This is a genomic window from Streptomyces sp. NPDC016845 (assembly GCF_044332585.1).
Classification (GTDB): Bacteria; Actinomycetota; Actinomycetes; order Streptomycetales; family Streptomycetaceae; genus Streptomyces.
The window spans coordinates 607,735-665,405 of sequence record NZ_JBIRPI010000001.1; the positions used below are offsets into that span (position 1 = coordinate 607,735).

The 57,671-nt window shown below is 71.8% G+C and carries 47 protein-coding genes (2 of these 47 only partly in view); 25 read left to right on the plus strand and 22 right to left on the minus strand.

The annotated features are described in order from the left end of the window. Positions 1–1,351 carry the 3' portion of a DUF5107 domain-containing protein gene (locus tag ACH4RC_RS02590; protein ID WP_398194144.1) on the plus strand. It extends 644 nt beyond the left edge of the window, so the window shows 1,351 of its 1,995 coding nt (coding positions 645–1,995); its start codon lies beyond the left edge, outside the window; it ends in the stop codon at positions 1,349–1,351. Here the strand turns inward: ACH4RC_RS02590 and ACH4RC_RS02595 are convergent. Beyond that, positions 1,348–1,707 (minus strand): VOC family protein, encoded by a 360-nt coding sequence (locus ACH4RC_RS02595; RefSeq protein ID WP_398194147.1) that lies wholly within the window; start codon positions 1,705–1,707, stop codon positions 1,348–1,350. The two genes, ACH4RC_RS02590 and ACH4RC_RS02595, sit on opposite strands and share 4 nt — an antisense overlap. Positions 1,708–1,793: 86 nt before the next feature. Between ACH4RC_RS02595 and ACH4RC_RS02600 the strand changes: the two genes are divergently transcribed. The 7 genes from ACH4RC_RS02600 (at position 1,794) to ACH4RC_RS02630 (ending at position 7,901) form a co-directional block, all read left to right on the plus strand. Further along, on the plus strand, positions 1,794–2,156 hold the full coding sequence (locus tag ACH4RC_RS02600; protein WP_398194150.1) for a phage holin family protein: 363 nt from the start codon (positions 1,794–1,796) through the stop codon (positions 2,154–2,156). A 181-nt stretch (positions 2,157–2,337) separates the two neighbouring features. Further along, a complete protein-coding gene (locus tag ACH4RC_RS02605; protein WP_398194153.1) occupies positions 2,338–2,781 on the plus strand; it encodes a hypothetical protein in 444 nt (147 codons plus the stop codon). Between the two features lie 23 nt (positions 2,782–2,804). Continuing rightward, a complete protein-coding gene (locus tag ACH4RC_RS02610; RefSeq protein ID WP_398194155.1) occupies positions 2,805–4,661 on the plus strand; it encodes a transketolase in 1,857 nt (618 codons plus the stop codon). Between the two features lie 253 nt (positions 4,662–4,914). Then, positions 4,915–5,319: a gas vesicle protein GvpJ gene (gvpJ, locus tag ACH4RC_RS02615; protein WP_398194157.1), complete on the plus strand. Its 405-nt coding sequence runs from the start codon at positions 4,915–4,917 to the stop codon at positions 5,317–5,319. Then, positions 5,316–6,065, plus strand: coding sequence for a GvpL/GvpF family gas vesicle protein (locus ACH4RC_RS02620; RefSeq protein ID WP_398194160.1), 750 nt, complete (start codon positions 5,316–5,318; stop codon positions 6,063–6,065). Before gvpJ ends, ACH4RC_RS02620 begins: the two co-directional genes overlap by 4 nt. 29 nt (positions 6,066–6,094) lie before the next feature. Continuing rightward, positions 6,095–6,760 (plus strand): DNA primase, encoded by a 666-nt coding sequence (locus ACH4RC_RS02625; RefSeq protein ID WP_398194162.1) that lies wholly within the window; start codon positions 6,095–6,097, stop codon positions 6,758–6,760. Beyond that, positions 6,753–7,901 (plus strand): SRPBCC family protein, encoded by a 1,149-nt coding sequence (locus tag ACH4RC_RS02630; RefSeq protein WP_398194163.1) that lies wholly within the window; start codon positions 6,753–6,755, stop codon positions 7,899–7,901. Before ACH4RC_RS02625 ends, ACH4RC_RS02630 begins: the two co-directional genes overlap by 8 nt. A gap of 57 nt (positions 7,902–7,958) precedes the next feature. On the opposite strand, the gene ACH4RC_RS02635 is transcribed toward ACH4RC_RS02630, so the two are convergent. Then, positions 7,959–8,795 (minus strand): class I SAM-dependent methyltransferase, encoded by an 837-nt coding sequence (locus ACH4RC_RS02635; RefSeq protein WP_398194165.1) that lies wholly within the window; start codon positions 8,793–8,795, stop codon positions 7,959–7,961. 121 nt (positions 8,796–8,916) lie between these two features. Continuing rightward, complete coding sequence (locus ACH4RC_RS02640) at positions 8,917–10,431, minus strand: bifunctional phosphatase PAP2/diacylglycerol kinase family protein (protein ID WP_398194167.1); 1,515 nt, start codon at positions 10,429–10,431, stop codon at positions 8,917–8,919. A 94-nt stretch (positions 10,432–10,525) separates the two neighbouring features. On the opposite strand from ACH4RC_RS02640, the gene ACH4RC_RS02645 reads away from it, so the two are divergent. Both ACH4RC_RS02645 and ACH4RC_RS02650 read left to right on the plus strand, forming a co-directional pair. Further along, positions 10,526–12,148 carry an ABC-F family ATP-binding cassette domain-containing protein gene (locus tag ACH4RC_RS02645; RefSeq protein WP_398194170.1) on the plus strand — a complete coding sequence of 541 codons (1,623 nt, stop codon included), beginning with the start codon at positions 10,526–10,528 and terminating at the stop codon, positions 12,146–12,148. A gap of 84 nt (positions 12,149–12,232) precedes the next feature. Further along, entirely contained in the window at positions 12,233–13,201 is a 969-nt protein-coding gene (locus ACH4RC_RS02650; protein ID WP_398194172.1) for an AraC family transcriptional regulator, read from the plus strand. Between the two features lie 302 nt (positions 13,202–13,503). On the opposite strand, the gene ACH4RC_RS02655 is transcribed toward ACH4RC_RS02650, so the two are convergent. Further along, positions 13,504–13,938: a CBS domain-containing protein gene (locus ACH4RC_RS02655; protein WP_398194174.1), complete on the minus strand. Its 435-nt coding sequence runs from the start codon at positions 13,936–13,938 to the stop codon at positions 13,504–13,506. Between the two features lie 267 nt (positions 13,939–14,205). Here ACH4RC_RS02655 and ACH4RC_RS02660 point away from each other — a divergent pair, with 267 nt between their 5' ends. Continuing rightward, on the plus strand, positions 14,206–15,024 hold the full coding sequence (locus ACH4RC_RS02660) for an RNA polymerase sigma factor SigF (RefSeq protein WP_398194177.1): 819 nt from the start codon (positions 14,206–14,208) through the stop codon (positions 15,022–15,024). A gap of 14 nt (positions 15,025–15,038) precedes the next feature. On the opposite strand, the gene ACH4RC_RS02665 is transcribed toward ACH4RC_RS02660, so the two are convergent. Continuing rightward, positions 15,039–16,178 (minus strand): PAS domain-containing protein, encoded by a 1,140-nt coding sequence (locus ACH4RC_RS02665; protein WP_398194178.1) that lies wholly within the window; start codon positions 16,176–16,178, stop codon positions 15,039–15,041. Between the two features lie 81 nt (positions 16,179–16,259). On the opposite strand from ACH4RC_RS02665, the gene ACH4RC_RS02670 reads away from it, so the two are divergent. The 3 genes from ACH4RC_RS02670 to ACH4RC_RS02680 all read left to right on the plus strand — a co-directional run bounded on the left by ACH4RC_RS02670 (position 16,260) and on the right by ACH4RC_RS02680 (position 19,506). Beyond that, on the plus strand, positions 16,260–16,982 hold the full coding sequence (locus tag ACH4RC_RS02670) for an ANTAR domain-containing response regulator (protein WP_398194181.1): 723 nt from the start codon (positions 16,260–16,262) through the stop codon (positions 16,980–16,982). Positions 16,983–17,164: 182 nt separating this feature from the next. Beyond that, entirely contained in the window at positions 17,165–18,460 is a 1,296-nt protein-coding gene (locus ACH4RC_RS02675) for an aminotransferase class I/II-fold pyridoxal phosphate-dependent enzyme (RefSeq protein ID WP_398194183.1), read from the plus strand. After that, positions 18,457–19,506 (plus strand): MBL fold metallo-hydrolase, encoded by a 1,050-nt coding sequence (locus ACH4RC_RS02680; RefSeq protein WP_398194186.1) that lies wholly within the window; start codon positions 18,457–18,459, stop codon positions 19,504–19,506. The genes ACH4RC_RS02675 and ACH4RC_RS02680 overlap by 4 nt, the downstream gene beginning before the upstream one ends. Before the next feature lie 79 nt (positions 19,507–19,585). On the opposite strand, the gene ACH4RC_RS02685 is transcribed toward ACH4RC_RS02680, so the two are convergent. Continuing rightward, complete coding sequence (locus ACH4RC_RS02685) at positions 19,586–20,218, minus strand: DedA family protein (protein WP_398194188.1); 633 nt, start codon at positions 20,216–20,218, stop codon at positions 19,586–19,588. Next, the gene (locus ACH4RC_RS02690) at positions 20,215–20,988 is read right to left on the minus strand and encodes an MBL fold metallo-hydrolase (protein WP_398194190.1); all 774 of its coding nucleotides are present in this window, start codon (positions 20,986–20,988) and stop codon (positions 20,215–20,217) included. Before ACH4RC_RS02690 ends, ACH4RC_RS02685 begins: the two co-directional genes overlap by 4 nt. 81 nt (positions 20,989–21,069) lie before the next feature. Here ACH4RC_RS02690 and ACH4RC_RS02695 point away from each other — a divergent pair, with 81 nt between their 5' ends. The 3 genes from ACH4RC_RS02695 (at position 21,070) to ACH4RC_RS02705 (ending at position 25,228) form a co-directional block, all read left to right on the plus strand. Then, a complete protein-coding gene (locus ACH4RC_RS02695; RefSeq protein ID WP_398194193.1) occupies positions 21,070–21,504 on the plus strand; it encodes a hypothetical protein in 435 nt (144 codons plus the stop codon). 127 nt (positions 21,505–21,631) lie between these two features. Next, positions 21,632–23,764 (plus strand): alkaline phosphatase family protein, encoded by a 2,133-nt coding sequence (locus ACH4RC_RS02700; RefSeq protein ID WP_398194195.1) that lies wholly within the window; start codon positions 21,632–21,634, stop codon positions 23,762–23,764. Positions 23,765–23,854: 90 nt separating this feature from the next. Next, a complete protein-coding gene (locus ACH4RC_RS02705) occupies positions 23,855–25,228 on the plus strand; it encodes an amino acid permease (protein ID WP_398194198.1) in 1,374 nt (457 codons plus the stop codon). A gap of 18 nt (positions 25,229–25,246) precedes the next feature. Here the strand turns inward: ACH4RC_RS02705 and ACH4RC_RS02710 are convergent, their stop codons facing one another. Further along, positions 25,247–26,884 carry a DUF6345 domain-containing protein gene (locus ACH4RC_RS02710; protein ID WP_398194201.1) on the minus strand — a complete coding sequence of 546 codons (1,638 nt, stop codon included), beginning with the start codon at positions 26,882–26,884 and terminating at the stop codon, positions 25,247–25,249. 204 nt (positions 26,885–27,088) lie between these two features. Here ACH4RC_RS02710 and ACH4RC_RS02715 point away from each other — a divergent pair, with 204 nt between their 5' ends. Then, positions 27,089–27,514: an OsmC family protein gene (locus tag ACH4RC_RS02715; protein WP_398194204.1), complete on the plus strand. Its 426-nt coding sequence runs from the start codon at positions 27,089–27,091 to the stop codon at positions 27,512–27,514. A 111-nt stretch (positions 27,515–27,625) separates the two neighbouring features. Beyond that, positions 27,626–29,530: a molecular chaperone DnaK gene (gene dnaK / locus ACH4RC_RS02720; RefSeq protein WP_398194207.1), complete on the plus strand. Its 1,905-nt coding sequence runs from the start codon at positions 27,626–27,628 to the stop codon at positions 29,528–29,530. Positions 29,531–29,537: 7 nt separating this feature from the next. Here dnaK and ACH4RC_RS02725 read toward each other — a convergent pair whose 3' ends face one another. The 6 genes from ACH4RC_RS02725 to ACH4RC_RS02750 form a co-directional block, all read right to left on the minus strand. Next, on the minus strand, positions 29,538–30,413 hold the full coding sequence (locus ACH4RC_RS02725; RefSeq protein ID WP_398194208.1) for a helix-turn-helix domain-containing protein: 876 nt from the start codon (positions 30,411–30,413) through the stop codon (positions 29,538–29,540). Between the two features lie 40 nt (positions 30,414–30,453). Continuing rightward, the gene (narI, locus tag ACH4RC_RS02730; protein WP_398194210.1) at positions 30,454–31,176 is read right to left on the minus strand and encodes a respiratory nitrate reductase subunit gamma; all 723 of its coding nucleotides are present in this window, start codon (positions 31,174–31,176) and stop codon (positions 30,454–30,456) included. Continuing rightward, on the minus strand, positions 31,173–31,781 hold the full coding sequence (gene narJ, locus ACH4RC_RS02735) for a nitrate reductase molybdenum cofactor assembly chaperone (RefSeq protein ID WP_398194213.1): 609 nt from the start codon (positions 31,779–31,781) through the stop codon (positions 31,173–31,175). Before narJ ends, narI begins: the two co-directional genes overlap by 4 nt. Next, the gene (narH, locus tag ACH4RC_RS02740; RefSeq protein WP_398194216.1) at positions 31,778–33,394 is read right to left on the minus strand and encodes a nitrate reductase subunit beta; all 1,617 of its coding nucleotides are present in this window, start codon (positions 33,392–33,394) and stop codon (positions 31,778–31,780) included. Before narH ends, narJ begins: the two co-directional genes overlap by 4 nt. 4 nt (positions 33,395–33,398) lie before the next feature. Beyond that, a complete protein-coding gene (locus tag ACH4RC_RS02745) occupies positions 33,399–37,085 on the minus strand; it encodes a nitrate reductase subunit alpha (RefSeq protein ID WP_398194218.1) in 3,687 nt (1,228 codons plus the stop codon). A 281-nt stretch (positions 37,086–37,366) separates the two neighbouring features. Then, complete coding sequence (locus tag ACH4RC_RS02750; protein WP_398194221.1) at positions 37,367–38,176, minus strand: helix-turn-helix domain-containing protein; 810 nt, start codon at positions 38,174–38,176, stop codon at positions 37,367–37,369. Positions 38,177–38,215: 39 nt separating this feature from the next. On the opposite strand from ACH4RC_RS02750, the gene ACH4RC_RS02755 reads away from it, so the two are divergent. Then, a complete protein-coding gene (locus ACH4RC_RS02755; protein ID WP_398194224.1) occupies positions 38,216–38,521 on the plus strand; it encodes a 4a-hydroxytetrahydrobiopterin dehydratase in 306 nt (101 codons plus the stop codon). A gap of 145 nt (positions 38,522–38,666) precedes the next feature. On the opposite strand, the gene ACH4RC_RS02760 is transcribed toward ACH4RC_RS02755, so the two are convergent. Next, positions 38,667–39,650: an aldo/keto reductase gene (locus ACH4RC_RS02760; RefSeq protein WP_398194227.1), complete on the minus strand. Its 984-nt coding sequence runs from the start codon at positions 39,648–39,650 to the stop codon at positions 38,667–38,669. Between the two features lie 216 nt (positions 39,651–39,866). Between ACH4RC_RS02760 and ACH4RC_RS02765 the strand changes: the two genes are divergently transcribed. Continuing rightward, positions 39,867–41,741, plus strand: a complete 1,875-nt coding sequence (locus ACH4RC_RS02765; protein ID WP_398194229.1) for a rhamnogalacturonan lyase — start codon at positions 39,867–39,869, stop codon at positions 41,739–41,741. A gap of 13 nt (positions 41,742–41,754) precedes the next feature. On the opposite strand, the gene ACH4RC_RS02770 is transcribed toward ACH4RC_RS02765, so the two are convergent. From ACH4RC_RS02770 to ACH4RC_RS02780, 3 genes are all read right to left on the minus strand, one after another. Continuing rightward, complete coding sequence (locus tag ACH4RC_RS02770) at positions 41,755–42,288, minus strand: hypothetical protein (protein ID WP_398194232.1); 534 nt, start codon at positions 42,286–42,288, stop codon at positions 41,755–41,757. Positions 42,289–42,425: 137 nt separating this feature from the next. Beyond that, positions 42,426–45,119 (minus strand): cellulose binding domain-containing protein, encoded by a 2,694-nt coding sequence (locus ACH4RC_RS02775; protein ID WP_398194235.1) that lies wholly within the window; start codon positions 45,117–45,119, stop codon positions 42,426–42,428. 120 nt (positions 45,120–45,239) lie between these two features. Further along, entirely contained in the window at positions 45,240–48,143 is a 2,904-nt protein-coding gene (locus tag ACH4RC_RS02780) for a glycoside hydrolase family 48 protein (RefSeq protein WP_398194237.1), read from the minus strand. 548 nt (positions 48,144–48,691) lie between these two features. Here ACH4RC_RS02780 and ACH4RC_RS02785 point away from each other — a divergent pair. Continuing rightward, positions 48,692–50,434 carry a glycoside hydrolase family 6 protein gene (locus ACH4RC_RS02785; RefSeq protein WP_398194240.1) on the plus strand — a complete coding sequence of 581 codons (1,743 nt, stop codon included), beginning with the start codon at positions 48,692–48,694 and terminating at the stop codon, positions 50,432–50,434. A 240-nt stretch (positions 50,435–50,674) separates the two neighbouring features. Beyond that, positions 50,675–51,568 carry a class I SAM-dependent methyltransferase gene (locus ACH4RC_RS02790; RefSeq protein WP_398194243.1) on the plus strand — a complete coding sequence of 298 codons (894 nt, stop codon included), beginning with the start codon at positions 50,675–50,677 and terminating at the stop codon, positions 51,566–51,568. A 55-nt stretch (positions 51,569–51,623) separates the two neighbouring features. On the opposite strand, the gene ACH4RC_RS02795 is transcribed toward ACH4RC_RS02790, so the two are convergent. Further along, positions 51,624–52,415, minus strand: coding sequence for an aldo/keto reductase (locus ACH4RC_RS02795; protein ID WP_398195667.1), 792 nt, complete (start codon positions 52,413–52,415; stop codon positions 51,624–51,626). Between the two features lie 149 nt (positions 52,416–52,564). Further along, positions 52,565–54,391 (minus strand): AMP-dependent synthetase/ligase, encoded by a 1,827-nt coding sequence (locus ACH4RC_RS02800; RefSeq protein ID WP_398194245.1) that lies wholly within the window; start codon positions 54,389–54,391, stop codon positions 52,565–52,567. A 404-nt stretch (positions 54,392–54,795) separates the two neighbouring features. Here ACH4RC_RS02800 and ACH4RC_RS02805 point away from each other — a divergent pair, with 404 nt between their 5' ends. Next, complete coding sequence (locus ACH4RC_RS02805) at positions 54,796–54,930, plus strand: hypothetical protein (protein WP_398194247.1); 135 nt, start codon at positions 54,796–54,798, stop codon at positions 54,928–54,930. 92 nt (positions 54,931–55,022) lie between these two features. Here ACH4RC_RS02805 and ACH4RC_RS02810 read toward each other — a convergent pair whose 3' ends face one another. Continuing rightward, positions 55,023–55,895 carry a LysR substrate-binding domain-containing protein gene (locus ACH4RC_RS02810; protein WP_398194249.1) on the minus strand — a complete coding sequence of 291 codons (873 nt, stop codon included), beginning with the start codon at positions 55,893–55,895 and terminating at the stop codon, positions 55,023–55,025. 124 nt (positions 55,896–56,019) lie between these two features. Here ACH4RC_RS02810 and ACH4RC_RS02815 point away from each other — a divergent pair, with 124 nt between their 5' ends. Continuing rightward, on the plus strand, positions 56,020–57,066 hold the full coding sequence (locus ACH4RC_RS02815; protein WP_398194250.1) for a bile acid:sodium symporter family protein: 1,047 nt from the start codon (positions 56,020–56,022) through the stop codon (positions 57,064–57,066). Here the strand turns inward: ACH4RC_RS02815 and ACH4RC_RS02820 are convergent. Next, positions 57,011–57,671: the 3' portion of a hypothetical protein gene (locus ACH4RC_RS02820; protein ID WP_398195670.1), read on the minus strand. It continues 515 nt past the right edge of the window; only the last 661 of its 1,176 coding nucleotides appear in the window; its start codon lies beyond the right edge, outside the window; its stop codon occupies positions 57,011–57,013. The two genes, ACH4RC_RS02815 and ACH4RC_RS02820, sit on opposite strands and share 56 nt — an antisense overlap.

Here is a 57,671-nt window from a genome sequence, read left to right on the forward strand (position 1 = left end):
CGCCGTGCCCGAGGAGCGCCGGGTGCTCGCGCCCGCGCGCGAGGCCTGGCACTTCGGCTACGAGCGGGAGCTGCGCCGCGTGCCCGTCCCCGAGTACGGCGGCACCGACCGCACGTACCCCCTGAACAGCGAGTTCGCCGCCGACTACTTCTACGAGATCGAGGACGGGCGGCGCCGCTGGATCACCGCCCTCGACGACGCCGGGCAGGGGCTCGTCCACACGTCGACCGATGTGCTGCGCGGCCGGAAACTGTTCCTGTGGGGCAGCGGGAGCAGCGGCCGCCGCTGGCAGGAGTGGCTGACCGAGCCCGGCACCGGCGGCTACGCGGAGATCCAGGCGGGCCTCGCACGCACGCAGCTGGAGCACGTACGCCTCGAGCCGGAGGGGGAGTTCAGCTGGCTGGAGGCGTACGGGCCGCTGGAGACCGACGCGGCGGCCGTGCACGCGGCGGACGACTGGGACGCGGCGGTCCACGAGGTCGAGAGGCGGCTCGAACAGGCGCTGCCGCGCGCCCGCGTCGAGGCCGCGTACGAGGAGTGGCGGCCGCACGCCGACACCGAGCCGGGGCAGCGGCTCGCCGTCGGGTCGGGGTGGGGCGCGCTCGAAGTCCTGCGTACGGGGTGGAAGCCGGCCGGAACGCCGTTCGACGAGTCGACGCTCGGCGAGGAACAGGCGCCCTGGCGGGAGCTGCTGGAGACGGGGGTGTTCCCCGAACCGCGGCGGGTCGGCGCGCCCGGACCCACGCTCACCGCCCGCGCCTGGCGGAACATGCTGGAGACGGCGCCGGCCCGGCCGCTGTCCGAGTACCACCTCGGCGTGGCGCAATGGCACGCGGGAGACCGGGCGCAGGCCGTGCGCAGCTGGGAGCGCGGGCTCGAACTCGCCGCGTCCGACTGGCCGTTCCTGCGCTGCCTCGCGGTGGCCGACGCGACCGACGACCACCTGGAGCGGGCCGCCGACCGGTACGCCGACGCCTTCGACGACCTGTGCGCGGAGCGCCGCGACACAGGGGAGGCGTGGGTGACGGTGACGGCCGCGCTCGGACGCGAGGCGATCGAGGCGCTGCTCGCGGTGGGGCGCCCCGCGCAGGCGCGGCAGGTCTGGGACGGGCTGCACGCGGCCACACGGGCGCGCGGCCGTTTCCGCCTCCTGGAGGCTCACCTTTTGCTGGCGGAGGGCGACGCGGCGGCGGCGCGCTCCGTCTTCGAGTCCGGCTTCGAAGTCGCCGACCTGAGAGAAGGAGCGGAAGTGCTCGGGGAGATGTGGGCGCGCGTCGCACCCGGCGAACCCGTACCCGCCCGCTACGACTTCCGCATGCGCCCCGGCCCCGCCGTCCGGGACGGGTCCTAGGACTCGGCGGGCACCTGCCGGTCCACGTACTCGAAGATCGCGCCGTCGGGGTGCAGGGCGATGAGGTTGCGCCCCGCCGGGGTGGGGACCGGGCCCGCGACGACCTTCGCGCCCGACACCGTGAGGACCGCGTGGGCCTCGTCCACGTCACGCACGGCGATCGTGGCCGACACCTTGCGCAGCACCTCAAGCTCCTGCTCGGGGCCGCTCATCAGAAGGAAGCAGCCGACGGCGGCGACCGCGACCCCGCCGCGCTCGAAACGCAGCGCCGTGCTGCCGGTGAGCTGTTCGTAGAACGTCACGGAGGACTCCAGGTCCTCGACGCAGATGCGCAGCGTAGTGCCCAGGATCTCCATGCGGACGAGCCTAGTTGACGTGGCGGCGAAGCGTGATCGCTTCCGGCCGCTCGTTATCCGTGACACGGTCCGGGTAACCGGAGGCCATGGAACGCATCGACCAGCGACTGAGCGAGGAACTGACCGGCCAGGTGACCCGGGCCGTCCGCGAGACGCTGCGGGCCGAGCTGAGCGAGGCCGTGCGGGAGAGCGCCCGCAAACGCAAGCGCACGGCGGCGCTGTACGCGGGTGCTGCCGCCGCCGCGCTGTACGCGGGCGCCGCGGTCGCGCTGGCGCTCGGCCTCGTCATCGCCCTCGGCCTCCCCGACTGGGCCGCCGCCCTGATCGTCGCGGCGGTCCTCGGCGCCGCCGCGTACGCCCTGCGGCGGGCCGCGCGCCCGAAGCGGCCCGCGGTGCCCGAGGCGGCGCCGCCGATGCCGTCGGAACCCCCGGCGACCGGCACCCCGTAGCCGCCGACGGCGCGGCGCACGTAGTCCGGCGAGCGTAGAACGCCCCCGTTTGGCTGTCGGTGAACCGGGGGACGCGGGAAGCTCCACCCACCATGTCCCCGGAAACCGGGACTCGGGCCTCGGGACTCGGGCCTCGGGACTCGGGCCTCGGTCCCGGGACTCGGGCCTTCGGGAGGAGACCGTGAGACGTTCGCGTGTTCTGATCGCCGGTACCGGGTTCGCCGGGTACCGGGCCGCTCGCACCCTGGCCCGGGCCGCGCGGAGCACCGGGCGTCCCTTCGACGTCACCGTGCTCGACCCCGCCGACCACTTCCCGCACCCGCCGCTGTTGCCGCAGGCCGCGGTGGACACCCTGGAGCCGCGTGGGGTCACCGTGTCGCCGGCCGCCGCCGCGTCCGACCGGGCCGAGGCGCGGGCCCGGACCCGTCGGCTGCTCGTCGACATCGCGCCGCGCGTCCTGCCGGAGCTCGACGCGCGGCTCTCCCGCACCTCGGGCAGGGTGGTGCGGGAGCGCGGTGCGGAGGTGCGCACCGGCACGTCCGTCCAGCCCGGCCTCGTCCGCTCCGGCTCCGTCCCCCTCGACACGGCCTCACCCGAGCCGGCCCGCACCCCGCGCACCCCGTAACCCTTCGAAGGAGGCACCACCCCATGACCGCGCTCAACGAGACCGAACTCCATGACCTCGCCCAGCAGCTGCGGGTCGACGCCGTGCGGGCGGCGGACGCCGCCCAGTCCGGGCACCCGACCTCGTCGATGTCGGCCGCCGATCTGGTGGCCGTGCTCTTCGCCCACCACTTCCGCTACGACTTCACGCGCCCCGCCCACCCCGGCAACGACCGCTTCATCCTCTCCAAGGGGCACGCCTCACCGCTGCTCTACGCCGCGTACAAGGCGGCCGGCGCCATCGACGACGCCGAACTGCTCACCTTCCGCACCCTCGGCAGCCGCCTCGAAGGACACCCGACGCCGCAGCGCCTGCCGTGGGTGGAGACGGCCACCGGATCGCTCGGCCAGGGCCTGCCCGTCGGCGTCGGCATCGCCCTCGCGGGCAAGCGGCTCGACCGGACCGACTACCGCGTCCACGTCCTGTGCGGCGACAGCGAACTCGCCGAGGGATCGATCTGGGAGGCGGCCGAGCACGCCGGGTTCGAGCACCTCGACAACCTGACCGTCACCGTCGACGTCAACCGGCTCGGCCAGCGCGGGCCCACCCGGCACGGCCACGACCTGGACGCGTACGCCCGCCGCTTCCAGGCGTTCGGCTGGCACACCATCGAGATCGACGGCCATGACGTCGCCGCCATCGACCGGGCCTACGCCGAGGCCCGCGACACCGTCGGACAGCCCACCGCGATCGTCGCCCGCACCTTCAAGGGCCGGGGCGTCGCCGCCGTCGAGGACCGCGAGGGCCTGCACGGCAAGCCGCTGCCCGACGCGGCGGACGCCATCGCCGAGCTGGGCGGCGACCGTGGCGTCCGCGTCGAGGTCGCCGCGCCGCCCGCCGCCCGCGCCCTGCACTCCGTGCAGAACGGCCACCTCGAACTGCCCCGCTACGAGATCGGCGACGAGGCCGCCACCCGCGACGCCTACGGCTCCGCGCTCACCGCGCTCGGCACCGCCCGCGGCGACGTCGTGGCCCTGGACGGCGAGGTCGGCGACTCCACCCGCTCCGAGTACTTCGCCAAGGAGCACCCCGAGCGGTACTTCGAGTGCTACATCGCCGAGCAACAGCTCGTCGCCACCTCCGTCGGGATGGCGGCGCGCGGCTGGCAGCCGTACGCGTCGACCTTCGCGGCGTTCCTGACCCGCGCGCACGACTTCGTACGGATGGCCGCGATCAGCGGCGCCGGGCTCAACCTGGTCGGCTCGCACGCCGGTACCGCCATCGGCGAGGACGGGCCGTCCCAGATGGGCCTGGAGGACCTCGCGATGTTCCGCACCGTGCACGGTTCGACCGTCCTGTACCCGTGCGACGCCAACCAGACCGCCCGGCTCGTCGCCGCCATGGCCGACCTCGGCGGCATCCGGTACCTGCGCACCTCGCGCGGGAAGTCGCCGGTGATCTACCCGCCGGACGAGGAGTTCCACGTCGGCGGCAGCAAGGTGCTGCGCTCCAGCGGGGAGGACCGCGTCACGATCGTCGCCGCGGGCGTCACCGTGCACGAGGCGCTGCGCGCCGCCGACGAGCTGGCGGGCGCGGGCATCGCCGTCCGCGTCATCGACCTGTACTCGGTGAAGCCCGTCGACCGCACCACCCTGCGCGACGCGGCCCGGGACACCGGCTGCCTGGTCACGGTCGAGGACCACCGGGCGGAGGGCGGCCTCGGCGACGCGGTGGCCGAGGCGTTCGACGACGGTGTGCCCACGCCGCGCCTGGTGCGGCTCGCCGTCCGGCAGATGCCCGGCTCGGCGAAGCCGGAGGAGCAGCTGCGGGCCGCAGGGATCGACGCGGCGAGCATCGTGGCGGGCGTCGCACTCCTCGTGGAGCAGGACATCACGCCCTGAACCGCGGCATTCCCCGGGGAGCGCGTAAAACCCGTACGCACGACGGAAGTTGAGGTTTGCCAGGAACCTGAGCGGTGACTCGGATGCCGAGGCTGCCGTGACGCGCCGCGACCTGCGGGGCGGGCCGGACCGCGCCTGAGTAGGCGGCGGCCGGCCCGTCGACGTGTCAGGACCGTGTACCCGCACGCGGCGCGGCGGGCAGCCGGGACCAGAACCGAGCGCGACCGATCCAGTCCGAGGAGGGCGGCTCTCCATGACCGTTGTCCCTGCACAGCAATCAGGCGGCGGAGGCGGCACCAGCGGCCTGTACGACGTACTCGAACTCGTGCTTGACCGCGGGCTCGTCATCGACGCGTTCGTCCGCGTCTCGCTCGTCGGCATCGAGATTCTGAAGATCGACATCCGGGTCGTGGTCGCCAGCGTTGACACCTACCTGCGCTTCGCCGAGGCCTGCAACCGCCTCGACCTGGAGGCGGGCCCGCACCGCAGCCCCGGACTGCCCGACCTCCTGGGCGGATCGGACGACGAGTCGGACAGCGGTCGGGACAAGGCGAAGGGGGCGCTCTCCGGCGCCGCCGAGTCCCTGTCGGGCGCCTTCGGCCAGGGGGGCGACGAAGGCCGGTCCGAGCGCACCCGCCGCCGGAGGGAGCAGGCATGACCGGCACCTACATCTACGGGATCGCCGCCGCGGGCCACCCCTCGCTGCCGGACGGCATGGAGGGCATCGGCGACCCGGCCCGCAAGGTCAGGCTCGTCGCGGCGGGGGCGCTCACCGCGCTCGTCAGCGACGCGCCCGACGGGCTGCGGCCCAAGCGGCGCGACCTGCTCGCGCATCAGAACGTGCTCGCCGAGGCGGGCGCCGGCGGCTCCGTGCTCCCCATGCGGTTCGGCAGCCTCGCGCCCGACGACGAGGCCGTCGCGACCGTGCTCGCCGAACGCGCCGACCACTACCGGGAACGGCTGCGGGCGCTCGACGGCAAGGTCGAGTACAACGTCAAGGCCCAGCACGACGAAGAGGCCGTCCTGCACCGGGTGATGTCCGAGAGCCCCGAGGTCCGCACCCTCGCCGAGGCCAACCGGCAGGCGGGCGGGGGCAGTCACGAGGAGAAGCTGCGGCTCGGCGAGATGGTCGTGGCCGCCGTGCAGGCGCGCGAGGCGCAGGACGCCGTGGAGCTGCAACGGCTCCTCGAGACGTCGGCCGACGCCGTCTCCACCGGACCGGCGAGCACCGGCTGGCTCGCCAACGTCTCGTTCCTCGTCGACCACGCGTCGGCCGACCACTTCCTCGCGGCCGTCGACACGGTCCGCGGCGACCACCCGCACCTGGCACTCCGGGTCAACGGGCCGCTCCCGCCGTACAGCTTCGTGGAGCCGGGACCGTCCGCGCCCGTCGGCACGGAATGAGACCAGGCAACACCTCTGGAGGGAAGAACGTGAACCGAGCAGTTCTCGGCCTCGCGGTAGGGGCCGGATACATCCTGGGACGTACGAAGAAGATGAAGCTGGCGTTCGCCGTCGGCACGATGGTCGCGGGCAAGCGGCTGAAACTGAGCCCGAGCGCGCTGGCCGAGCTCGTCACCACGCAGCTCGACAAGAACCCGCAGTTCAAGGAGTTGAGCGGCCAGTTACGGCAGGACCTGCGCGGCGTCGGCACGGCCGCGACCGGCGCCCTCGTGGAGCGCCAGATCAACGGCCTCGCCGGACGGCTGCACTCCCGGACCCAGGGCGTCCAGGACCGCATCGCGGGCGTCGCCCCCGACACGGACGACGTACGGGACGCGGGGGAGCGGGTGACGGGCGGCCTGGTGCCGAAGCGCCGCCGCGAGGAGCAGGAGCAGCAGCAGGGACAGGGACAGGAGCAGGAGCAGGAGCAGGGCGGGAACGAGGAGCGCAACGGGGACGCCCCGCGCGAGGAGAAGTCCTCGTCGAACGGGCGGGCCCGCAAGTCCCCGCGCGCGGCGAGCACGGCGAAGCAGGCCCCGGCGAGGAAGAGCACCGCCGCCGGCAGTGCGAGCGCGGGCAGGACGGCCGCCAAGAAGACGACCGCGGCCAGGAAGACCGCGACCCGCACCGCGAAGGGGGGCGGCGGCCGTGGCTGACTCCCCGACGAAAGCGCTCGGCGGCATAGCCCAGAGCGAGGCCGTCGACCACCTCAAGGCGGAGTTCCAGCGCTACCTCGCGGCGCAGGTCGAACGCATGCTCGTCGGCGTGGGCCGCAAGATGGGCGAGACCACGGTCAAGCTCACCGACGTGGCCGAGGGCAACAGTCCCGGCTTCGCCAAACTCGCGCTCGACGGCGGCCGCAAGATCGCCGAGGGCAAGGGTCCGGTGCGCGCCGCGGTCGAACTGGGCGCGGGCCGCCTCAAGGACAAGGCCGTAGGGGCGTTCAAGAACCTCGGCGGCAAGGGCAAGCGCAAGGGCGGCGCGGGCAAGAAGCCGACGGTCATCATGGAGTACATCGACGTCGGCGTGGACCTGCGCACGGCGTACGACCAGTGGACCCAGTACCAGGAGTTCTCCACCTTCGCCAAGGGCGTCAAGAACGCGAACCGCGCCGACGACACCACCTCGGACTGGCAGCTCAAGGTCTTCTGGTCCAATCGCAGCTGGAAGGCGCACACCACCGAGCAGCTCCCCGACGACCGGATCCAGTGGACCTCCGAGGGCGCCAAGGGTACGACGAAGGGCGTCGTCACCTTCCACCCCCTGGCCGACCGGCTGACCCGGGTCCTCCTCGTCATCGAGTACTACCCCAAGGGCCTGTTCGAGAAGACGGGCAACATCTGGCGCGCCCAGGGCCGCCGCGCCCGCCTCGACCTCAAGCACTTCGTCCGCTTCGTGACCATCCGCGGCGAGGCGTCCGACGGCTGGCGCGGTGAGATCCGCGACGGCGAGGTGGTCCAGACCCACGAGGACGCCCTGGAACAGGAAGAGAACCAGGAAGAGAACCAGGAAGAGGGCCAGGAAGAGGGCCAGGAAGAGGGTCAGGAGCGAGAGCTCCAGGAGAAGAGCGACGGCGACGAGTACGAGGAGGAGTACGAGGACACCGCCGAGGAGAGCGACGACCCCGACGGGGCCGAGAACGAGGCGGAGGACGAGGCGGAGTACGACGACGAGGACGAGACCGAGGACGGGACCGAGGACGAGACCAGGGACGGGGCCGAGGACGAGGCCGACGAACCGGAGCCGGACGACGATGCGCACCGGCGCCCGGCCGCAGCGGGCGGCGCCCGCCGCTGACCCGGGTGCGGCGGAGCGGGACTTCACCGGAGAAGTCCCGCTCCGCGCATGTCCGGGTCAGGCAGCGGCAGCGTTCTTGCGGCACAGGATCTCCCCGTGCAGCACCGCGAACCACGCGTCCTCGTGCGTGCCCCACTCCCGCCACGCCTCGGACACCGCCGTCAGCTGCCCGGGGGTCGCGTGGCCACCCTCCGTCGCGCGGTCCGCGTACGTGGAGGCGACCGTGCGGTCCGCCCAGAGACCGCTCCACCAGGCGATCTCGTCCGGCGTCGCGTAGCACCACGTACCGGCGGTGGCCGTGATGTCGGCGGGCGCGAACCCCGCCTCCAGCGCCCATGACTTCAGATGGCGCCCCGCGTCCGGCTCGCCCCCGTTGGCGCGGGCGACGCGGCGGTACAGGTCGAGCCAGTTGGTCATGCCCGGCGCTTGCGGGTGCCAGGTCATCGCCGCGTAGTCGGAGTCGCGTACGGCGATGAATCCGCCCGGCTTCGTGACGCGCCGCATCTCGCGCAGGGCCTGTACGGGATCGCCGACGTGCTGGAGCACCTGGTGGGCGTGGACGACGCAGAACGTGTCGTCGGGCCAGTCGAGGGCGTGCACGTCGGCGGTGGTGAACTCGACGTTGCTCAGGCCCCGTTCGGTCGCCGTGGCCCGCGCCTGGTCCAGGATGCCCGGGGCGTGGTCGGCGCCGGTGACATGGCCGTCCGGGACGAGTGCCGCCAGGTCCGCGGTGATCGTGCCGGGGCCGCAGCCGATGTCCAGGATCCTCATGTGCGGCTTGAGCGAACCGAGGAGGTAACCGGCCGAGTTGACGGCGGTGCGCCAGGTGTGCGAACGCAGCACGGACTCGTGGTGGCCGTGGGTGTACACGGCGTTCTCCTGCGACGGCGACATGACCCGATCCCTTCACGGTGCGTCGACGCGCCCGGAGCGAACGCCCCGGGCGACATGGTCAACGTACGCCGAGCGGCCGGATCGTGAGATACCCGTCTTGTTATGTGGACGCAGGGTCCAGTCACAGTATGGTCAGCGGGCGGTACACGCGCAGCGCCTCGTGCTGCTTGTCCACCGTCAACTCCCGCCCGCACTCGATGACTTCGCCGTCGAACGCGAGCGGCGTACCCGGCGAGATACCGTGCACGCGCAGCTTCGTCAGCCGGGTCGCGGAGTGGAACGGGGAGCGGGAGAGCGGACCCGACAGGGCCGCCGCGAGCAGCCGCACGCCGGGCAGGCGCCCGGCGCTGACGGTGCGGACGTCGAGGAGTCCGTCGGCGAGGTCCGCGCGGCGGCCGGCCGTCAGGCCCATGCGCCGGTAGGTGCAGTTCCCGGCGAACAGCAGCCACAGCGGGCGCTTCTCGCCGTGGACGTGGACTTCGAGCGGGTGGTCGCGGCGCAGCACGTGCACCGCTCCGACGACATCGGCGAGACGGCCGCCGATCCGGCCCGACCAGCGTTCGCGCTCGCGCACCAGCTCCGGGTAGACGCCGAGGCTGAACGTGTTGAGGAAGATCCCGGACGCCTTGTCCGAGCGGAACCGGCCGACGTCGACCGCGACCGCGTCACCGCCGATGACGGCCCGGACGAGATCGCCCGCGTCCTCGATGCCGAGGTCGTAGGCGAAGTGGTTGAGGGTGCCGCCGGGCAGCACGGCGAGCGGCAGGTCGTGCTTGAGCGCCACCTGCGCGGCCGTGTTCACCGACCCGTCGCCGCCGGAGATGCCGAGCGCGCGGGCGCTCTTGGCAGCCTTCTCCAGGGCCTCCGGGATCTCGGCGCCCTCGCACTCCACGAACTCGGCGAGCGGCAGCGCGTCCCGCAGCACCTTCACCCGCTCCGGCGTGCCCGCCTGCGTGTTCACGACCATGACCAGGCCCTCGCCGTCGGGCAGCGCGGGCACGTCCTCCACGAGCGGGCGCCCGGGGGACGGCATCTGGCCACGGGTCGGTACGAGACCCCGTACGGCGAAGGCGGCGCCCACCCCGAGCGCCGCGCCCGCGACCACGTCACCGGGGAAGTGCGCGCCCGTGTAGACCCGGGAGGCGGCCACCGAGAACGCGACCGGGGCGAGGACCGCGCCCCAGCCCCGCGACTCCAGGGCCACGCCCGTCGCGAACGCCGCCGCCGAGGCCGAGTGCCCCGACGGGAACGACGTCGTGAACGGCTGGCGCTTGAGCCGGCGCACTATCGGCACCGCGTCGAGCGCGGGCCGCGTCCGGCGCACCGACCGCTTGCCGATCGTGTTGATCGTGGCGGACGCGACCGCGAGCGAGGCGACGCCGCGCAGGGCGGCCCGGCGGGCGCGCGGCGAACCGGTCGCCGCGAGCGCGGCGCCCACGCCGAACCACAGCACGCCGTGGTTGGCGGCCTTGCTCAGGGCGGGCAGGACCCGCTCGGCGCCCGGCCAGCGGCGTTCGGCGGCGGTCTCGAAGAGGCGCATGTCGAGGGAGGCGAGACGGCCGCGCAGGGAGGGCCCGGGGCGCGGCGCTTCCTCCACGGCTCTCGGCAGCTTGGAGATGTCGAAGTCGGCACACATGCCACGACGACTACCCCGGGGCGGGGCCCGCACCCAGGCACGCACGCCCTATTCGTTTGCCCGTCACCCGCACAGCCGTCCAGAATGCGGAACCATGGGACATCTGGAAGCCGCGCACCTCGAGTACTACTTGCCGGACGGGCGGGCGCTGCTCGGTGACGTCTCCTTCCGCGTCGGCGAGGGCGCGGTCGTCGCCCTGGTCGGACCGAACGGGGCGGGCAAGACGACGCTGCTGCGCCTCGTCTCCGGCGAGCTCCAGCCGCACGGCGGCTCCGTCACGGTCGGTGGCGGGCTCGGCGTCATGCGCCAGTTCGTCGGCTCCGTGCGCGACGGGACGACCGTGCGCGACCTGCTCGTCTCCGTGGCGTCCCCGCGCATCCAGGAAGCCGCGCGGGCCGTCGACAAGGCCGAGCACGCGATCATGACCGTCGACGACGAGGCCGCGCAGATGGCGTACGCGCAGGCGCTCTCCGACTGGGCCGAGGCACAGGGCTACGAGGCCGAGACGCTGTGGGACATGTGCACCGTGGCCGCGCTCGGCATCCCCTACGACAAGGCGCAGTTCCGCGAGGTGCGCACGCTCTCCGGCGGTGAGCAGAAACGACTCGTCCTGGAAGCGCTCCTGCGCGGCCATGACGAGGTCCTCCTCCTCGACGAGCCGGACAACTACCTCGACGTGCCCGGCAAGCGCTGGCTGGAGGAGAAGCTCCGCGAGACCCGCAAGACCGTGCTCTTCGTCTCCCACGACCGCGAACTCCTCGCCCGCTCGGCCGAGAAGATCGTCAGCGTCGAGCCGGGCCCCGGCGGCGCCGACGCCTGGGTGCACGGCGGCGGCTTCGCCACCTACCACGAGGCGCGGCGCGAGCGCTTCGCCCGGTTCGAGGAGCTGCGCCGCCGCTGGGACGAGAAGCACGCCCAGCTCAAGAAGCTCGTGATCAACCTGCGCCAGGCCGCCTCCGTCAGCCACGAGATGGCCTCCCGGTACGCCGCCGCGCAGACCAGGCTCCGCAAGTTCGAGGAGGCCGGGCCGCCGCCGGAGCCGCCGCGCGAGCAGGACATCACGATGCGGCTCAAGGGCGGCAGGACCGGCGTACGGGCCGTGACCTGCGAAAATCTTGAGCTGACCGGCCTGATGAAACCGTTCGGCCTGGAGGTCTTCTACGGTGAACGGGTCGCGGTCCTCGGCTCCAACGGCTCGGGCAAGTCGCACTTCCTGCGCCTGCTCGCCGGGGACGATTCCGTGGCGCACACCGGCAACTGGAAGCTCGGCGCCCGCGTCGTCCCCGGCCACTTCGCCCAGACCCACGCCCACCCCGAACTGCTGGGCCGCACCCTCCTCGACATCCTGTGGCGCGACCACGCCAAGGACCGCGGCGCCGCGTCGTCCCTGCTGCGCCGCTACGAGCTGACGGCGCAGGCCGAGCAGAAGTTCGAGCGTCTCTCGGGCGGCCAGCAGGCGCGCTTCCAGATCCTGCTGCTCGAACTGGAGGGCGCCACCGCCCTGCTGCTCGACGAGCCGACCGACAACCTCGACCTGGAGTCCGCCGAAGCACTCCAGGAGGGCCTGGAGTCCTTCGACGGCACGGTCCTCGCCGTCACCCACGACCGCTGGTTCGCCCGCGCCTTCGACCGCTACCTGGTCTTCGGCACGGACGGCAGGGTCCGCGAGACGCAGGAGCCGGTCTGGGACGAACGCCGGGTGGAACGAATGCGCTGACCCGTCTCGGCCCGGTCATCATTTCGTCGTACGCTGCGTAGTCGGGCGCGTACGTCGAGCGGTGCCGGAGCATGAGGAGACGCGGTGGTGAGGACGTCCTTCCGTACGGGCGACGTCGATCAGGCCATGGAGGCGATCAAGGGCGCGTTCTACACCAACCAGCTGGACGTCCTCGAGGCGCCGGAACGTTTCGGGGCCGCCTTCGAGGTGCTCGAACTCGGCGGCATCACCGTCGGCGACCTCGCCTGCGGCGCCGACGTCCGGGTCAGCTGCGGGGAGCTCGGCACCTACCACGTGAACATCCCGCTCGGCGGCCCGATGTCCTGGCACCAGGCGAACGGGCCCGAGCAGACCACGCCGCGCGGCCGGGCCGCCCTGTTCCAGCCCGTCGGATCGACCGTCGTCGACCGCTGGTCGGGCAGCGGGCGGATCATCGCCCTGAAGGTGGAGCGCGGGCTCCTGGAGCGCCGGATCGAGGAGCTGACGGGGTGGGCGCCACACGGCCATGTCGTGCTCGGCCCCGAGCTGGACCTGACCCGGGGGCCCGGCAGGTCCTGGGCCCGGCTCGTGCGCGTGCTCCTCGACGACCTGAACGGGACGTACGGGCTGCTCGAACACCCGCTGACCGCCGAGCCGTTGCGGGACGCCGTGCTCAACGGCCTCCTCCTCGCCGCCGGCCACCCCTACCGCGACCAGCTCGACCGGCCCGCCCCGCATCTGCGGCCGGGCCCGGTCAAGCGGGCCATGGACGCGATGCGCGAACGCCCCGAACACCCCTTCACCACCGCCGAACTCGCCGCCGAGGCGCGGGTCGGCGTCCGCCGCCTCCAGGAGACCTTCGCCCACTACGTGGGCATGCCGCCGATGGCGTACCTGCGCACCGTCCGCCTGGAGCGGGTGCACGACGAACTCCTCGCGGCCGATCCGCGCACCACCACCGTCAGCGCGATCGCGTTCCGCTGGGGCTTCGGCCACCTCGGCCGCTTCGCCGAGCAGTACCGCGCCAAGTACGGCACGGCCCCGTCCCACACCCTGCGTGAACCCGCGCCCTGAGAGAGCCCGTCCTCGGACGTCCGCCGCGCTATCCGGACAGTGACCGCGCTCCGCGGATCGTGGCGCAAGGGCGGCGGGCCTACTCTTGCTCCGTCGCCGGGGGCCGGTCGCCGGCTGCGGGTACGTGCCGTCCCCGGAGCCCGGACCGTGACGGATTCCGGCGGCATCCGGCCCGGCACTACCCCGCCGGGCCGGACCAGACCCGCGGGCCCGGACCCCCGCCCGGACCCCGCGCCGGGCCCGCGGGCGGCCCCCGGTCCGGCGGTTCGGCACCAGCCATGTGCTGCGCGGACCGGCCGGTGCTAACCCGCCGGACCGGAGCCCGCCCGCGGGCCCGGGTGCCGGTCCGGTCCCGCGCCGCGATACGGCGACGGGGGCAGCAGGTCGGTCATGCGGACGATGCCCACCGCGCGGCCCTCCTCCACCACCGCGAGGCGCCGTACCGCGTGCTCGCGCATGAGCGCCGCCGCCGCGGTCACCACCGTCTCCGGGCCCACGACCACCGTCGCCGGGGTGCACACCGCGTGCGCGCTGACCGTCAGCGGGTCCGCGCCCTCCGCCACCGCCCGCACCGTGATGTCCCGGTCCGTCAGCACCCCGAGGACGCGGCCGCCCTCCGCGACCAGGACGTCGGCGATGTCCTGCGCCCGCATCAGCTGGGCGGCCTCGACGAGCGAGGCCTCCGGGCGGACCGCCGCCGCGCCCGGCCTCATGACTTCCCGCACCAGATCGGGCATGGCTGGGGGCCTCCTGCCCTCGGACGTGCGCGGACGCCGGCGCCGCGCACACGGTGCCCGGCGCAGTACCCCTCGGTCGGAGGGTTATGCGTTTGCTCCCTCGATTGGAGGGCAGGCGTAGGTGAGTGCTTCGGACTGGAGGCACGTCCGTGGGAGAGATACCGCTCGGTATCTACCCCGGGTGTGTCCGTGTCCGTGTAGCGACGCTCGCGACTCTCTCCCTCGGTGACCACCGAACCCAAAGCACCTCCAGGGGAGTTGCGATCCATGCGTACGCCCACCAGCGCACCCGTGAGCCCGGTGAAGCCCGGCCGACGCCATCCGCACGACGACGCGCCCGACACGGCCGAAGCGTTCGCCAAGATGTCCGACATGCCCGACGGGCCCGACCGCGACCAGATCCGGCACGGCGTCGTCGAGGCCTGGCTGCCCATGGCGGACCGCCTCGCGGGGCGCTTCCGCAACCGCGGCGAGTCCTACGACGACCTGCGCCAGGTCGCCGCGATGGGTCTCGTCAAGGCCGTCGACCGCTACGACCCCGCGCGCGGCAACGCGTTCGAGAGCTACGCCGTGCCCACCGTCACCGGCGAGATCAAGCGCCACTTCCGTGACCACATGTGGACCCTGCACGTGCCGCGCCGCGTCCAGGACCTGCGCAACCGGGTCCGGTTCGCGCAGCAGGAGCTGGCCGGGAACATCGTGGGGCGCGCCCCGACCGTCCCCGAGATCGCCGAGCACGCCAATCTGAGCGACGAAGAGGTGGCCACGGGCCTGGAGGCGCTGGAGAGCTTCACCGCGCTCTCCCTCGACGCCGAGCTGCCCGGCAGCGACGACGGCTACTCCCTCTCGGACGCGCTCGGCGGCGCCGACCCCGCCCTGGACACCGTCATCGACCGCGAGGCCGTGAAACCGCGGATCGCCGCGCTGCCGGAGCGGGAGCGGCAGATCCTCTACATGCGGTTCTTCGGCGACATGACGCAGAGCCGCATCGCCGAGCAGCTCGGCATCTCGCAGATGCACGTGTCGCGGCTGATCTCGCGCTGCTGCGACCGGCTGCGGGACGAGGTCCTCGCCGACGCCGCGTGAGCCGTACCCGTACCTCATCCGCGCATCGCCAGCGCTATGTGACGTGACATCACGTCCACGGCCCGCGCCTCCGCCATGGAGAACGCGGGCCGCCCCGCCGACCGGAACAGGGTGAGCACGCCCTGCACCGGTTCGCCGGGCGCCGGGATCAGCGGCACGCACAGCAAGGACGTGACATCCGCGCGGACCAGGACCGGCGCGCCGGACGCGTCGTCGCCCAGGGCCCCCGGGTCCTCCGGGCGCACGAGCAGCGCCGGTGAACCGCCGCGCGCCGCCTCGACCACGAGAGGGCTCGCGTCGGGGTCCTGGCCGGCGATGTCGCGGAGCGCGTCCGCGTCGGCGCCGAGCACGGCGGTGCGGACCACGTGCGCGGCGCCCCGGTCCGCTATCACCCAGTCCGCGAACCGCCCGTACAGCGTCCGGGCGGCGCGGCGCAGCGCCTCGTCCGGGTCGTCGGCGGGCGCGCCGATCAGCTCCCCGGCCATGCGGTCCACGAGGTCGAGCAGCGCCGTGTGGCGCGTCGCCTCCGCGAGGTCGGGGGCGGGCCCCGCGCCCGGGGCCGGGGGCGGTACCAGAGGGTCGTCGCCCTCGGGCTGCAGCAGGACGAGCACGGTGGTGTGCCGCTCGCTGCCGGGGCGCAGGCCCGTCAGGGTGATCCGGATCGCCGCCTGCGGGTTCTGCTGGAGGTGCACGGTCAGGCCCCGGTCGCCCTCGCCCCGGGCCACCGCCGCGACCTGTGAACGGAGCGCGGCCCGGTCGGCGTGGGCCAGGAACCCGGTCAGCGGGCGGCCCGTGGCGTATCCGGCGCGTACTCCGGTGAGCGTCGTCGCGGCGAAGTTCAGGCGGCGCACGACCGACCCGCGGTCCACCAGCGCCACCGCCTGCGGCAGTCGCTGGAAGACGGCGCGCAGCAGCTGCTGCTCCTGCCGGTCGGCGGCGGCCGCCGTGCGGCTCGGGCCGGCGTCGGCGGCCCGCGGGTGCTGCTGCCGGGGCCACAGCCGGCGTACGGCGTGGTCGAGTTCGAAGAGGGCGGCGTCGAGCACGGCGGGCAGTTCCTCCGCGGGGCGGGCGCGGGCCGCCTTCAACTCCGCGACGCGGCGTACGAAGTCCGAGAGTTCCTCACCGAAGTCACCGAAGTCCTCCATCCGCGGCATGCCGTGAACCTATCCCGCACGTCTGTTTTCCGGGGCGGGCGCGGGGAAAGCGCGGTAGGTAGTGGGAGGAGGCGTGCGCCTATGCGACAGCCCGCACCGGATCCACTGGACCGCCCGGCCCAGGACACCGCACCCTCGCGGTTGCCCACGCGCAGACTCGCCGAGCTCGCCGAGGGCGCCGCCACCTGCATGTCCGACTGCTGCGGGGCCGTGGCCACGGCGTCCGACGGCGGCGGCGACCGGCCGTCCGCCGCGACCCACCCCGACCTCGCCGCCCTGGTGACCGTGCAGCTGTCGTCCGGCGAGGGGCCGATCCCGGCGGCCGAGGAGGCGGGCGAACCCGTCGACGCCGCCGACCTCCTGGTCGACGAGCGGTGGCCGCGCTACCGGGCCCTGGCGCTCGACTCCGGGGTGCGCTCCAGCGTGACCATCCCGTTCCGCAGCGCCGGTCTCACCGTCACCCTCAGCCTCTACAGCTTCCGCCCCGGCACCCTGCGGGACGCCCCGCGCGGCCCGGTCCGCGCCCTCGGCGACCTGGCCGCCACCAGCCTGGCCCGCGACCGCTCCTACCAGGCGGCCCTGACCGAGCTGGACCAGCTGGGCGCGGCCCTGCGCAGCCGGCCCGTCGTCGACCAGGCGTGCGGCATCGTCATGCACGTACTGGTCTGCGACGCGGACGAGGCGTTCACCGTCCTGCGCCGCATCTCGCAGACCACCAACCGCAAACTGTCCGAGGTGGCCTCGGCCGTGGTCGAACGCCGGGGTCGCGGCCTGGAGCGGGAGTTCGCGGCGCTGACGCGCTGACGGCGGGCTCCGCGCCCGTCACCCGTCCGGCCCAGCCTCCTCTCCGGCCCCATGGCTGCTCAGCCGCCCCGCCGGGTACCCGTGAAGCAGCTCCACAGCGCGCGCGGACACCCGTGCGGATGTGACGCTGGGAGGAGCGTCCCCGCGACGGGCGCGGTGGCGACACACGGCACGGAGGCAGCATGCGGCCATCGGACCCCAAGGCCGGGCCGACCAGGGCGGACGGGGCGCGCAGCACGGTGCCCGAAGGGCGTGGCCCGGTGCGGTACGGGCCGCCGATGCCCGAGCCGGGGCTGCCCGTGCTGCCGGAGGTGGCGGGCGTCGTCGCGGCCGCGGCGGGGCGGCCGCACCCCGAGCCGCCCGGCGGAGCCCCCGCCCTCCTCCACGCGGTCCGCGGGTACTGGGAGCGCCGGGGTCTCGCCGCCGGGCCCGGCCGGGTCGTCGCGGCCCCGGGCGGCGCGCCGCTGCTGCTCGCGCTCACGGCGGCCCTGGGCGGCGACCTCCTCGTCCCGCGGCCGTGCCCGGCGTGGTGGGCGCCGCAGGCCCGGCTCCTCGGGCAGCGCGTGTTCTCCGTGCCCACGCCCGCCGAGTGCGGCGGGGTCCCCGATCCGTACGCGCTTCTGGAGACCGTCCGACGGGTCCGGGCCGAGGGCGGCGACCCGCGCCTCGTCGTCCTGTCCGTCGCCGACGACCCGACCGGGACCGTGCCGCCGCCCGAGGTGCTGCACGAGGCGGTGGAGGCCGCGGTGGGCGAGGGGCTGCACGTGATCAGCGACGAGACGTGGCGCGACACGCCGCACCCGGGGCCCCAGGGCGCGGACACCGTCCTGTTCAGCCCCGCCGAGATGTTCCCCGACCGGGTCACGGCCGTCACCGACCTCGCCGGGGGCCACCTGCCGCCCGCCCTGCCCGCCGCCTGCGCCCGGTTCGCGCCGACCGCGCACGGCGAGCGCCTCGCCGACCGCGTCCTGGACTTCCTCACGGCGACAGGCGCCGTCCTCGCCGCCCCGGTCGCGGCAGCGGCGACGTACGTACTGAACGAGCCGGAGAACGTCACCGCCCACCGCTCCCTCGCCGTCGCGCTGCACGGCGCGCTCGCCGCCGCCGCGCACCGCGCCGTGCTCGCCGGGGGCGGCCTGGCCCTGCCGCCGCGCGCGGGGCGCCACATCTACGTCGACCTGGCCCCGCTGCGGCCCGCGCTCGCCGAGCGCGGCGTCACGGACTCCCAGGACCTGGAGGACTTCCTCTCCGGGCGGCTCGGCATGGCGGCCCCGGGCGGCCACCGCTTCGGCGACGACCCGGCCGCGCTGCGCGTACGCCTGTCCACCGGACCGCTCCTCGGATCAACCCCCGACGAGTGCACCGCGTCCCTCACCGCGCGGGAGCCTCTGCAACTGCCGCACGTGGCCATGCAGTTGAACAAGGTCACGGCGGTGCTCGACGAGCTGTACGGCGAGGGACGGGAGAGCGAGCGATGACCCAGGCGTCCGAACCGACGACGGAGCGGCGGGCCGATGCCACCGGGGCCGTCCGGCCCCTCGTCGAGCCGCGGCCGCTCGGCGGGGGAAGCGCCGTCGAGGCGCCGCCGCGCCGCTGGCCGCGCTCGTTCGCGGACCGCCTGACCGCACCACTGCCGGGGCTCCGGGCCTTCGCCCGGTTCGCCCGCGAGGGCGCGCTGCGGCCGCGCAAGGACGGGCTGAGCGACATTCCGCGGCTGCCGTTCGCGCCGGGCCCGCTGCCCGAGGTCGACGCCCGTACCGCCGCCGTCACCTGGGCGGGGCACGCCAGCTGGGTCATCCGCATCGGCGGCCTGACCGTTCTCACCGACCCCGTGTGGTCCCGCAGGATCCTCGGCACCCCGGCGCGGATCACCCCGGTCGGCGTCGCGTGGAGCGCGCTGCCGGCCGTCGACGCCGTCGTCATCAGCCACAACCACTACGACCATCTGGACTGGCCCACGCTCAGGCGCCTGCCGCGCACGACCCCGGTGTTCGTCCCGGCGGGGCTCGGGCGCTGGTTCGCCCGGCGCGGCTTCACCCGCGTCACGGAGCTGGACTGGTGGGAGGCGGCCGAACTCGACGGTGTCCGCTTCGACTTCGTGCCCGCGCACCACTGGTCCAAGCGCTCCCTCACGGACACCTGCCGCACCTTGTGGGGCGGCTGGGTCCTCACCGACCCGGGCGGGCGGCGCGTCTACTTCGCGGGCGACACCGGGTACGGCCGCTGGTTCGCCGAGATCGGCCGCCGCCACCCCGGCATCGACCTGGCGCTCCTTCCGATCGGCGCGTACGCCCCCCGCTGGTGGCTGCGGGACGTGCACTGCGATCCGGAGGAGGCGGTGCGGGCCGCGCAGGACGTGGGCGCGCGCCGGATGGCGCCCATGCACTGGGCCACGTTCCTGCTCTCCGCCGAGCCGGTCATGGAGCCGATCACGCGGCTGCGAGCCGCTTGGGAGCGGGCGGGTCTGCCGCGCGACGCCCTCTGGGATCTGCCGGTCGGGGCGTCACGCGTGCTGCCCACCTGATGCCCTCGCTTCTCCTTGCGGTCCGGCTGCGGCGCCGTCGTGGCCGGTCGCGCGGTTCCCCGTGCCCCTGGGTCACGTCTCAGGCGTGCTGGCTGCCTGCCAGGCGCCTCACCTTGCGCCACAACGCCGGTGTCGCGCTGATCGCCACCGTGAGCACGATCGCCGCCACCACCCCCTGCCACGGCTCCTTGAACAGGGAGCCGCCCAGGATGCCGATGATCTGGTACGTCACCGCCCATGCGAGGCACGCGGGTATGTCGCCCCGGGCGAACCGCCGCAGCGGCATCTTCGCCATCAGGCACGCCAGCATCACCGGGATCCGTCCGGCGGGCACGAGCCGCGACAGGACGAGGACCATCACGCCGTGGTCGGCGAGCTTGTCCTGCGCCTGTTCGAGCCGCTCCCGCGGGGCCCGCGAACGGATCGCCTCCAGCCAGCGCGAACCGTTCTTGGAGTGCATGCCGCGCCGCCCGAGCCAGTACAGCGCGATGTCGCCGAGGAACGCGGCGAGCGAGGCCACGCCGAACAGGAGAAGGAGTGAGAACGGCGCCGTCTGGTGGAACGCCACGACCGCCGCGGAGCTGACGAGCGCGCCGGTCGGGACGACCGGGACCAGCGCGCCCAGGACGATGAGCAGGAACAGGGTCGGATAGCCGGCGGCCTGCTGGGTCGCCTCCGTCGGTACCACCTGGGCGACCGAGGCGAGCATCATCTGGCCACCTCCGGGCGGACGCTCTCGCCGTGCGCGAGCCGGTGCACCGACACGTCCGGCGCGTGCAGCGCCGCCTGCCGCACGAACTCCTCGCCCGGGGTGTGGAACTCGTGCGGGCGCACCGCGTCCATCCCGATCGGCCAGTACGTCCCGTAGTGCACCGGCACCGCGCTGCACGGCGCGATCCTGGCCAGGGCCTCGGCGGCGCGCGCCGGGTCGAGGTGGTGCGGTCCGAGGTTCGGCCCCCACCCGCCGACCGGGAGCAGCGCCACGTCCACGTCGCCGACCGCCTCGGCCATGCCGTCGAAGAGCCCGGTGTCGCCCGCGAAGTACGTACGGGCCTCGCCGCTGATCACGTAGCCGAGCGCGGGCGCACGCCGCGGGCCCACCGGGAGGCGGCGTCCGTCGTGCGCGGCGTGCACCGCCCGTATCTCCACGCCGCCCTCCTCGACGACGGTGCCGGGCTCGACCTCGGTGATGTCCAGGTTCCGCAGCCGCCGCAGGCCCGGCACGGAACGGGCCGCGCCGCGCGGCACGAGCACCCGGGTCCCCGGCGCGAGCCGGCCGAGCGAGGGCAGGTGCAGATGGTCGGCGTGCAGGTGGGAGACGAGCACCACATCGGCGCGGGCGGCGCTCGGCGGCGGCGGGGCGCCGCGGCGGCGCCGCAGATGGGCCAGGCGCCGGGCGAACAACGGATCGGTCAGCACTCTCGTGCCCGAGTCCTCCACCGTGCAGGTGGCATGTCCCCACCAGGTGATCTCCACCGGCACCCGTTGCCTCCTTACGTGCGACTGCCTTGAGCGTACGTGCAGGAGTAGGGTCGGGCCGAAAGCTGAGGTGAGGGGGACACCATGGGAGCATCCGACGTCGCCGGTGACACCGGTGACGCGGTGCGGGTGGCGGCGATCGCCAGCCTCATCCCGCTGGAGGAGCTGGACGCCGATCCGTTCCTGGTGGACTCGCGCAGCCAGCACGCGATGTGCGCCCGCTGGGCCGCCGAGCGCGGCTACGTCGTCACCCGCGAACTGCTCGTGCACGGGGTCCGCCCCGACCACGACATCCTGTGGGGAGACGTCGACGCGGGCCAGATCGACGTCTTCGTCGCCCCCTGCGACCGCGTCCTGCGGGCCGCGCTGCGCTCGGTCGACGCGTTCTCCGCGGAGTGCGCGCGGCGCGGGGTGCGCCTGGAGACGGCCGGGTTCGCGGAGCCGTCGTACGACACGGAGATGAAGGCGCGGGTGCACCGCAGGCTCTCGATGCCGACGGCGGGGTACGACGGCTGCTGACGCGCCCGCGTGGTGACGGTCGCGTGAAGAGGCTCCCAAATCGTATGAAACCCTGGCCTACGAAAATCAGGGCGCAGCAGGAGTGAAGCTGTAGCACCGCAGCACAGGGGCGAGGGGAGCGGGTCACGTGAGCGCAGGCCGATGGAGGCGCGCGGCGAGCACCGCATGGCGCTCGCTGACGGTCTGGGCCGCGTCCACCCTGACCATGCTGATCATGGCCGGGATCCTGCCGGACTTCCAGCTCCAGTCCGACACCGGGGACAGCGCCAGCCGCATCGCCACCACGGCCGCCCTCGGCGCGGGCGCCTTCGGTCTCCTCTCCGCACTGGTCTGGCCGCTTCTCGTGCGCGCCCTGCTCCTCGTCCCGGCGCTCGTCCTCGGGCTCGCCGTGTTCTTCCTGAACGGGGCCCTGCTCCTGTTCGCCCTGCACCTCATCCCCGACAACCGGGGCGAGGTCAGCCCGGAGACCGCCGTCCTCGTCGCCGCGGTCATGTCTGCCGTGGCCTCCGCGACCGGTGGCGCCCTGGCCGTCCGGGACGACGACGCCTACCGGCGGCGGCTGTACCGGCTCGCTGACCGAAGACGCCGCCGAGCCGTCGAGGAGGGGGCGGCCGAGGCGGGATTGCCCGCGCCCGGCACCGTCTTCATCCAGCTCGACGGCGTCGGCCACGAACTGCTCGTGCGCGCCGCCCGCGACGACGTGATGCCCACCGTCGGCGCCTGGCTGCGCGACGGACGACACCGCCTCACCCCCTGGCGCACCGACTGGTCCAGCCAGACCGGCGCGAGCCAGCTCGGCATCCTGCACGGCTCCAACCACGACGTCCCCGCCTTCCGCTGGTACGAGAAGGACACCGGCGAGGTCCAGGTCTCCAACCGGCCCACCAGCGCCGCCGAGCTCCAGCGCCGCGCCATAGAGCGCACCGGGGACGGCGGGCTCCTCACCGTCGACGGCGCCAGCCGCGGCAACCTCTTCAGCGGCAGCGCCGAGGAGGTCGCCCTCGTCCTGTCCGTGGCCGCCCGGCGCGGCAAGGAGAACCGCTCGCGCGCCGGCTACTTCGCCTACTTCTGCGACCCGGCCAACGCGGTGCGCACCGCCCTGTCCTTCTGCGCCGAGGCCGGCCGCGAGATCGGCCAGTCCGTCCGTGCCCGGATCCGGCGCGAGCGCCCGCGCGTCGGACGCGGCGGGCTCTACCCGTTCATCCGCGCCTTCGCGACCGTCGTCGAACGGGACGTGGTCGTCGCCGCCGTCATCGGCGACCTCCTCGCCGGACGCACCGCCGTCTACGCCGACCTCGTCGCCTACGACGAGGTCGCCCACCACTCGGGCCCCTTCAGCCGCGACGCCCGCAAGGTCCTCGAACGGCTCGACCGCTCGCTGGCGCTGATCGAGAAGGTCGCCGAGCACGCGCCGCGCCCGTACCGCATCGTCGTCCTGTCGGACCACGGGCAGAGCCCCGGCGAGACGTTCCAGGCCCGCTACGGGCTCACCCTCCAGGACCTGGTGCGCGCGGGCTGCGGGCTGCCCGTGCCGCGCAAGGCCCGGCGCACCCACAGCGGCGCCGAGGCCCGCTCCGCCGTCCGGGCCGCGCTGCGCCGCCCCGTCGAGGAGCCCGCCGTGGCCGCCCCGAAGGGCAAGCAGCACGAGCCGATCGTCCTCGCCTCCGGCAACCTCGGCCTCGTCTCCTTCCCCGACGTGCACCACCGGATGAGCAAGGAGGAGATCGACGCCCGCCACCCGGCGCTCCTGCCGACCCTCGCCAACCACCCCGGCGTCGGCTTCCTCCTCGTCCGCAGCGAGGAGCACGGCGCCGTCGTGCTCGGGGCGCGCGGCGCCCAGGTCACCCTCGCCGAGCTTGCCGACGGGCAGGGCCCGCTCACCGACTTCGGGCCGGGCGCCGCGGCTGCCGTGCGCCGCACCGACTCCTTCCCGCACACCGCCGACATCATGGTCAACTCCATGTACGACCCCGTCGACGGCGAAGTCCTGGCCTTCGAGGAGCAGATCGGCTCGCACGGCGGGCTCGGCGGCGCCCAGGGCCGCCCCTTCCTGCTCTCCCCGGCGGAGCTGTCCGAGCCGGTGCCGGGCGGCGGCGAACTCGTCGGCGCCGAACAGGTCCACAAGGTGCTGCGCCGCTGGCTGCGCGAGGAGCACGGCCCGCAGGTCCCGCTGGGGAAACCGGAAAATTCGCTTTCGCAAGCCCCCGACGTCGCATCATTTGTCGCAGCACCCCCCGAGCTACGGGACGAATCCGCCTGATTTGAAGCGGGGTGCCTTTTCGCCGGACCATGGAGTGCCGCCCGGCGATCCCGGGGCAGGCGTCAGCACTTCCGAGAGGCGCACCACCCCATGCACGACACCGGGCCCGCCCCCCTGACGGCTCCGGCCAGGGACGACGACCAGGACAGCAGGCACGCCCGCAGGTTCGGTCTCCCCATCGCCACCGCCCTGGTCATGGGCAACATCATCGGCGGCGGCATCTTCCTGCTCCCCGCCTCCGTCGCCCCGTACGGCACCGTCAGCCTCGTCGCCTTCGGCGTCCTGACCGTCGGCGCCATCGCGCTCGCCCTCGTCTTCGGCCGGCTCGCACATCGGCATCCGCAAACCGGCGGCCCGTACGTCTACGCCCGTGAGGCGTTCGGCGACTTCGCCGGGTTCCTGGCCGCCTGGTCGTACTGGATCACCACCTGGGTCTCCAACGCGGCGCTGGCCGTCGCCGCCGTCGGCTACCTCGACGTGCTCCTTCCGATCCACGGCTCCACGTTCTGGACCATCGTCGCCGCGCTGTGCTGCCAGTGGCTGCCCGCGCTCGCCAACCTCGCGGGCACCCGGTACGTCGGCGCGGTGCAGCTGGTCTCCACCGTCCTGAAGTTCGCGCCGCTGCTGCTCGTCGCCGTCGGCGGCCTGTTCTTCTTCCACGCGGACAACATGGGCCCGTTCCGCGCGACGAACGACTCCGCGCTCGGCGCCGTCTCCGCGTCCGCCGCGATCCTGCTCTTCAGCTACCTGGGCGTCGAGTCCGCGTCCGTCAGCGCGGGTGAGGTCCGCGACCCCAAGCGCAACGTCGGCCGCGCCACCGTCCTCGGCACCGGCCTCGCGGCCCTGCTCTACCTCCTCGGCACGGTCTCGGTGTTCGGCACGGTCGCGCACGACGAGCTGGTGGACTCCACCGCCCCGTTCTCCGACGCCGTCAACGCGATGTTCGGCGGCACCTGGGGCGGCACCGCCGTCGCCGTCGCCGCGCTCGTCTCCATGGTCGGCGCGCTCAACGGCTGGACACTGCTCAGCGCCCAGACCCCGTACGCCGCGGCGCGCGACGGCCTGTTCCCGCGGGCGTTCGCGAAGAAGCGGCGCGGCGTGCCGACGGTCGGCGTGCTCGTGGCCGTCGTCCTCGCCTCACTGCTGACGGTCTACAACTACACGGCGGGCTCGGCGGGCGTCTTCGAGACGCTCGTGCTCGTCACCACCTTCACCGCGACCGTGCCGTACCTCCTGGCGACCGCCGCGCAGATCTACTTCCTGCTGTCCGGGCAGGGCGACCGCGTGAACCGCTCGCGCCTCGTGCGGGACATGGTGCTCGCCGTCGCCGCGTTCGGCTTCTCCATGTGGCTGGTCGGCGGCGCCGGATACGCCGCCGTCTACCAGGGCGTGCTCTTCCTGTTCGCCGGCGTTCTCGTCTACGCGTGGATGGCGGCCCGCAAGAAGCGGACCGCCACCTCCTGAACCCCGTAGGTCCTCACGTCACCTGGCGAGCGGCGCGACCACCCAGCGCAGCTTCTTGAACATGCTGTCCCGCGAGCCCAGCTCGATCAGCTTGCGGGCGGCCGGGTAGGCCTCGTTGCCCTCGACCTCGTAGCCGACCTCGAGCGTGCCGGGTACGTCCCTGACCTCGAGCTGTGCCTCGATGTCGGAGGCCGAGCGCTCGCTGTCGGACGCCATCGCCGTCAGGTGCGCGATCCGCCGCTGCTGCGCCTCGTCGAGCGCCTGGCGCGGGTCGCGCGAGCCGGGCGACGCCATGGCCTGCCTGCCCTTGCCGGACGGCGGGGCGACCGCCGAACTCGGGGTGCGGACCTCGCCGGTCGGCTGCCGCGTCGACAGCGTCGCCTGGACCACGGTGCCGTCGTTGTCCAGCGCCACACGGAACTCGCCGCGCCCCGGCGTGATCACCGGTACGCCGCCGAAGACCTGCCTGAACGTGACGTGCGTCTGCAACGACACCGGCTCACCGATCTGCGAGCCGTCCTTCTTGCCGCTGTTCTGCATCAGGTCGTGCACGCCCTCGACGACCAGCTCGGCGCCGCCCGTCGCGTCACTGTGCTGCTCGACGAAGGCGCGGGCCAGCTCCACCGCGCGGTCCGTCGGCAGCTGCTCGGTGTTGCGGTGGTTGGCCTCGGCCAGCTTCACCCAGCGCACCGCGCCCGGCGCCGTCGACACGTACTTGTCGCCCGAGTTCGCGCTCAGCACGCCCTGCCGCTCCACGTGCACCTCTTGCAGCGCGGCCTGCGGGAAGTGCGCGAGCTGCCCGAGCCGGGTCAGCTCCTGGGCCGGTTCGCGCGGCATGAGCTGCACGATCTGCGGTTCGGCCGGCGCCTGCGTCATCGGGTCGCGCAGGCCCTCACGGGCGTAGTACCAGCGCCACGCGTACCAGGCGTCGGAGACGTGCTCGCGGAAGAAGTTCCGTTCCTGGTTGAGGCGGTTGGTCGCCTCGGCCTGGGTGGCGCCCGTCGCGGCGACGGAGGGTGCCTGCCCGTGGTAGATGTCCCAGCTCGCGTTGAGCCACGCGTCGCAGTACGTCTGCCCGGCCCGCCACTTCTCCCAGAACTTCTTGCCGTAGTCGCCGCTGTCGATGCTCGTCGTCTCGAAGCCGAAGATCATGCGGGAGCCGAGGTTGGGCCCGGCCCACGTACGGATCGGGGAGTGCCCGTCGAGGACGCGCAGCGAGTTGCACGTCGACCAGAACACGTAGTTGGCCCGCTCGTTGCCGAACGCCATCCGGTTGGAGACCGCGTCCGAGCGGTTGTCCCACACCGCGCCGAGCGGCGCGAAGAACACCCCGTTGCCGTCCATGCCGCCGTGGCCCGAGTGGTACACGGCGACGACGGCGTCCACCCCGTACCGGTCCTGCCAGTTGTCGTACGTCTCCTCGTACGCCCACACCTGCGCGCCCGCGTCCGCGAACCAGAAGTTGCGGTCGTAGAACTGCTGGAGGTACGCCAGCCAGCCCGTGGCGTCCTCGTGGGTGTGCGAGAGCGGGTTCTGGTTCACGAACTTCTGGATGCTGAACGCACCCCACCAGCCGAACGTCGAATCACGGTCGGCCGCGCCGGGCTTGCCGGTCTCCAGCGGTGACGGAGCGCGTTCCGAATAGATCATGCGCATGCCTGAACCCCCTGCGAAACCCCGTGCGGATCCCCCTGGTCGGGTGGGTCAAAGTGTCACCGTCGTGCCGGTTTGCCCAGCGCGTATTCCGGCCAATGGCCAGTGGCGCGGTCTTCCCTGTACAGCAGGGGCAGATGTGATCGGATAGGGGCCAGAGACAATCGGGAACGGTCCCGCCCAGGGGCTGTACGGAAGGGAAACATCGTGGCAACCACGCGCTCCGCACACACCGTGTGGGAAGGCAACCTGCTCGAGGGCAACGGCGTCGTCACCTTCGACTCCTCCGGCATCGGCGAGCAGCCGGTGTCGTGGCCCTCGCGCGCCGAGAAGGCGAACGGCAAGACGAGCCCGGAGGAGCTGATCGCGGCCGCGCACTCGTCCTGCTTCTCGATGGCGCTCTCGCACGGCCTGGCCGGCGCGGGCACCCCGCCCACCAAGCTGATCACCTCCGCGGACGTGACGTTCCAGCCCGGCGAGGGCATCAAGGGCATCCACCTCACCGTCGAGGGCACCGTGCCCGGCCTGGACGAGGAGGGCTTCACGGCGGCCGCCGAGGACGCCAAGAAGAACTGCCCGGTGAGCCAGGCGCTCTCCGGTACGGAGATCACCCTGACGGCCAAGCTGGCCTGACCGCCGCCTCGTCGACGTCCGTCCCCTTGACGCGGGCCCGCCCGGGATCTGTGCTTGATTCCGAGCGGGCCTGCTTCTGCGAGAGCTGAGAGCTGCGAGAGGGGACGCGTCATGGCGCGTGCGGTCGGGATCGATCTCGGTACGACGAACTCGGTGGTGGCCGTACTGGAGGGCGGTGAGCCCACGGTCGTGGCCAACGCGGAGGGCGCGCGCACCACCCCCTCCGTCGTCGCCTTCGCCAGGACGTCGAGCGCCGAAGTCCTGGTGGGTGAGGTCGCCAAGCGGCAGGCCGTCACCAACGTCGAGCGCACCGCGCGCTCCGTCAAACGGCATATGGGCGACGGGAGTTGGCACTTCCCCGACAGCGGCACCATCGACGGCGCCCGCTACGGCGCGCAGGAACTCGCCGCCCGTGTCCTGCAGAAACTCAAGCGCGACGCCGAGTCCTACCTCGGCGAGGACGTCACCGACGCCGTCATCACCGTGCCCGCCTACTTCGACGACGCGCAGCGCCAGGCCACCAAGGAGGCCGGTGAGATCGCGGGCCTGAAAGTACTGCGGATCATCAACGAGCCGACGGCCGCCGCTCTCGCCTACGGGCTCGACAAGGGCGAGGAACAGACCGTCCTCGTCTTCGACCTGGGCGGCGGCACCTTCGACGTCTCCCTTCTGGAGATCGGCGACGGTGTCATCGAGGTCAAGGCGACCAACGGTGACACCCGGCTCGGCGGCGACGACTGGGACCAGCGCGTCGTCGACTACTTGGTCAAGCAGTTCAGGAACGGCAGCGGCATCGACCTCGCCGCCGACAAGATGGCCGTGCAGCGGCTGCGCGAGGCGGCGGAGAAGGCGAAGATCGAGCTGTCGTCGTCGAGCGAGACGACCGTGAACCTGCCCTACATCACCGCGTCCGCGCAGGGCCCCTTGCACCTCGACGAGAAGCTGACGCGCGCCCAGTTCCAGGAGCTGACCGCCGACCTCCTCGACCGGTGCAAGAAGCCGTTCCACCAGGCCGTGAAGGACGCGGGCGTGGACCTGTCGGCCGTCGACCACGTCATCCTCGTCGGCGGTTCGACGCGCATGCCGGCCGTCACCGACCTCGTACGGGAGCTGACCGGCAAGGACCCGCACAAGGGCGTCAACCCCGACGAGGTCGTGGCCATGGGCGCGGCCCTCCAGGCGGGTGTCATCCGCGGCGACGTCAAGGACGTCCTGCTGCTCGACGTGACACCGCTCTCCCTCGGCATCGAGACCAAGGGCGGCGTGATGACGAAGCTCATCGAGCGCAACACGACGATCCCGACACGGCGCTCGGAGACCTTCACCACCGCGACCGACAACCAGCCGTCCGTCGGCATCCAGGTCTTCCAGGGCGAGCGGGACATCGCCGCCTACAACAAGAAGCTCGGCGTCTTCGACCTGACGGGCCTGCCGCCCGCGCCGCGCGGTGTCCCGCAGATCGAGGTCACCTTCGACATCGACGCCGACGGGATCATGCACGTGTCGGCGAAGGACATGGCGACCGGGCGCGAGCAGAAGATGACGGTGACCGGTGGCTCGGCCCTGCCCAAGGAGGACATCGACCGCATGATGCGGGAGGCCGAGGCCCACGCCGAGGAGGACCGCACCCGCCGCGAGGCCGCCGAGGCGCGCAACGACGCGGAGCAGCTCGTCTACCGGACGGAGCGGTTCCTGAGCGAGAACGAGGAGCGGGTCCCGTCGGGGATACGCGGCGAAGTGGACGCGTCGATCGCGGAGTTGAGGACGACGCTCGCCGCCGATCCGCCGGACACGCATGCCCTGCGCGAAGGGGTGCGGAAACTGGCCACCGTCAGCCAGAAGGTGGGGCAGGCGATGTACCAGGACGCGCAGAGCGGCGGCCCGCAGCCGACCCCGGAGGACGAGCCCCGCGAGGACGTGGTGGACGCCGAGATCGTGGACGACGAGAAAGGCGAGAGGAGCGAGAAGAGTGAGAAGGGGGACAAGGGCGACAAGGACTCCGGCGCCCCCTCCTGACCCCCGGTCAGCCCTCCGCGGGGCCCAGCCGCTCCCGCCACCGCGCCATCAGCTCGATCGTCCGCTCCGCGCTCGCCGCCTGCGCCACCAGGTGGTCGAGGACCTCCAGGTGCATGCCCACCTCGTCCCGCGAGTCGAGGTAGAGGGCGCCGGTGACGTACTCGCTGTAGACCATGTCCGGCAGCTCCCGGACGGGGAAGCGGAACAGGGTGAACGGGCCGAAGGTGCCGGGGTGCGGCCCGCTCGTGAACTCGGCTATCTGGAGCGTCACGTGCGGCAGCCGGGCCACTTCGAGGAGGTGGTCCAGCTGGTCGCGGAGCACGTCGGGGCCGCCGGGCGGGCGGCGCAGCACCGTCTCGTCCATGACGACCCACAGGTGCGGCGCGTCCTCGCGGGTGAGCAGGGACTGGCGGGCGAGGCGCAGGGAGACGTGCCGCTCTATCTCGTCGGGCTTGGAGCGGCCTACCGTCCCGGCGTCGAAGACGGCCCGCGCGTACGCCTCGGTCTGGAGGAGGCCCGGCACGAAGTGCGGTTCGTAGGCGCGGATCATCTCCGCCGCGCCCTCCAGGCTGACGTAGAGGCTGAACCAGTCGGGCAGCACGTCGTGGTACCGCTGCCACCAGCCGGGGAGGTTCGCCTCCTCGGCGAGCGCCACGAACGCCTCGATCTCGCCCTCGGGGACCTCGTACAGCTCCAGGAGCATCTGGACGTACGGGATCTTCAGGGCGACCTCGGCGGTCTCCATGCGGCGGATGGTCGCGCCGGTCACCCGCAGGGAGCGGGCCGCCTCGTCGCGCTTGAGGCCCGCTGCTTCCCGCAGATCGCGCAGGCGGCGGCCGAGGACCACCTGGCCCACGGTGGGGGCGGGCCGTCGTTCGCTCACGTCACACGTCTCCCCACGTGCCGTTCCTTACCCGCAGCGGCTATGAGCCGGTGCGCTCCCACCCCCGTCGCTCCGGCCGCGCGGTCAGGCGCCGCGGATCGCGGCTGCGGTAGACGACGTACGGCCGGAACAGGTACTGCAGCGGCGCGCTGAACATATGCACGAGCCGGGTGAACGGTACCAGCGCGATGAGTGACATGCCCACTACCGCATGGATCTGGTAGAGGAGGGGTACCCCTTCCATCCGCCAGACGTCCGGGCTCAGCGTGAACAGGCTGCGGGCCCACGGGCCGATGGTCTCGCGGTAGTTGTAGCCGTCGCCCGAGGAGTGGGAGAGCTTGGCCACCATGCCCAGGACGATCGAGGCGAGCAGCACGACGTACATGAGCTTGTCGTTGCGGGTCGTCGCGAGGAAGACCGGGGCCTTGGTGCGGCGCCGGTAGATCAGCATGAGGATGCCGGCGACGGCGAGGACCCCGGCGAGCGTGCCGCCGATCAGCGAGAGCAGGTGGTACGAGTGCTCGCTGACGTGTACCGCGTCGGTCCAGGACATCGGGACGAAGAGGCCGATGAGGTGGCCCGCGAGGACGAACAGGATGCCGTAGTGGAAGACGGGCGAGGCGATGTTGAGGAGCTTGGACTCGTAGATCTGCGAGGAGCGCGTCGTCCAGCCGAACTTGTCGTAGCGGAACCGCCAGACCGTGCCCGCGACCAGCAGGACGAAGGCGATGTAGGGCAGCGCGCCCCAGATCAGCGTGGTCACGGCGCGTGCTCCTTCACGAACAGCGGCAGGGGTTCGCGCAGGCCGAGGTCGCCGAAGGGCTCCAGGCCGACCTCCTCGCGCGGCGGGCCCGAGCGGGCGAGGGCGAGCGCCTCGGCGCGGTCCTTGGGGGAGGGGCCCGGCAGGGAGGCGCAGACGGCGTCGAGGAGGGTCGCGTACGGGGTTCCGTGCTCGGTGAGGGCGATGCGCAGCAGCTCCAGGCCGCTGCGGTGCTCCTCCAGGAGGAACGGTCCCGCCTGCGCCGAGAACTCCAGGACGGCGGGCAGGAAGTCCGGCAGCTCCTCGCCGGTGAACTCCATGCCGTGCTCCCGGTAGACCTCCTTGAACCGGACCAGGGACATGCCGCGCCGCCGCGTGTCGCCGTCGCGCCACCAGGTCAGGTACAGGCTGTGCCGGTTCTTGAAGTCGAAGACCTGGACGTAGTGGGCGGCCAGCTCCTGCAAGGGGGTCCCCTCGGCGTGGTCGACGAACGGGGCGAGCTGCGGCGCCGCCGCCCGGACCAGCGGCAGCCGCTCGTACAGCTCCTCGTCGGGATAGCTGAGGCAGAGCGCCGCCGCCTGGTGCAGGAGCGCTGAGGGGCCGGTCACGGGCTCTCCTTCGGGTCGTCGGCACTCTGGCGGCGCTTGGTGAGGTGGAAGTTCTCGAAGGAGACGACGGGCAGCAGCTTCCGCCCGCCCGCCATGGTGTTCCCGGAGTCGCCGCCGAAGGGGCCCTCGCCGCCCATGCCGGGCCCGTCCGCGTGGTCGAGGCTGCACGAGTCCGGCACCGCCGTCTCCTCCAGGCGCTTCGCGCCGCCGCCCCCCGCCGTCGGGATGACGTACCGCTCCTCGTACTTGGCGATGGCGAGCAGCCGGTACATCTCCTCGACCTCGACCGCCTCCATGCCCACGGACGCGGCGATGGACGCGTCCGGCTCGTCCCCGAGGTTGATGGCCCGCATGTGCGAGCGCATGGCGGCCAGCTTCTCCAGGGACGCGCGTACGGGCCCGACGTCACCGGCGGTGAAGAGCTCCGCCAGGTATTCGAGCGGGATGCGCAGGGTGTCGATGGCGCCGAAGAGGTTGCCGTGGTCCTCGCCGTCGTGGCCGGTCTCGGTGAGCGCGTCGACGACGGGGGAGAGCGGCGGGATGTACCAGACCATCGGCATCGTCCGGTACTCCGGATGCAGCGGGAGGGCCACCTTGTACTTACTGATGAGCGCGTGGACCGGGGAGCGGCGCGCCGCCTCCATCCAGTCGTACGGGATGTCGGCCTCCTCGGCTGCCCGCTGGACAGCAGGGTCGTGCGGGTCGAGGAACACCCCGAGCTGGGCCTCGTACAGCGCGGTGTCGTCCTTGGTCTGCGCCGCCGCCGTCACCTTGTCGGCGTCGTAGAGGATGACGCCGAGGTAGCGCAGGCGCCCCACGCACGTCTCCGAGCAGACGGTGGGCAGGCCCACCTCGATGCGCGGGTAGCACATGGTGCACTTCTCGGCCTTGCCGGTGCGGTGGTTGAAGTAGACCTTCTTGTACGGGCATCCCGTCACGCACATCCGCCAGCCCCGGCACTGGTCCTGGTCGACGAGGACGATGCCGTCCTCCGCGCGCTTGTACATCGCCCCCGACGGGCACGAGGCGACGCACGACGGGTTCAGGCAGTGCTCGCAGATGCGCGGCAGATAGAACATGAAGGTCTGCTCGAACGCGAACTTGACCTTGTCGGCCGCCTGCTGCCGGGTCTTCTCCACCATCGGGTCGAGGTCGCCGTACTGCGGGGCGCCGCCGAGGTTGTCGTCCCAGTTCGAGGACCACTCGATCTTCATCGGCTTGCCGGAGATCTGCGAGCGCGGCTCCGCCACCGGGTAGTCGTCGCCGAGCGGCGCCTCGGTCAGGTTCTTGTAGTCGTACGTCCAGGGCTCGTAGTAGTCCTTCATCTCGGGCAGCTTCGGGTTGGAGAAGATGCCCGCCAGCTTCCTGAACCGGCCGCCGTTCTTCAGCTTCAGGGCGCCCCGCTTGTTCAGCTCCCAGCCGCCGCGCCACTTCTCCTGGTCCTCGTAGCGGCGCGGATAGCCCTGTCCCGGGCGGGTCTCGACGTTGTTGAACCAGACGTACTCCATGCCGCCCCGGTTGGTCCACGCCTGCTTGCAGGTGACCGAGCAGGTGTGGCAGCCGATGCACTTGTCGAGGTTCATGACCATCGCGATCTGAGCCATGATGCGCATGGGTTCAGTACTCCACCTTCTGGCTTCGGCGCCGGATGACCGTGACCTCGTCGCGCTGGTTGCCCGTCGGGCCGAAGTAGTTGAACGCCCAGGAGAGCTGGGCGTAGCCGCCGATGAGATGGGACGGCTTGAGGATGAGCCGGGTCAGCGAGTTGTGGATGCCGCCGCGCTTGCCGGTGGCCTCCGCCTTGGGGACGTTGACGGTGCGTTCCTGCGCGTGGTGCATGTAGACCGTGCCCGCCGGCATGCGGTGGGAGACGATCGCGCGGGCCACGACGACACCGTTGCGGTTGACCGCCTCGATCCAGTCGTTGTCCTCGACGCCGATGGCGTCGGCGTCCTGCGGTGCCATCCAGACCGACTGGCCGCCGCGCGAGAGCGCCAGCATGAACAGGTTGTCCTGGTACTCGGAGTGGATGGACCACTTGTTGTGCGGGGTGAGGTAGCGGACGGTCACCTCCTTCTCCCCGTCGGGGCCGAGACGTGCCTCGCCGAACAGGCGGTTCATGTCCAGCGGCGGCCGGTAGACGGGCAGCGCCTCGCCCAGCTCGTGCATCCAGTCGTGGTCGACGAAGAAGTGCTGGCGCCCGGTGAGCGTGTGCCAGGGCTTGGCGTGCTCGGTGTTGAGCGTGAACGCCGTGTACCGCCGCCCGCCCGACTCGCTGCCCGACCACTCCGGCGACGTGATCACCGGCACGGGCGCCGCCACCGTGTCCGCGTACGTGACACGCTTGCCCTCGTGCTCGGCGGCGAGGTGCGCCATCTCCTGTCCGGTACGGGCTTCGAGCGTGTGGAAGCCCTGGGTGGCGAGGCGGCCGTTGGTGGTCCCGGACAGGGCGAGGATCGTGTTGGCCGCCTTGATCGCCGTGTCGAGGGAGGGGCGGCCGTCGGCGGGGCCGCCGCGCACGACACCGTTGCGCTCGCGCAGCTCGGCGACCTCCTGGTCGGGCTTGAGGGCGATGCCCTTGGCGGGCAGGCCGAGCTCCTCGGCCAGCGGGCCGAGCGCGCTGAACTTCGCGCCGATGGCGGTGTAGTCCCGTTCGACGACGACGAGGTTCGGCATCGTCTTGCCGGGCACCGGCTCGCACTCGCCCTTGCGCCAGTCCAGGACGACCCCGCCGGGCTGTGCGATCTCCCCGGGAGTGTCGTGCTGGAGCGGCGCCGCCACCAGGTCCTTCCGCACACCCAGGTGATCGACGGCCAGCTCGCTGAGCTTGTGCGCGAGCGCCTTGAACGTGTCGAAGTCGGTCCGCGCCTGCCACGGCGGATCGACGGCCGGCGAGAACGAGTGCACGTAGGGATGCATGTCCGTGGACGACAGATCGTGCTTCTCGTACCAGGTCGCGGCGGGCAGCACGACGTCGGAGAGGAGGGTGGACGAGGTCTGCCGGAAGTCCAGCGAGAGGAGCAGGTCGAGCTTGCCCTCGGGGGCCTCGTCGCGCCAGGTGACGGTGGTCGGCCGCTCCTCGGGCGCCGCCTCCTGCGCCCGCAGCGAGGAGTGCGTGCCCAGGAGGTGCTTGGTGAAGTACTCGGCGCCCTTGGCGGAGGAGCCGAGCAGGTTGGCGCGCCAGAGGGTGAGGACGCGCGGCCAGTTCCCGGGGGCGTCGGGGTCCTCGACGGCGAACTTCAAAGTCCCCGCTCTGAGCTCTTCAACAGTCGTCCGGACATCCTGCTCGCCGAGATCGAGCGGGCTGCGGTCGAACGTCGGGTACGACGGCATCCACCCCGTCCGCGCGGACAGCGCGAGACAGTCGGCGCCCGTCATCCCGCTGAAGGCACCCTTGCCGAGCGGCGAGGCGAGGACGTCCGCGCCGAACCGGTCGTAGCGCCACTGGTCGGTGTTGGTGAACCAGTACGCGGTGCCGATCATCTGGCGCGGCGGCCGCGACCAGTCGTTGGCCGAGGCGAGCGAGGCCCACCCCGTCACCGGGCGGCACTTCTCCTGACCGACGTAGTGCGCCCAGCCGCCACCGTTGCGGCCCTGGCAGCCGGTGAGCTGGAGCAGGGAGAGGAAGCTGCGGTAGATCGTCTCGGAGTGGAACCAGTGGTTGGTGCCGGCGCCCATCAGGATCATGCAGCGCCCGCCCGACTTCTCGGCGGTCGTGGCGAACTCACGCGCGATCTTCACGCACTTCGCGGCCGGTACGGAGGTGTGGATCTCCTGCCAGGCGGGCGTGCCGACCGCGTCCGCGTCGTCGTACGAGGACGCCCACGCACCCGGCAGCCCCTCCCGCCCCACCCCGTACTGGGCGAGCAGCAGATCGAAGACGGTGGTGACCAGCGGCCCGTCCTGCCCGCCGAGCCGCGTCGCCGGAACCCCGCGCCGGACGACCTCGCCGCGCCCTTGGCCGTGCTCGCCGCCGTCGGTGTCGAAACGGGGCAGGAGCACGGGCACACCGGTGGCGACCTCGGCACCGTACAGAGTCAACTGCGGTTCGATATCGCCCAGTTCGAGATTCCACCGGCCCTTGCCTGACTCGGTCCAGCGGAAGCCGAGAGACCCGTTCGGCACGGCGGCCCGACCGGTCGCCCCGTCAAGGACGACCGTCTTCCACTCGGCGCCCTCGCCGCGCTGTCCGAGGTCGGCGGCGCGCAGGAACTTCGCCGGGACGTAGCCGCCGTCCCGCTCCTCCAGGGTCACCAGGAACGGCAGATCCGTGAACTTCTTGACGTAGTCGGTGAAGAACAGGGTCTGGCGTTCGACGAAGAACTCCTTGAGGATCACGTGCCCCATCGCGAAGGCGAGCGCACCGTCCGTGCCGGGGTGCGGATGCAGCCACTCGTCGGCGAACTTCGCGTTGTCCGCGTAGTCGGGAGCCACGACGACGACCTTCTGGCCGCGATAGCGCGCCTCGGCCATCCAGTGCGCGTCCGGCGTCCGGGTGACCGGGACGTTGGAGCCCCACATCATCAGATACGCGGCGTCCCACCAGTCGCCCGACTCCGGTACGTCCGTCTGGTCGCCGAAGACCTGCGGCGACGCCACCGGCAGATCCGCGTACCAGTCGTAGAACGACAGCATCGGCGCGCCGATGAGGGAGTGGAAACGAGCCCCGGCCGCGTGCGACACCATCGACATCGCGGGGATCGGCGAGAAACCGGCGACGCGGTCGGGCCCGTACGTCTTGATCGTGTGGACGTGGGCGGCGGCGACGATCTCGACGGCCTCGTCCCACGTGGCCCGCACCAACCCGCCTTTGCCGCGCGCCTGCTGGTACCGCTTGCGCCGCCCGGGGTCGTTCTGGATGTCGGCCCAGGCGAGCACGGGATCGTGGAGCCGCGCCTTCGCCTCCCGGTACATCTCCAGGAGCAGGCCCCGGATGTACGGGTAGCGGACGCGGGTGGGGGAGTACGTGTACCAGGAGAACGCCGCTCCTCGCGGGCAGCCGCGCGGCTCGTACTCGGGGCGGTCCGGGCCTACGCTCGGATAGTCGGTCTGCTGGGTCTCCCAGGTGATGATGCCGTCCTTGACGTACACCTTCCACCGGCACGAGCCCGTGCAGTTCACCCCGTGCGTGGAGTTCACGACCTTGTCGTGGCTCCACCGGTCGCGGTAGAAGACATCCCCGTCCCGGCCGCCCTCGATCCGCACACTGTGCAGGTCGTCGGAGGCGGTCCCCCGCCGGAAGAACCGCCCGGTCCGCAACAGCGCGGCGTCCGGCTCGGTGGGGCGGTGCGTCGTGTCTGTCACCGTGTGTGCTCCCTCGCTGTGCCGTCTGGTGCACGCTAGGGGCCCGGGGCGCGGGCCACCTTCCGGCGGGGGCCGTACGGGTGGAGCACGTGACGGACCGCCGTCCGGGGCGCCACCCGGACGGCCCCGCCCCACTCCGGCCACGATCACCGGATGGAGCAACGGCGCGTCGCGGATCAGCGGAATCACGCCCCGGATCGGCAAGAGAACGCCCTGGATCGGCAAAGGACGCCCCGGATCAGTAAGGGACGCCCCGGATCGGCAAGGGGACGCCCCGGATCTCAGCCCAACTCGGAGCGCAGGTACTTGACGGTCGCCGGGTCGGCCGGGAGCAGCGTCTCGATGGCCAGCTCGGCGACCGTCACGTCCATCGGCGTGTTGAACGTCGAGATCGACGACACGAACGACAGCACGTGCCCGTCGTGCTCGATCACCATCGGCAGCGCGAAGTACGGCACCGCCTCGTCCGGCTCGTGCCCCGGCGCTTCCTGCGGCACCGGGTACGCCGCGACCTCCTCGTACAGCGCCCGCAGCTCCGCCGAGCGGGCCAGCGCGATCTGCCGCTCCATCTGCGCGAGGAGGTGCCCGCGCCACTCGCGCAGATTCCTGATCCGGGGCGCGAGTCCCTGCGGGTGCAGGGTGAGCCGCATGGCGTTCAGCGGCTGTGCGGCGAGCATCTCCGGGGGGAGGGAGGACATCAGGGCGGCGAGGCCGCGGTTGGTGGCGACCACGTTGTACGTCGCGTCGACGATCAGCGCCGGGTAGGGCTCGTAGCCGCGCAGCAGCCGCTCCAGACCGTCACGCAGCGCGCCCATCGACGGGTCGTCGAGCGAGGTCTGCGTGAACCGGGGCGCATAACCCGCAGCGAGGAGCAGGGAGTTGCGCTCGCGCATCGGTACGTCCAGGTGCTCGGCGAGGCGCAGGATCAACTCCTCGCTCGGGCGCGAGCGGCCCGTCTCCACGAAACTGATGTGCCGCGCGGACGAGTCGGCGCGCAGCGCGAGCTCCAGTTGGCTGACGCGTCGTTGTTCGCGCCAGCCGCGCAGCAGACGGCCCACTTCGGAAGCGTTTTTGCGCGTCGCAGTCGTCATGGGGAGACCGTAACCCGGTGCGGGTGGCACGCTGGTGGCATGCCTACCGAACCGCTCTCCCAGAAGGACATCGAGGACCGCCTCGCCGAACTCCCCGGATGGTCGCTCGACGGCGACCGCATCACCCGTACGTACCGTCTGGCGAGCCACTTCGCGGCGACGGCCTTCGTCGTCCACATCGCGCAAGTGCAGGAGGAGTTGGACCACCACTCCGACCTGACGCTCGGCTACAACACGGTGACCCTCGCGGTCCACACGCACGACGCCGGGGGCGCCGTGACGGCGAAGGACTTCGCACTCGCCGAGCGGGTCGAGGCGATGGCACCGGGGCACGCGGCGAGCTAGTCCGAGCCCGCCCCTCGAGGTCCTGCCGTGCTCGACCACGACGCGGAAGCCGCACGGTACGACGCCGGTCGCGGCGGGGAGCCCCGCGCCCCGGCCCCACGTGCACGGTGCCGGCGTACCGCCGCCGAGTCCTCACCGGACACCATCACACCGCGTCGAGGCGGGCCCGCTCCTCCTCCGTCAGTTCCAGGTCGACCGCGGCCAGGCTCTCCTCGATCTGGGCGACGGAGGAGGCGCCGACCAGCGGGATCGCCGGGACCGGGGCGCCCATCATCCAGGCGAGCACGACCTGGTTGACGGTCGCCCCCGACGACTTCGCCACCTCGCGCAGCGCCGCGAGCCGGGGCTGCGTGCTGCCGTGGTCGTGGCCGGCGCTGAGCGGCTTGTCGGCCCGGACGTAGGCGCCGCCGAGCAGCGGGGAGTAGGCGACGAGGGTGAGGTCCTCCTCGGCGCGGACCATGCTGAGCAGGTTCCCGTCGGCGGTGCCGAGTTCGCCGTCCGGGGAGAGCTGGCTCGGGGTGTCGACGCGGTGCCGCAGATAGCTGTGCTGGTACTGGAGCACCTCGTACCCGGGGAGCCCCTCGGCGCGGGCGATGGCGCGGGCCCGCTCCACCTGCCACGCCCAGTGGTTGGAGACGCCGAGCAGCCCGACCCGCCCCTCGTTCACAAGCGCCCCGAACTCCCGTACCGTCTCCGTGAGTTCCACCTTCGGGTCGGGAATGTGGGCGTAGAGCAGATCGAGCCGCTCCATGCCGAGCCGGGCCGTGCTGCCCGCCACCGCCTTTTGGATCGCCGCCGCGGAGAGCCCCTCGGCGTTGTCGACGTACCCGGTGCCGGGGGCGAGCGGCGCCGCGCCCAGCTTGGTGGCGATGACGATCTCGGCGCCGATGCCACGGCTGCGCCGCCAGTTGCCGAGCACGGTCTCGCTCTCGCCGCCGACGCTGCCGGTCTGCCAGAACGCGTAGTTGTCCGACGTGTCGACGAACGTGCCGCCCGCCTCCACGTACCGGTCGAGGATCGCGAACGCCGTCTTCTCGTCCGTGACCGTGCCGAACAGCATGGCGCCGAGGCTGAGGACGCTGACCTCGCGGCGTGTCGCGGGGTCGGTGCCGATGGTGCGGTACTTCATGCGGGACTCCCTTGTGTCCGTCGCCCGGGTGCGGGCCGGGCTGTCGAGTGGGAGTCAACGTGTTGAAGCGCACGCGAAGTCAAGGGGCGGGGACGGCGGGTACGGGCACGGTTGATCGCGGGGTGACACCCGCGGCGGGTTGGCAACCCCTTCCCGCCGGGCGGCGACTAGGGGGACGTGACGCACTCGGCGCCGCTCGACCCCAGGAGCCCCCACATGCCCGGAGCACACCCTCACCGCAGACGGCGCAGCCCCTGGCTCGCCGCCACCGCCGCTGTCGCCCTGGCCGCCGCCGGGCTCACCCTCCTGCCCAGTGACAACGCCTCCGCCGCCACCGCCCGGCAGGCCGAGAAGCTCGACCGCGGCCTGGTCAGCGTGCACACCGACGCAGGAAACCTGGTCAGCTGGCGCTGGCTCGGCACCGACCCGGACAACGTCTCCTTCAACGTCTACCGCGCCGGTACGAAGGTGAACGCGTCCCCCGTGACCGGTTCCACCAACTACTTCCACTCCGGCGCCCCGAACTCCGCCGACTACACGGTCCGCGCGATCGTCAACGGCACCGAGCAGGCCGACTCGCCGCACGCGATCCAGTTCCGGACCGGCTACAAGGACGTACCGATCTCCCCGCCCGCGGGCGGTACCACCCCCGACGGAGTCGCCTACACCTACGAGGCCAACGACGCCTCCGTGGGCGACCTCGACGGCGACGGCGTCCTGGAGTTCGTCCTCAAGTGGCAGCCCACCAACGCCAAGGACAACTCCCAGTCCGGCTACACCGGCAACACGATCGTCGACGCCGTGAAACTGGACGGCACCCGTCTGTGGCGCGCCGACCTGGGCCGCAACATCCGCTCGGGCGCGCACTACACCCAGTTCCAGGTGTACGACTACGACGGCGACGGCAAGGCCGAGGTCGCCATGAAGACGGCCGACGGCACGGTCGACGGCCAGGGCAAGGTCATCGGCAGCTCGTCGGCCGACCACCGCAACTCCAGCGGCTACGTGCTCTCCGGCCCCGAGTACCTGACCATGTTCAACGGGCAGACGGGCGCCGCGATGGGCACCGTCGACTACGTCCCCGCGCGCGGCACGGTCTCGTCCTGGGGCGACTCGTACGGCAACCGCGTCGACCGCTTCCTCGCGGGCACGGCCTACCTGGACGGCGCACGGCCCTCCCTGATCATGGCGCGCGGCTACTACACGCGATCGGTGATCGCGGCCTGGGACTGGCGGGGCGGCGCCTTCACGCGCCGCTGGACGTTCGACACGAACTCCTCCACGCACAGCGGCAAGGGCTACGACGGCCAGGGCAACCACCAGCTCTCGGTCGCGGACGTCGACGGCGACGGCAGGGACGAGATCGTCTACGGCGCGATGGCGGTGGACGACAACGGCAACGCCCTGTGGACCACCAAGAACGGCCACGGCGACGCGATGCACGTCGGCGACCTCGACCCCTCCCGCGCGGGCCTGGAGGAGTTCAAGGTCGACGAGGACAGCTCGAAGCCGTCGTCGTGGATGGCCGACGCGAGAACGGGAGCGGTCATCTGGTCCACGGGCGCCAACGGCGACAACGGCCGAGGCGTCTCCGGCGACATCTGGTCCGGCAGCGCGGGCGCCGAATCCTGGTCGTCATCCGAATCCGGCATCCGCGGCCCCAAGGGCACGGTGGTGGCGTCCCGCAAGCCCTCCTCCACGAACTTCCTCTCCTGGTGGGACGGTGACACCACCCGCGAACTCCTCGACGCCACCCGCGTCGACAAGTACGGCACGTCCTCCGACACCCGCCTTCTGACCGCCTCGGGCGTCCACTCCAACAACGGCACGAAGGCGACGCCCGCCCTCGCGGGCGACATCCTCGGCGACTGGCGCGAGGAGGTCGTCTGGCCGACCACCGACAACACGGCCCTGCGCATCTACTCGACCCCCCTCGAAACCTCCACCCGCATCACCACCCTGCTCCACGACACCCAGTACCGCACGGCCCTGGCCTGGCAGAACACGGCCTACAACCAGCCCCCGCACCCGAGCTTCTTCATCGGCTCGGGCATGGCGACGGCGCCCCGGCCGACGATCGCCACACCCTAGCGACGAGGCCCCCTCAGCCGCTGGTCCAGCGCCAGGCGTTCCCGCTGTACCGGCAGGTGATCGCCGTGCCGGCCGCGGTGGTCGTGGACGCGCCGTGGTCGGCGTTGCGGCAGAACTGGCCGGACTTGTAGCAGTTGCCGGCGTTCGAGGTGATGGAGCACGTGCCGGACTCGGTTCCGCCGCCACTGGCGCCCCCGCCCGTGGAGCCTGAGCCCGCCGGCGGTTTCGCGGTGACGGTGACCTCGACCTTCGCGGTCTTCGTGGTGGTCACCGTCACCGTCGGCGCGGGGGCGGGTGTGGCGCTCGCCGTCGCCGTCGCTGTCGCCGTGGTCGTCGCCGTGACGGTGGCGGCCGGCCGGACCTGGTCCGTCGCCACGGCGTCGCTCTTACCGTCCTTGCCACCGTCACCGGCACCGGCGGCGCCGATGCCCGTACCGAGGAGCAGCGCGATGCCGATCGCGGGGAGCACGATGCGTTTGCGGGCCCACTTCGGTGCGGGACGGGTGTCAGGTCCGGGTGTGGGCGCGGGTATGTGCGGGTTGGTCATGGTGTCCCCCTGGTGGTGAGGGGGGTGAGCCTAGGGTGCCCCGCGCGAAATGTGTAGAGACCATGAAGAAACGGTGATGCTTTGTGACCCGGCCGTGCGGCGTGCGCTCGGCCGGGCCCTGCGGTCGCGCGCTGCCCTCAGCCCGCGCCGCACTCCTTGCCGCCGAGCGTGAACGCCGTGGGAACCCCGTTCGCCGTCGACGATCGGCTGCCGGTGAAGCCGAACGCCGCCGAGCCGCCCGGCGCCACCTTCCCGTTCCAGCTCACGTTCTTCGCCGTCACCGTGGCGCCCGACTGGCCCGCCTCCGCGTTCCACGCCTGCGTCAGTTTCTGGCCGGACGGGAACGCCCAGCTCAAGGACCAGCCGTCCCACGCGGACGACCCCGTGTTCGTCACCGTCACGTCCGCCTGGAAGCCGCCCGGCCATTCGTTGGTCACCTTGTACGTGACCTTGCACGCGGCATCGCCGGAACCGCCGTCGCCACCCCCGTCACCCGGGTCCGTCGGGGTGCCCGCCGTGTCGCCGTAGATGACGCCGCGCCCGTTCGTCGACACGTACACCCGGCCGTAGACCCGCGGGTCACCCGTGATCGCCGCGCCCGTCCAGCCCCACTGGTGGGCGTCGTCGTTGATCCGGGTCCAGGTGGCGCCCGCGTCCGTGGAGCGGAAGATGCCGCGGACGCCACCGATCTTCGCGCTGGTGAACAGGGTCTGGTAGCTGGCGCCCGGTGCCGCCTTGCCGAAGCCGACCGTGTCGGCCTGCTCGACGCCGGACAGCTTCACGAACGTGGCGCCGCCGTCCTTCGAGTGCCACAGGCCGTACGCGCCCTGCGTCGAACCGCCCGCCAGCCAGATGTCCCCCTTCGCGCCCGGCACCGCCTTGAACCGGACCGGACCGTCCGCCGGCAGCCCGCTCGACGCTTTCGCCGTGAAGGTCGCGCCACCGTCCGAACTGGCGTAGAAAGTGCCCGACTTGAAGGCGTAGAAGGTCTTCGCGTCCGCCCGGTCGGATTCCACCACCGCCCCCGCCGGTACACCGCTCGACGCCGTCCACGACGAACCCGTACCCGCCTGCACGCCGGCGCCCTCCGGGCTCCACACGTACCGGCCGCCGTCCGCCGACACCGCGACCGTGCCGCCGCCCGTGACGCCGGAGGGGTCGGTTCCCGCGTACCAGTTGGCCCCGTTGTCGGAGGAGAAGGCGATGTGCGCGCCCGAGTCGACGTTGCCGGCGCGAACGACCGTGTCCGGCTTCGCCTCGGCGAAGTCCAGGCTCGTCGACGACGTGAAGTTGGGGCTCGTGAACATCATCGGCGGGACCTTCGTCAGGTCCGTGTGGCGGAAGCCGCCGATGTCACCGAGCGCGCTGAGCAGCGGCGCGCCGGAGGGCGGGGAGGCCAGGTCGTTGACCGCCGTCTCCTCCAGGCCCTTCACCATCGGCTTGATGGTGACCGCGCCGGTGGAGCCGGTGTCCCACGCGCCGAGATTCTCCGTCCCGTAGATCGTCGCGCCCGTCCCGTACATCATCCGGTTCGAGTCGAACGGGTCGATCTCGAGCGCCTCCGTCATCCAGCCGAGCTTCGGCGTCTGCTCGGGCGGCGCCGGGTTGGCGCCCCACGTCAGCCAGGGGGCCGACGAGACGTCCATCGTGTAGCGGTTCGCGCGCTCCGGGTACGAGGTGTAGTCCCACGCCTTCGTCCACGTACCGCCGCTGTCGTTCGAGCGGAAGATCTGCGTGTCCGGCCACCAGGAGCTGTAGCCGGAGACCATGACCGTGCCGGGGTGCTGCCGGTCGAGCGTCAGGCCGCTGAAGCCGTAGAACGTGTCGGCCTCCGCGACCGGGCTGATGTCCTTCCACTCGCCGGTCTTGGTCGAGTACCGCCACACCTGGCCTTTTCCGCCGTCGTACGGGCCGCCCGTGTCGCTGTACGCGAGGTAGAGGTAGCCGTTGTGCGCGTCCAGAACGCCCTTGTGGGGGAGGTGTCCGGTGGGCTGGCCGGCCACGCGCTGCCAGGTCGCGCCCGCGTCCGTCGAGCGGTAGACGGAGTTCTCCTTGTCGGCGACGCCCGCGTAGACCGTCTGCGTGCGGGACGTGCCCGTACCCGTCGACTCGTCGAACGTCACCCACACCACGCCCTGCAGATCGGACGCGTAGCCCGACGTGTCGGACGGGTCCTGGCGGTATGTGCCCGGGTTCGGGAACGCCGTGACCTGCGACCATGTCACGCCCGCGTCCGTCGAGCGCCACAGGCCCTTGCCGCTGGGCGCGCCCAGGTAGAGGACCTTGTTGTCGTGCGGGTCGATGGCGAGGCGCTCGCCCATGCCGCGGCCCGGCATGTTGCCGCCGAGCTTGAAGGGCAGGTCCGTCTTCTTCCAGGTCGCGCCGCGGTCGGCGGAGCGCAGGATCGCCCCGTTGCCGGGGTCCCAGTCGTTCGTGTACGTGCCGACCGCCGCGTACACCTTGTCCGGGTCGACGGAGTCGGTGGCGATCGAGGCGACGCCGGTGTGGCCCCAGTCGTCCCAGCCGACCGAGTCGAGCAGCGGGGTCCAGGACTTCGTGGCCTGGTCCCAGCGGTAGGCGCCGCCGATGTCCGTGCGGGCGTAGGCGAGGTTCTTCTCGGAGCGGTTGAAGACGATGCCGGGGACGAAGCCGCCGCCGTCCATCCGGGCGTTCTTCCAGGCGTACGTGTCGGCGGCCGGGGCCGGGGAAGCGACGGCCGGCCGGGGCGCGGTCGGCGCCTCCGCCGCCGTCGCCGCGCCCGTCGTCAACAGGCCCGCCACGAGAGCGAGTACGCCTGCCAGAGGTGAACGGGGCAAGCGGGGTCTGCGCATGAGTTCTCCAGTTACGGATACCGGGGGAGGGGGAGAGGGAGGAGCCGGGTGAGGGCCGGGCGGACCCCGGGGAGGGGATCCGCCCGGCCCGTTTACACGGAGCCGTCGCCGGCGGGGCGTCTATTCGAGCAGCTCCGCGTATGAACCCATGGCGAGCGCGATGTCCGCCTGGGCCCAGAACCGGTGGTACGTGAACGTCGGCGCCGCGCCGCCCGCCAGATAGGCCTCGATCTTCGACCAGTTGGGGTCGCTCTTGTAGAAGGAGCGCAGCGAGGAGAAGGTCGACGAGGAGTCGATCTTGTCGCCGTTCGGCATCGTTCCCGTCCAGCCGCTCGGCACGTGGACCGGGTCGCCGAACCGGCTGTAGTCGGCCCGGGTCTCGGGCACGGCGATGCCGAGGGCGTCCTGGTTGTTCGCCCACATGCCGTCGAGCAGCGCCTTCGCGACCGTCTTCGCCTGCGCGTCACCGGACTTGGCGGCGTAGTACGTCAGGGTCTTGGCGTAGGCCGCCGCGACACCGACGTCGTTCGTGTAGTCGGCGACGGTGACGTGCAGCCCGCTGTTCGCACTCGGGCTCGAGGCGTTCCAGGTGTCGGGCTTGCCCGACCACTGGAGCGTCGACGGGACACGGAACGTGCCGTCCGGGTTGACGGTCGTCTCGGACAGGGCCCAGTCGACCCACTTGTCCAGGACCACCTTGGCGTCGGCGTCGCCCGTCTGCTGGTAGTACTCGGCGACGCGCTCCATCGACCACGCCTGGAAGCCGAACCACTGGTTCGACGGCGGGTCGTGGTAGACCGGCGCCTCGTCGTAGTACATGCCGTAGAAGGTCGGCGTGCCGGACGGCGGGGTGCTGTAGCTGCCGCCCCAGCTGTTGGTGGCGCCGCCCGCGATGGCGCCCTCGTCCGACTGGAGCCAGCGGTAGAACTCCAGCTGCCGGTCGAGGGACTTGGCCCAGTCCGCCTGACCCGTTGCCGACTTGGGCTTCAGGTCGGCGGCCGAGGAGAGGGCGTACGCGGCGAGCGGATTCTGGTAGCCGCCGTGCGTGTGGCTGGAGCCGATGCGCCAGGCCCAGCCCGCCGAGGTGTCGGTGGCGCCGCCCCACGCGTAGTACCAGGACATCAGGTAGTGCGAGGCGTCCTTGCCGGTACCGGCCGGGCAGGTGGCCGGGCTGGTGCAGTTCCCGACCTTCTTGAAGTACTTGTCGTACATCGAGTACCGCAGGTAGTCGCCCATCTTGGCGGCCTTGCCGACGGTCGCTGAGACATCGGCGCTCTTGCCCTGCTGCTTGGCCCACACGTCCGCCCAGTAGGCGGCCTGCACCGCACGCGCGTCGGCGTCCGGGGCGTTGGTGAACTTCCACTGCTTCGCGTAGGACGAGTCACCGGTGAACAGGTCCAGGTAGCCGTTCTTGCCGCCGTACTTGAACTGGTCGCAGGTGGGCTGCGGCACCGTCTCCCACACCGACTCCTGCGCGCCGCGCTGGAAGGTGTTGATGTAGGAAGGACCTGTCGCGGTCGGGCCCGCCTCGCACTTGCCGGGCTCGTTCCCGTAGCCGTAGACGTTGTCGACGTCCTGGAGCCAGTGCATGCCGTACACGTCGTCGGTGCCGTACGCGCTCTTCAGCTCGCCGGCGATCGGGTCGCTGCCGACGGGGACCGACGGGTCGAGCTTGGCCGGGTACTGGGACGGCAGATCGTGCTCGGGCGCGTACGTCGCGGGCTTCGAGGCGTTGTAGAAGGAGTTCGTCGGCTGGTCCGCGTGGGTGGGGATCATGTACTTCTCCATGATCGTCCACGCCCCGTTGAACTTCGACCAGTCGCCGGTGACCTTGCCGTACATCGCCTGGAGCCACAGGAGGTAGCTGTACGCCTCCGAGGTCGTCTCGTGGCCGTGGTCAGGCGCCTCGACGATCAGCGTCTCCACCGAGTGGTACGGGACACCCTCCGGCGAGAAGTAGCCGTTCGCCGGGTTGGTGATCTTCCCGTAGAGGTCGAGGAAGCGGGCGTCGTACGTCTTGGAGGCGGCCAGCTGTGTCACCGTGACCGTCGCCTTGGCGTGGCCCGGGGCGCTCACGGAGAAGGCAGCCGCGCCGGTGCCGGTCGCGTCGGCCGCGATCGTCACCTTCTGCGCCGTGTTCCAGTTCGACGGCGTGAAGGTCAGGCTCGCGCCGGCGGAGACGGACAGGCCGGTGTTGCCGCTCGCGCGGGCCGTCGAGACCGTGACGTTCGAGGTGGGCTGCGTCGACAGCTTGACGTCGAACGTGCCCGACTTGGACTGCTGGACGCCGAGTTGGGCCGGCGAGGCGACCACGGCGGGGCCCGCCGCGACCGTGATGCCGACCGGCGTCGACTCACCGGACGCGTTCAGACTGTCGTACGCCTTCGCGTACAGGGAGTGCGTGCCGGAGGCGAGGTTCGACGTGGACAGCTCGAACGGCGCGGACGTGTCCGTGCCGAGGAGCGTCGTGTCGTCGTAGAACTCGACCTTGCCGATGCTCGCCCCGTCGGCCGCGGCGGCGGTGGCGGCGAGCGGGACGGCGTCGCCCGCCGAGTAGACCGCGCCGGCCTTCGGGCTGGTGAGCACGGTGACGGGCGGCTGATGGGCGCCCGCGCAGGTCGTGCCGTTGATCGCGAAATCGGTCGGGGCGGAATTCGAGCCGCTGTAGCTGAATTGTGCTCCGGCGCTGGTCGCGGCCCCTGCCGCGATCTTGGAATTGTACGAGAGATTCTTCGCGGTGATCGTTTTTCCGGACTGCGACCAGGCGGCGTTCCAGCCGTTGCTGAGCTTCTGGTTGCCGGCGTAGCTGTAGGTGAGGCTCCAGCCGTCGATCGCCTCGCTGCCGCGGTTGGTGATCGTCAGCTCGGCGGTGAAACCGGAGCCCCAGTCGTTGGCCTTGTAGTCGACGCTGCACGCAACTGCCGCTGCTTCAGCGGTGGTTGGCAGTGCTGCAAGTGTGGCGAGCGGTAGTGCCAGGGTGGCCGCGACGGCGGTCCACAACCGCCGGGCCCGTCTCTTGGGCATGGACTGGTTCCTCCTTGCGGTTCGGGGGATGCGGGGGGTCAAAGAGGTGCGGCTGTGATGTGGGCGTCACAACCTGTGAACCAGTGGGAGCGCTCCCAAGGATGGGGACGAGGCAATTGGGGGTCAAGAGGGTTGAAGAGTCGAATTAATTCGACAGCAAGAATTCGTAACTCCTCTGTTGCTTGACGGCAGTTCCTTCTCTACAGTCCTCCAGCAACCAGTGGGAGCGGTTCCATCAGTCGTCACGCCGACCTGTGCCGGTCGTGACCGAGCTGCGAGGAGTCGCTCATGCACCACCCCTGTCATCACCCCCCTCACCACCCCCTTCACCACCCCTCTCATCGCCGTGTCCGCGGCGTCGGCGCGACTGCTCGCGCGCACTGATCGCAATTGCTCCGGGGCGTCCGGCAACCTTCGCGCGCCCCGCGGCGACCATCCCTCGGCCCATGGTGATCACCCATGGTCCGAGCCGAGCCGAGCCGAGCAGCGCACGCCCGATCCGCACCACCTCACCCCCAGGAACACCCAGGAAAGGGACACCGCACACCATGAGCCGTATCAGATCGCGAGCCGGTACCGCCGTGCTCACCGCTCTCGCCCTCACCGGCGCCGCCTGTGCGGGCAGCGCCGTCGCGGCACCCGCCGAGGCCGCCGCGGCTGCGGGCTGCACCGTCGACTACAAGGTGCAGAACCAGTGGGACAGCGGCTTCACCACCGCCGTCTCCGTCACCAACAACGGCGCCGCGGTCAGCAGTTGGGACGTCACCTGGTCCTACGCGGGCAACCAGAAGGTGACCAGCGGCTGGAACGCGAACATCTCCCAGTCCGGCGCCGCCGTCAGCGCCAAGAGCCTCTCCTACAACGGTTCCCTCGCCACCGGTGCCTCCACCTCCTTCGGCTTCAACGGCACCTACAGCGGCACCAACGCGCTGCCCGCCACGTTCAAGCTGAACGGCGTCACCTGCAACGGGGCCACGGACCCGACCGATCCGACCGATCCGACCGATCCCACGGACCCGACCGACCCGACGGATCCGACCGGCCGCGTCAACAACCCGTACGCCGGCGCCAAGGTGTACGTGAACCCGGAGTGGTCGCAGAAGGCCGCGGCCGAACCCGGCGGGACCAAGATCTCCAACCAGCCCACCGGCGTCTGGCTGGACCGGATCGCCGCGATCAACGGTGTGAACGGCGGCATGGGCCTGCGCGACCACCTCGATACGGCCCTCACCCAGAAGGGCAGCGGCGAGGAAGTCGTCCAGCTGGTCGTCTACGACCTCCCCGGCCGTGACTGCGCCGCCCTCGCCTCCAACGGCGAGCTCGGCCCGAACGACATCGACCGGTACAAGAGCGAGTTCATCGACCCGATCGCCACGATCCTGGCCGACCCGAAGTACGCGGGCCTGCGCATCGTCACCACGATCGAGATCGACTCGCTGCCCAACCTCGTCACCAACGTCAGCGGGCGCCCGACCGCCACGCCCAACTGCGACGTGATGAAGGCCAACGGCAACTACCAGAAGGGCGTCGGCTACGCCCTCGACAAGCTCGGCGACATCCCCAACGTCTACAACTACATCGACGCCGGTCACCACGGATGGCTCGGCTGGGACGACAACTTCGGCGCCTCCGCCGAACTGTTCAAGACGACCGCCTCCGGCAACGGCGCGAAGCTGTCCGACGTCCACGGCTTCATCGTGAACACGGCCAACTACAGCGCTCTCAAGGAGACCAACTTCACGATCAACGACTCCGTCAACGGCGTCTCGGTCCGCCAGTCCAAGTGGGTCGACTGGAACCGCTACACCGACGAGCTGACCTACGCCCAGGCCATGCGCGACAAGCTGGTCTCGCTCGGCTTCGACCAGAACCTCGGCATGCTGATCGACACCTCCCGCAACGGCTGGGGCGGCGCGGCCCGACCGGCCGGACCGGGCGTGAAGACCAGCGTCGACACGTATGTGGAGGGCGGCCGCATCGACCGTCGTATCCACCTCGGCAACTGGTGCAACCAGTCCGGTGCCGGCCTCGGTGAGCGGCCGAAGGCCGACCCGGCCGCCGGGATCGACGCGTACGTGTGGATGAAGCCGCCGGGCGAGTCCGACGGTTCGAGCACCGCCATCGACAACGACGAGGGCAAGGGCTTCGACCGCATGTGCGACCCGACGTACACGGGCAACCCGCGCAACAACAACAACCTGTCCGGGGCGCTGCCCAACGCGCCGGTCTCCGGACACTGGTTCTCCGCCCAGTTCCAGGAGCTGATGAAGAACGCCTACCCCGCGCTGTAGGCGCGACGACACGGCCCGCCGGTCTCCGGGACATGCGATCCCCGGGGCCCGGCGGGCTCGCCCGCTTCCCGCTCGTCCGCTTCCCGCTCGTCCGCTCCCCGATCGCCCGTTTCTCGCCCCACCAGGTCCATGCGCACCGAGTCTTTTTTGCGTGACCGGCAAACCGGCTTGCCCGTATGCCGGGCGCCCGCGCACGGTGGAGGTGTACGCGACGGCAGGCACGAAGGGCGGCGACCACGCATGGCACACGGCCACCACCAGCACGGACACACCCAGGAGAAGGGGGCGCACCACACCCACCCCGACTGGGTCGACATGCTTCCGCAGCTGGAGCGCAACGCCGAGGTCTACACCCCGCTCTACACGCAGGCCCTTGACTGGCTGCGCGTCTCCCGGCCCGCGGGCACCCGGCTGATCGTCGACGCGGGCAGCGGACCCGGCGCCGTCGCACGCCAGCTCGCCGCCGCCTTCCCCGAGGCCCGCGTCGTCGCCGCCGACCCCGAGGAGGCGCTGCTCGCGCGCGCCGCCGAACGCGCCGAGGAGGCCGGGCTCAGCGACCGGCTGTCCACCCTGCGCGTCGAACTCCCGGACCAGAGCGCGCAGTTGCCGACGGCCGACCTCATCTGGGCGGCCCGTTCACTGCACCACGTCGGGGACCAGCGGGCCGCGATCGCCGCGCTCGCGGACCGGCTCGCGCCCGGCGGCACCCTCGCGCTCGTCGAGGGCGGCCTGCCGTGGCGCTGCCTGCCGCGCGACTTCGGCCTCGGCCGGCCCGGCCTGCAGGCGCGCGCCGACGCCCTGGAGGAGCAGTGGTTCGCCGAGATGCGCGCGGAGCTGCCCGGCGCCAAGGAGGACACGGAGGACTGGGCGGCGCTGCTGACCGACGCGGGCCTGACCGGCGCGACCAGCCGCACCTTCCTGCTCGACCTGCCCGCGCCGCTCGACGACGACGCCCGCGCGTTCGTCATCGAGCTGTGGAAGCGCCGCGCCGACACCTTCCCGGGCAGCATGGCGGCCGACGACGCCGAGGTGCTCGCCCGCCTCGTCGACCCCGACGACCCGCGGAGCCTGTACCGGCGCGACGACGTCTTCCTGCTCGCGGCCCACACGGTGCACATGGCGGTACGGGCCTGAACGCGGCCGGGAACACAGCGGCGCGGGCCCGCTCGGACCCGCGCCGGAGATGTGCTCAGGCCAGGTCGAACTCGGCCGGGTCCGAGCCGAGCCGCCGGTCCTCGTTGAGCGCGCTGATCGCGCCGAGGTCCTCGGTGTCCAGTTCGAAGCCGAACACGTCGATGTTCTCCTTGATCCGCGACGGCGTCACGGACTTCGGGATGACGACGTTGCCGAGCTGGATGTGCCAGCGCAGGACGACCTGCGCGGGCGTGCGGCCGTGCTTCTGCGCGATCGCCACGATCGCCGGAACCTCCAGGAGGCCCTTGCCCTGGCCCAGCGGCGACCAGGCCTCGGTCGCGATGCCCAGCTCCTCGTGCTTCTCACGGGAGACGCGCTGCTGCAGGTGCGGGTGGAGCTCGATCTGGTTGACGGCCGGGACGACGGACGTCTCGGCGATCAGCTTGTCGACGTGCTCGGGGAGGAAGTTCGAGACGCCGATGGCGCGGGCACGGCCGCTCTTGTAGATCTCCTCGAACGCCTTGAACGTCTCCACGTACAGGTTCTTGGAGGGGAGCGGCCAGTGGATCAGGTACAGGTCCACGTGGTCGAGGCCCAGCTTCTCCAGCGACACGTCGAAGGCGCGCAGCGTGGAGTCGTGGCCCTGCTCGGAGTTCCAGAGCTTGGTCGTGACGAAGAGCTCGTCGCGGCTGATGCCGGACGCGGCGATCGCCCGTCCTGTGCCCTCTTCGTTGGCATAGATGGCCGCGGTGTCGATGCTGCGGTACCCGGCCTCCAGGGCCGTCGACACGGCCTTCTCGGCCTCGTCGTCCGGCACCTGCCACACTCCGAAGCCGAGCTGCGGCATCTCGACGCCGTTGTTCAGGATGATCGGGGGGACCTTGCTCACGAGGTGTCGATCCTTAAGTCGTCGGTTGGTACTCCCATGATCAACGATCGGGGACGCGAGCGCATTCCGTTGATCATGATCAGGAGGGCGTGTTCCGTCGCTGGGGGTCACCCGCGGTAGAGGGCGTCGACCTCTGCCGCGTACGCCGTCTCGATCGACTTCCGCTTCAGCTTCAGCGACGGGGTGAGGAGCCCGTGCTCCTCGGTGAACGGGTGCGCGAGGATGCGGAACGTACGGATCGACTCCGCCTGCGAGACGAGGGTGTTCGCGGCGACCACCGCCCGCCGCACCTCCATCTCCACGTCACCGTCGCGGACCAGCTCGGTGGGGGTCATCAGCTGTTTGCCGCGCATGCCGAGCCAGTGCTCGACGGCCTCGGCGTCGAGGGTGACGAGCGCCGCGATGTAGGGCCGGTCGTTGCCGACGACGATGCACTGCGCGACCAGCGGATGGTCGCGCACCCGCTCCTCCAGTTGCTGCGGCGAGACGCTCTTGCCGCCGGAGGTCACGATGATCTCCTTCTTGCGCCCCGTGATCGTGAGGTAGCCGTCCTCGTCGAGGGAGCCCAGGTCGCCGGTGGCGAGCCAGCCGTCGTGCAGCGCGGAGTCCGTCGCCTTCGGGTCGTTGAGGTAGTGCTGGAAGATGTTGGGGCCGTACAGCCAGATCTCGCCGTCGTCCGCGATGTGCACGGTGGTGCCGGGGATGGCCTTGCCGACCGTGCCGTAGCGGGTCTGCTCGGGCGGGTTCGCGGCCGCCGCCGCTGTCGACTCGGTCAGGCCGTAGCCCTCGTAGATCGCGACGCCCGCGCCCGCGAAGAACAGGCCGAGGCGCCGGTCCATGCCGGAGCCGCCGGACATGGCCTGGCGGACCCGGCCGCCCATCGCCTCGCGGACCTTGGAGTAGACGAGCTTGTCGAAGAGCGAGTGCTGCATGCGCAGGGACGCGGACGGTCCGGGGCCGGTGCCGAACGCCTTCGCCTCCAGCGCGTCCGCGTACTTCACGGCACACTCCACCGCCTTGTCGAAAGGCCCGGACCTGCCCTCCTTCTCCGCCTTCCGGCGGGCCGCGTTGAAGACCTTCTCGAAGATGTACGGCACCGCGAGGATGAAGGTGGGCTTGAACGCCTGGAGGTCGGGGAGCAGCGCCGCCGCGTTGAGGCGCGGCTGGTGTCCCATCTTCACGCCACCGCGCACGGCGGCGATCTGCACCATCCGCCCGAAGACGTGCGCCAGGGGAAGGAAGAGCAGGGTGGAGGCGACGCTGTCGCGCTTGGAGGCGAAGACCGGCTCCCAGCGGGCGACCATCGTGTCCGCCTCGAACATGAAGTTGGCGTGCGTGATCACACAGCCCTTGGGGCGGCCCGTCGTGCCGGACGTGTAGATGATGGTGGCCGTCGATTCCGGGGTGACCGCGCGGCGGTGGCGGTGCACCGTCTCGTCGTCGAGGTGGTCGCCGGAGGCCGAGACCTCGCCGACCGCGTCGGCGTCCAGTTGCCAAAGGCGCCGCAGGTGGGGCAGGCGGTCGATGACCGTGGCGATGGTCATCGCGTGGTCCTCGTGCTCCACCACCGCCGCCGTCACCTGGGCGTCGTAGAGCATCCAGAAGACCTGCTCGGCGGAGGAGGTCGGATAGACCGGGACGACCTGGGCGCCCACGGTCCACAGGGCGAAGTCGAACAGCGTCCACTCGTACCGGGTGGGGGCCATGATCGCGACGCGGTCGCCGAACCGGATGCCCTCCGCGAGCAGCCCCTTGGCCAGGGCCAGTACCTCGTCACGGAACTGGGCGGCGGTGACATCGTGCCACCGGCCCTCCTTGTCCTTACGGCCGAACGCGATGTGTGAGGGGTCCTCCAGGGCGTGGTCGAACACGGCGTCGGCCAGGCCGCCCACCGGCGGCGCCGTCGCCAGAGCGGGATTGGTGAACTCGCGCAAAGTTGCTCCTTGTGGCGCTCCGCACAGCGTCGGTGACGGTACCCGACCGCGGCCTCCGGCGGGAGGGGTGCCAAGTTGCCGGAAGCACACGGAATATGCACAGGTCAGCCGGGTAAATGCGGCCACAAAGGAAGGGCCGGGACAGAATTCTTACGCCCGAGTAAGTTTCGGTGGCGTAATCTCCCGGCCCTCTTCACCACTCTCCACGGAATCTGTACGCAGAGGTCACTGGGGCGCCTGGACCGCCTTTTTGGGCGGAGCGGTCGGTTCCGCTACGGGTGTCCGGGGCGACCGTACCAGCACCAGGACCGCGATCCCCGCGACGATCGCCACACAACCGGCGAGCACGGAGGCGGAGTTGAGGCCCTGCGCCGGCGGGCCCGTCGAACATCGTGGTCACGGCGGTGGCCCGGGACACGGCGGGCCTCTACGCGTACGTCAGTGGAAAGCTGGGCCGTCTGGAGGGAGTGGAACACGTGGAGACGGCCCCGTTCAGCCGCAGAGTCAAGCAGCTGACGTACAGCCCGCCGATCCGCTGAAGCGCCGCCCCCAGGGGCGCGGGGAACCGCGCGAGCAACCACGGCACACGTGAGCCCGCGAGCGTGACGTGAACCCCAGCGGTGCTCGGGCGCTATCGAGTCCCCCGGTGCAACCGATCGCCACCGGCCAGAATGGCCTGGGCCAACGCCACCCCGGGCCCGCCCCGATCCCGCCCCCGCCCCGCGGACCCGTGCAGCACCACGAAATCGACCTCCCCCAACTCCGGCAACCCCCGGTCAGGGACGCGCACGAGCCCCGGCGGAACCAGACCCCGCGCATGCGCCATCACCCCGAGCCCCGCCCGCGCCGCCGCGATCAACCCGTTCAGCGACCCACTCGTACAGGCGATACGCCAGGCCCGCCCGTGCCGCTCCAGCGCCTCGAGCGCCATCGCCCGTGAAATCCCCGGCGGCGGATACACGATCAACGGCACGGGCCGCTCCGGATCGATCCGCAACCGCTCGGACCCGATCCACACCATCCGGTCGTGCCACACGGACTCGCCGCGCGGGTCCTCGGGCCGCCGCTTGGCGAGGACGAGATCGAGCTTCCCGGCGTCGAGCATCTCGTGCAGCGTCCCCGACAGCTCGACGGTCAGCTCGAGATCGACCTCGGGATGCTCGTGCCGGAACGACTCCAGGATCTCGGTGAGCCGGGTGAGGACGAAGTCCTCGGACGCCCCGAACCGCAGCCGCCCTCGCAGCCGCGTACCGGTGAAGAACGCGGCGGCCTGCTCGTGCACCTCCAGGATCCGCCGCGCGAACCCGAGCATCGCCTCCCCGTCCTCGGTCAGCTCGACGGAGTGCGTGTCCCGCGTGAACAGGGTCCGCCCGGCCGCGTCCTCAAGGCGCCGCACATGCTGGCTGACGGTGGACTGCCGCACCCCGAGCCGCCGCGCGGCCTGCGTGAAGCTCAGCGTCTGCGCGACGGCGAGAAACGTCCTCAACTGTGCGGGTTCGTACATCCCCCGACCCTACCCCCGCTCATCACGTACCACGATCACAGTCAGAGTGGTGTACGGGATTCCCGATCACGGAAGAAGGGAGGACCATGAAGAGGGCACGACCTGAACCGAGAGCAAGGAACCAATGAAACGCCTGCACTGGCCGCGCTGGATGCCGGTCGACCCGTACATCCTGGCGTTGATCGCGACGGTGGGGATCGCCGCGCTCCTCCCGGCCCGCGGCGCCGCCGCCGACGTCGCCTCGGGCGCCTCGACCGGGGCGGTCGCCTTCCTCTTCTTCCTCTACGGGGCGAGACTCTCGACCCGGGAGGCGATGGACGGCCTGCGCCACTGGCGCCTGCACGTCACCGTCCTGGCCTGCACGTTCGTGGCGTTCCCGCTGCTCGGCCTGGCGGCCCGGGGCCTGGTCCCGGTCCTGCTCCCACGGAACCTGTACGAGGGCCTGCTCTTCCTCACCCTCGTTCCCTCGACCATCCAGTCCTCGATCGCGTTCACCTCGATCGCGCGCGGCAACGTCCCGGCGGCGATCTGCGCGGGCTCCTTCTCCTCCCTCGCCGGCATCGTCCTCACCCCGCTGCTCGCGGCGGCGCTGCTCGGCAACAGCGGCGGCGGCTTCTCCGCCGACTCGCTCGTCAAGATCGTGCTGCAACTGCTCGTGCCGTTCGTCGCGGGCCAGCTGCTGCGCCGCTGGGTCGGCGGCTTCATAGCCCGCCACAAGAAGATCCTCGGCTACGTGGACCGGGGCTCGATCCTGCTCGTCGTCTACACGGCGTTCAGCGAGGGCATGGTTCAGGGCATCTGGCACCAGGTCAGCGCCGTCCGCCTGATGGGCCTGCTCGCCGTCGAGGCCGTCCTGCTCGCGGTGATGCTGGCAGCGACCTGGTACGGCGCGAAGGCGCTCGGCTTCGGCCGGGCGGACCGGGTCGCGATCCAGTTCGCGGGCTCGAAGAAGTCCCTGGCGTCCGGCCTTCCAATGGCGAGCGTCCTGTTCGGCGCGCACGCCTCGCTCGCCGTCCTGCCGCTGATGCTCTTCCACCAGATGCAGCTGATGGTGTGCGCGGTGATCGCCAAGCGCCGCGCGAAGGACCCGGAGGAGCCGGACGGCGAGCCCGCGCTCAGCCGAGCCGGAGGGACACGAACCGCGGCCGGTACAGCGCCACGTTCCGGCTGAGATGCGCCTGCGCGGTGGCGGGCGCCGCGTCCAGCCAGTTGACGTCATAGCTCAGCACGAGCCGCCCGCCCCCGCTCACGCCCTGGTGCGCCTGCGGGTTGTACGCGGCGACCGTCCCGTCCGGCAGCGGCGGCGTGAACCCCTTCGCGGGCCCGTGCCAGGGCCCGGCGGGGGAGCAGGCCCAGTACGAGGTGACGGTGGTCAGTCCGGCGGTGCCCGCCGCCATGGTGAACAGGGTGTACGTCCCCGAGTCCCGCACCACCCCGAACGCGCTGCCCACCCCGCGCCGCCGCCCGTCCCCGAGCACGGGCGCCGCCCGCGCCCCGGCCCGCCAGCGCTCGCCGTCCCAGTACTGCCAGTCCTGCGGTGAGCCGAGCCGCCCGCGCTCGACACGGGCCACGTAGGCGCTGCGCACGGGAGCCTGCCCGTCGTCACCGCCGAACACGTACGTCCAGTCCCCCTCGTCGACCATGGTCGTCCCGTACAGCACGCGCTGCGCCGGATCGGGGACCTGCCGCTGGTCGAGCACCTGCGTGAGAGAGTCGAGCCGCAGGTCGGGCAGGGTGAGGGTGGCGACCTCGGTGGCCGTGGGCACCCCGTAGATG

Bases quoted from the DNA above. Each gene is read 5' to 3' on its own strand.
- ACH4RC_RS02595 (WP_398194147.1), bottom strand. From the start codon at position 1,707: ATGGAGATCCTGGGCACTACGCTGCGCATCTGCGTCGAGGACCTGGAG.
- ACH4RC_RS02600 (WP_398194150.1), top strand. From the start codon at position 1,794: ATGGAACGCATCGACCAGCGACTGAGCGAGGAACTGACCGGCCAGGTG.
- ACH4RC_RS02610 (WP_398194155.1), top strand. From the start codon at position 2,805: ATGACCGCGCTCAACGAGACCGAACTCCATGACCTCGCCCAGCAGCTG.
- gvpJ (WP_398194157.1), top strand. From the start codon at position 4,915: ATGACCGTTGTCCCTGCACAGCAATCAGGCGGCGGAGGCGGCACCAGC.
- ACH4RC_RS02620 (WP_398194160.1), top strand. From the start codon at position 5,316: ATGACCGGCACCTACATCTACGGGATCGCCGCCGCGGGCCACCCCTCG.
- ACH4RC_RS02635 (WP_398194165.1), bottom strand. From the start codon at position 8,795: ATGTCGCCGTCGCAGGAGAACGCCGTGTACACCCACGGCCACCACGAG.
- ACH4RC_RS02640 (WP_398194167.1), bottom strand. From the start codon at position 10,431: ATGTGTGCCGACTTCGACATCTCCAAGCTGCCGAGAGCCGTGGAGGAA.
- ACH4RC_RS02645 (WP_398194170.1), top strand. From the start codon at position 10,526: ATGGGACATCTGGAAGCCGCGCACCTCGAGTACTACTTGCCGGACGGG.
- ACH4RC_RS02655 (WP_398194174.1), bottom strand. From the start codon at position 13,938: ATGCCCGATCTGGTGCGGGAAGTCATGAGGCCGGGCGCGGCGGCGGTC.
- ACH4RC_RS02660 (WP_398194177.1), top strand. From the start codon at position 14,206: ATGCGTACGCCCACCAGCGCACCCGTGAGCCCGGTGAAGCCCGGCCGA.
- ACH4RC_RS02665 (WP_398194178.1), bottom strand. From the start codon at position 16,178: ATGCCGCGGATGGAGGACTTCGGTGACTTCGGTGAGGAACTCTCGGAC.
- ACH4RC_RS02670 (WP_398194181.1), top strand. From the start codon at position 16,260: ATGCGACAGCCCGCACCGGATCCACTGGACCGCCCGGCCCAGGACACC.
- ACH4RC_RS02675 (WP_398194183.1), top strand. From the start codon at position 17,165: ATGCGGCCATCGGACCCCAAGGCCGGGCCGACCAGGGCGGACGGGGCG.
- ACH4RC_RS02680 (WP_398194186.1), top strand. From the start codon at position 18,457: ATGACCCAGGCGTCCGAACCGACGACGGAGCGGCGGGCCGATGCCACC.
- ACH4RC_RS02685 (WP_398194188.1), bottom strand. From the start codon at position 20,218: ATGATGCTCGCCTCGGTCGCCCAGGTGGTACCGACGGAGGCGACCCAG.
- ACH4RC_RS02695 (WP_398194193.1), top strand. From the start codon at position 21,070: ATGGGAGCATCCGACGTCGCCGGTGACACCGGTGACGCGGTGCGGGTG.
- ACH4RC_RS02705 (WP_398194198.1), top strand. From the start codon at position 23,855: ATGCACGACACCGGGCCCGCCCCCCTGACGGCTCCGGCCAGGGACGAC.
- ACH4RC_RS02710 (WP_398194201.1), bottom strand. From the start codon at position 26,884: ATGCGCATGATCTATTCGGAACGCGCTCCGTCACCGCTGGAGACCGGC.
- dnaK (WP_398194207.1), top strand. From the start codon at position 27,626: ATGGCGCGTGCGGTCGGGATCGATCTCGGTACGACGAACTCGGTGGTG.
- narH (WP_398194216.1), bottom strand. From the start codon at position 33,394: ATGCGCATCATGGCTCAGATCGCGATGGTCATGAACCTCGACAAGTGC.
- ACH4RC_RS02750 (WP_398194221.1), bottom strand. From the start codon at position 38,176: ATGACGACTGCGACGCGCAAAAACGCTTCCGAAGTGGGCCGTCTGCTG.
- ACH4RC_RS02755 (WP_398194224.1), top strand. From the start codon at position 38,216: ATGCCTACCGAACCGCTCTCCCAGAAGGACATCGAGGACCGCCTCGCC.
- ACH4RC_RS02760 (WP_398194227.1), bottom strand. From the start codon at position 39,650: ATGAAGTACCGCACCATCGGCACCGACCCCGCGACACGCCGCGAGGTC.
- ACH4RC_RS02765 (WP_398194229.1), top strand. From the start codon at position 39,867: ATGCCCGGAGCACACCCTCACCGCAGACGGCGCAGCCCCTGGCTCGCC.
- ACH4RC_RS02770 (WP_398194232.1), bottom strand. From the start codon at position 42,288: ATGACCAACCCGCACATACCCGCGCCCACACCCGGACCTGACACCCGT.
- ACH4RC_RS02775 (WP_398194235.1), bottom strand. From the start codon at position 45,119: ATGCGCAGACCCCGCTTGCCCCGTTCACCTCTGGCAGGCGTACTCGCT.
- ACH4RC_RS02780 (WP_398194237.1), bottom strand. From the start codon at position 48,143: ATGCCCAAGAGACGGGCCCGGCGGTTGTGGACCGCCGTCGCGGCCACC.
- ACH4RC_RS02785 (WP_398194240.1), top strand. From the start codon at position 48,692: ATGAGCCGTATCAGATCGCGAGCCGGTACCGCCGTGCTCACCGCTCTC.
- ACH4RC_RS02790 (WP_398194243.1), top strand. From the start codon at position 50,675: ATGGCACACGGCCACCACCAGCACGGACACACCCAGGAGAAGGGGGCG.
- ACH4RC_RS02795 (WP_398195667.1), bottom strand. From the start codon at position 52,415: ATGCCGCAGCTCGGCTTCGGAGTGTGGCAGGTGCCGGACGACGAGGCC.
- ACH4RC_RS02810 (WP_398194249.1), bottom strand. From the start codon at position 55,895: ATGTACGAACCCGCACAGTTGAGGACGTTTCTCGCCGTCGCGCAGACG.
- ACH4RC_RS02815 (WP_398194250.1), top strand. From the start codon at position 56,020: ATGAAACGCCTGCACTGGCCGCGCTGGATGCCGGTCGACCCGTACATC.